The organism is Mesorhizobium sp. M0208, from assembly GCF_040322015.1.
Lineage (GTDB): Bacteria > Pseudomonadota > Alphaproteobacteria > Rhizobiales > Rhizobiaceae > Mesorhizobium.
In genome coordinates this window covers 1-54,377 of record NZ_JAMYSP010000033.1, presented here as the reverse complement: position 1 = coordinate 54,377, position 54,377 = coordinate 1, and the positions used below count along the sequence as shown (strand labels likewise).

General features: G+C 62.8%; 62 protein-coding genes and 1 pseudogene. 28 read left to right on the top strand and 35 right to left on the bottom strand.

From position 1 onward, the window contains the following. Nucleotides 1-50: 50 nt before the first annotated feature. Both NKJ17_RS25930 and NKJ17_RS25925 read right to left on the bottom strand, forming a co-directional pair. On the bottom strand, nt 51-1,034 hold the full coding sequence (locus NKJ17_RS25930; RefSeq protein WP_254817425.1) for a bifunctional riboflavin kinase/FAD synthetase: 984 nt from the start codon (nt 1,032-1,034) through the stop codon (nt 51-53). Between the two features lie 9 nt (nt 1,035-1,043). Further along, a complete protein-coding gene (locus tag NKJ17_RS25925; RefSeq protein WP_352508895.1) occupies nt 1,044-1,904 on the bottom strand; it encodes a TIGR01459 family HAD-type hydrolase in 861 nt (286 codons plus the stop codon). A gap of 230 nt (nt 1,905-2,134) precedes the next feature. Here NKJ17_RS25925 and NKJ17_RS25920 point away from each other — a divergent pair, with 230 nt between their 5' ends. After that, nucleotides 2,135-2,767 (top strand): LysE family translocator, encoded by a 633-nt coding sequence (locus tag NKJ17_RS25920; protein ID WP_352479901.1) that lies wholly within the window; start codon nt 2,135-2,137, stop codon nt 2,765-2,767. A gap of 6 nt (nt 2,768-2,773) precedes the next feature. Here NKJ17_RS25920 and NKJ17_RS25915 read toward each other — a convergent pair whose 3' ends face one another. Together NKJ17_RS25915 and NKJ17_RS25910 are read right to left on the bottom strand one after the other, a co-directional pair. Continuing rightward, nucleotides 2,774-3,598, bottom strand: a complete 825-nt coding sequence (locus NKJ17_RS25915; protein WP_352508894.1) for a DUF2189 domain-containing protein — start codon at nt 3,596-3,598, stop codon at nt 2,774-2,776. A gap of 141 nt (nt 3,599-3,739) precedes the next feature. Further along, nucleotides 3,740-4,444, bottom strand: a complete 705-nt coding sequence (locus NKJ17_RS25910) for a glutathione S-transferase family protein (RefSeq protein WP_352508893.1) — start codon at nt 4,442-4,444, stop codon at nt 3,740-3,742. A 106-nt stretch (nt 4,445-4,550) separates the two neighbouring features. Between NKJ17_RS25910 and NKJ17_RS25905 the strand changes: the two genes are divergently transcribed. Next, on the top strand, nt 4,551-4,916 hold the full coding sequence (locus tag NKJ17_RS25905; RefSeq protein WP_352508892.1) for a winged helix-turn-helix transcriptional regulator: 366 nt from the start codon (nt 4,551-4,553) through the stop codon (nt 4,914-4,916). Between the two features lie 278 nt (nt 4,917-5,194). Here the strand turns inward: NKJ17_RS25905 and NKJ17_RS25900 are convergent, their stop codons facing one another. Then, nucleotides 5,195-5,644: an SgcJ/EcaC family oxidoreductase gene (locus NKJ17_RS25900; protein ID WP_352508891.1), complete on the bottom strand. Its 450-nt coding sequence runs from the start codon at nt 5,642-5,644 to the stop codon at nt 5,195-5,197. A 62-nt stretch (nt 5,645-5,706) separates the two neighbouring features. Here NKJ17_RS25900 and NKJ17_RS25895 point away from each other — a divergent pair, with 62 nt between their 5' ends. Continuing rightward, nucleotides 5,707-6,162: a MarR family winged helix-turn-helix transcriptional regulator gene (locus tag NKJ17_RS25895; protein WP_352508890.1), complete on the top strand. Its 456-nt coding sequence runs from the start codon at nt 5,707-5,709 to the stop codon at nt 6,160-6,162. Between the two features lie 126 nt (nt 6,163-6,288). Then, nucleotides 6,289-6,804 (top strand): CAP domain-containing protein, encoded by a 516-nt coding sequence (locus tag NKJ17_RS25890; protein WP_352508889.1) that lies wholly within the window; start codon nt 6,289-6,291, stop codon nt 6,802-6,804. A gap of 43 nt (nt 6,805-6,847) precedes the next feature. Here the strand turns inward: NKJ17_RS25890 and NKJ17_RS25880 are convergent, their stop codons facing one another. Further along, complete coding sequence (locus NKJ17_RS25880) at nt 6,848-8,014, bottom strand: bifunctional helix-turn-helix transcriptional regulator/GNAT family N-acetyltransferase (protein ID WP_502906570.1); 1,167 nt, start codon at nt 8,012-8,014, stop codon at nt 6,848-6,850. A 218-nt stretch (nt 8,015-8,232) separates the two neighbouring features. Here NKJ17_RS25880 and groES point away from each other — a divergent pair, with 218 nt between their 5' ends. After that, nucleotides 8,233-8,529 (top strand): co-chaperone GroES, encoded by a 297-nt coding sequence (groES, locus tag NKJ17_RS25875; RefSeq protein WP_006203049.1) that lies wholly within the window; start codon nt 8,233-8,235, stop codon nt 8,527-8,529. Nucleotides 8,530-8,591: 62 nt separating this feature from the next. Beyond that, a complete protein-coding gene (groL, locus tag NKJ17_RS25870; RefSeq protein WP_352649698.1) occupies nt 8,592-10,247 on the top strand; it encodes a chaperonin GroEL in 1,656 nt (551 codons plus the stop codon). 311 nt (nt 10,248-10,558) lie between these two features. Here the strand turns inward: groL and NKJ17_RS25865 are convergent, their stop codons facing one another. Then, the gene (locus NKJ17_RS25865; RefSeq protein ID WP_352508846.1) at nt 10,559-11,167 is read right to left on the bottom strand and encodes a TetR/AcrR family transcriptional regulator; all 609 of its coding nucleotides are present in this window, start codon (nt 11,165-11,167) and stop codon (nt 10,559-10,561) included. Nucleotides 11,168-11,270: 103 nt separating this feature from the next. Between NKJ17_RS25865 and NKJ17_RS25860 the strand changes: the two genes are divergently transcribed. The 3 genes from NKJ17_RS25860 to NKJ17_RS25850 are packed head-to-tail and all read left to right on the top strand — an operon-like array spanning nt 11,271 to nt 13,183. Further along, complete coding sequence (locus NKJ17_RS25860; protein WP_352508847.1) at nt 11,271-12,281, top strand: zinc-dependent alcohol dehydrogenase family protein; 1,011 nt, start codon at nt 11,271-11,273, stop codon at nt 12,279-12,281. Nucleotides 12,282-12,332: 51 nt separating this feature from the next. Continuing rightward, nucleotides 12,333-12,800: an OsmC family protein gene (locus NKJ17_RS25855; protein WP_352508848.1), complete on the top strand. Its 468-nt coding sequence runs from the start codon at nt 12,333-12,335 to the stop codon at nt 12,798-12,800. Next, nucleotides 12,797-13,183, top strand: coding sequence for a nuclear transport factor 2 family protein (locus NKJ17_RS25850; RefSeq protein ID WP_352690702.1), 387 nt, complete (start codon nt 12,797-12,799; stop codon nt 13,181-13,183). Before NKJ17_RS25855 ends, NKJ17_RS25850 begins: the two co-directional genes overlap by 4 nt. Before the next feature lie 102 nt (nt 13,184-13,285). Here NKJ17_RS25850 and NKJ17_RS25845 read toward each other — a convergent pair whose 3' ends face one another. Both NKJ17_RS25845 and NKJ17_RS25840 read right to left on the bottom strand, forming a co-directional pair. Continuing rightward, on the bottom strand, nt 13,286-13,801 hold the full coding sequence (locus NKJ17_RS25845; protein WP_352508850.1) for an OsmC family protein: 516 nt from the start codon (nt 13,799-13,801) through the stop codon (nt 13,286-13,288). Between the two features lie 54 nt (nt 13,802-13,855). Then, a complete protein-coding gene (locus NKJ17_RS25840) occupies nt 13,856-14,281 on the bottom strand; it encodes a GFA family protein (protein ID WP_352690700.1) in 426 nt (141 codons plus the stop codon). A 191-nt stretch (nt 14,282-14,472) separates the two neighbouring features. On the opposite strand from NKJ17_RS25840, the gene NKJ17_RS25835 reads away from it, so the two are divergent. Beyond that, entirely contained in the window at nt 14,473-15,507 is a 1,035-nt protein-coding gene (locus tag NKJ17_RS25835; RefSeq protein WP_352508851.1) for an AraC family transcriptional regulator, read from the top strand. Between the two features lie 61 nt (nt 15,508-15,568). Here NKJ17_RS25835 and NKJ17_RS25830 read toward each other — a convergent pair whose 3' ends face one another. Continuing rightward, complete coding sequence (locus tag NKJ17_RS25830) at nt 15,569-16,180, bottom strand: LysE family translocator (protein ID WP_352508852.1); 612 nt, start codon at nt 16,178-16,180, stop codon at nt 15,569-15,571. 86 nt (nt 16,181-16,266) lie between these two features. Next, entirely contained in the window at nt 16,267-16,686 is a 420-nt protein-coding gene (locus NKJ17_RS25825) for a nuclear transport factor 2 family protein (RefSeq protein WP_254820655.1), read from the bottom strand. A gap of 169 nt (nt 16,687-16,855) precedes the next feature. Between NKJ17_RS25825 and NKJ17_RS25820 the strand changes: the two genes are divergently transcribed. Next, nucleotides 16,856-17,776, top strand: coding sequence for an AraC family transcriptional regulator (locus NKJ17_RS25820; protein ID WP_352508853.1), 921 nt, complete (start codon nt 16,856-16,858; stop codon nt 17,774-17,776). A 38-nt stretch (nt 17,777-17,814) separates the two neighbouring features. On the opposite strand, the gene NKJ17_RS25815 is transcribed toward NKJ17_RS25820, so the two are convergent. The 8 genes from NKJ17_RS25815 to NKJ17_RS25780 all read right to left on the bottom strand — a co-directional run bounded on the left by NKJ17_RS25815 (nt 17,815) and on the right by NKJ17_RS25780 (nt 21,501). Beyond that, nucleotides 17,815-18,153, bottom strand: coding sequence for a YkgJ family cysteine cluster protein (locus NKJ17_RS25815; RefSeq protein WP_352508882.1), 339 nt, complete (start codon nt 18,151-18,153; stop codon nt 17,815-17,817). 50 nt (nt 18,154-18,203) lie between these two features. Further along, nucleotides 18,204-18,368, bottom strand: coding sequence for a hypothetical protein (locus NKJ17_RS25810; protein WP_352508854.1), 165 nt, complete (start codon nt 18,366-18,368; stop codon nt 18,204-18,206). A 1-nt stretch (nt 18,369) separates the two neighbouring features. Beyond that, entirely contained in the window at nt 18,370-18,777 is a 408-nt protein-coding gene (locus NKJ17_RS25805; protein ID WP_254820653.1) for a hypothetical protein, read from the bottom strand. After that, the gene (locus NKJ17_RS25800; RefSeq protein ID WP_352508855.1) at nt 18,777-19,004 is read right to left on the bottom strand and encodes a hypothetical protein; all 228 of its coding nucleotides are present in this window, start codon (nt 19,002-19,004) and stop codon (nt 18,777-18,779) included. Before NKJ17_RS25800 ends, NKJ17_RS25805 begins: the two co-directional genes overlap by 1 nt. Before the next feature lie 465 nt (nt 19,005-19,469). Continuing rightward, nucleotides 19,470-19,679 carry a cold-shock protein gene (locus NKJ17_RS25795; protein ID WP_010915421.1) on the bottom strand — a complete coding sequence of 70 codons (210 nt, stop codon included), beginning with the start codon at nt 19,677-19,679 and terminating at the stop codon, nt 19,470-19,472. A gap of 84 nt (nt 19,680-19,763) precedes the next feature. Next, nucleotides 19,764-20,135, bottom strand: a complete 372-nt coding sequence (locus tag NKJ17_RS25790; protein WP_352508856.1) for a hypothetical protein — start codon at nt 20,133-20,135, stop codon at nt 19,764-19,766. Between the two features lie 48 nt (nt 20,136-20,183). Next, nucleotides 20,184-20,972, bottom strand: coding sequence for an SDR family oxidoreductase (locus NKJ17_RS25785; RefSeq protein ID WP_352690699.1), 789 nt, complete (start codon nt 20,970-20,972; stop codon nt 20,184-20,186). Between the two features lie 67 nt (nt 20,973-21,039). Then, nucleotides 21,040-21,501, bottom strand: coding sequence for a RidA family protein (locus NKJ17_RS25780; RefSeq protein WP_352508858.1), 462 nt, complete (start codon nt 21,499-21,501; stop codon nt 21,040-21,042). A gap of 97 nt (nt 21,502-21,598) precedes the next feature. Here NKJ17_RS25780 and NKJ17_RS25775 point away from each other — a divergent pair, with 97 nt between their 5' ends. Continuing rightward, nucleotides 21,599-22,450 carry a LysR family transcriptional regulator gene (locus tag NKJ17_RS25775; protein ID WP_352508859.1) on the top strand — a complete coding sequence of 284 codons (852 nt, stop codon included), beginning with the start codon at nt 21,599-21,601 and terminating at the stop codon, nt 22,448-22,450. Nucleotides 22,451-22,469: 19 nt separating this feature from the next. Here the strand turns inward: NKJ17_RS25775 and NKJ17_RS25770 are convergent, their stop codons facing one another. Both NKJ17_RS25770 and NKJ17_RS25765 read right to left on the bottom strand, forming a co-directional pair. Continuing rightward, complete coding sequence (locus tag NKJ17_RS25770) at nt 22,470-23,225, bottom strand: SDR family NAD(P)-dependent oxidoreductase (RefSeq protein ID WP_352690698.1); 756 nt, start codon at nt 23,223-23,225, stop codon at nt 22,470-22,472. Nucleotides 23,226-23,302: 77 nt separating this feature from the next. Next, on the bottom strand, nt 23,303-23,971 hold the full coding sequence (locus NKJ17_RS25765; protein ID WP_352690696.1) for a glutathione S-transferase family protein: 669 nt from the start codon (nt 23,969-23,971) through the stop codon (nt 23,303-23,305). Between the two features lie 148 nt (nt 23,972-24,119). Between NKJ17_RS25765 and NKJ17_RS25760 the strand changes: the two genes are divergently transcribed. After that, nucleotides 24,120-24,299, top strand: a complete 180-nt coding sequence (locus NKJ17_RS25760; RefSeq protein ID WP_352479307.1) for a CsbD family protein — start codon at nt 24,120-24,122, stop codon at nt 24,297-24,299. Nucleotides 24,300-24,364: 65 nt separating this feature from the next. Here NKJ17_RS25760 and NKJ17_RS25755 read toward each other — a convergent pair whose 3' ends face one another. After that, nucleotides 24,365-25,495 carry a metallophosphoesterase gene (locus NKJ17_RS25755; protein ID WP_352690693.1) on the bottom strand — a complete coding sequence of 377 codons (1,131 nt, stop codon included), beginning with the start codon at nt 25,493-25,495 and terminating at the stop codon, nt 24,365-24,367. A gap of 119 nt (nt 25,496-25,614) precedes the next feature. Here NKJ17_RS25755 and NKJ17_RS25750 point away from each other — a divergent pair, with 119 nt between their 5' ends. Continuing rightward, entirely contained in the window at nt 25,615-26,208 is a 594-nt protein-coding gene (locus NKJ17_RS25750; protein ID WP_352690690.1) for a hypothetical protein, read from the top strand. Between the two features lie 49 nt (nt 26,209-26,257). Here the strand turns inward: NKJ17_RS25750 and NKJ17_RS25745 are convergent, their stop codons facing one another. Further along, a complete protein-coding gene (locus NKJ17_RS25745; protein ID WP_352690688.1) occupies nt 26,258-26,869 on the bottom strand; it encodes an LmrA/YxaF family transcription factor in 612 nt (203 codons plus the stop codon). A 150-nt stretch (nt 26,870-27,019) separates the two neighbouring features. Here NKJ17_RS25745 and NKJ17_RS25740 point away from each other — a divergent pair, with 150 nt between their 5' ends. After that, on the top strand, nt 27,020-27,817 hold the full coding sequence (locus NKJ17_RS25740; protein ID WP_352690686.1) for an NIPSNAP family protein: 798 nt from the start codon (nt 27,020-27,022) through the stop codon (nt 27,815-27,817). Between the two features lie 44 nt (nt 27,818-27,861). Here the strand turns inward: NKJ17_RS25740 and NKJ17_RS25735 are convergent, their stop codons facing one another. Genes NKJ17_RS25735 through choX form a run of 3 tightly spaced genes read right to left on the bottom strand, consistent with a single transcriptional unit; the run spans nt 27,862 to nt 31,090 of the window. Continuing rightward, complete coding sequence (locus NKJ17_RS25735) at nt 27,862-29,310, bottom strand: amidase (RefSeq protein WP_352690683.1); 1,449 nt, start codon at nt 29,308-29,310, stop codon at nt 27,862-27,864. Nucleotides 29,311-29,318: 8 nt separating this feature from the next. Further along, a complete protein-coding gene (locus tag NKJ17_RS25730; protein WP_352690680.1) occupies nt 29,319-30,158 on the bottom strand; it encodes an alpha/beta fold hydrolase in 840 nt (279 codons plus the stop codon). Then, on the bottom strand, nt 30,155-31,090 hold the full coding sequence (gene choX, locus NKJ17_RS25725; protein WP_352479300.1) for a choline ABC transporter substrate-binding protein: 936 nt from the start codon (nt 31,088-31,090) through the stop codon (nt 30,155-30,157). Before choX ends, NKJ17_RS25730 begins: the two co-directional genes overlap by 4 nt. Before the next feature lie 123 nt (nt 31,091-31,213). Between choX and betI the strand changes: the two genes are divergently transcribed. From betI to NKJ17_RS25700, 5 genes are all read left to right on the top strand, one after another. Further along, a complete protein-coding gene (betI, locus tag NKJ17_RS25720) occupies nt 31,214-31,816 on the top strand; it encodes a choline-binding transcriptional repressor BetI (protein ID WP_352690677.1) in 603 nt (200 codons plus the stop codon). Between the two features lie 112 nt (nt 31,817-31,928). Next, nucleotides 31,929-32,687, top strand: a complete 759-nt coding sequence (locus NKJ17_RS25715; RefSeq protein WP_352690674.1) for an SDR family NAD(P)-dependent oxidoreductase — start codon at nt 31,929-31,931, stop codon at nt 32,685-32,687. 143 nt (nt 32,688-32,830) lie between these two features. After that, nucleotides 32,831-34,228 carry a class II fumarate hydratase gene (gene fumC, locus NKJ17_RS25710; RefSeq protein ID WP_352690672.1) on the top strand — a complete coding sequence of 466 codons (1,398 nt, stop codon included), beginning with the start codon at nt 32,831-32,833 and terminating at the stop codon, nt 34,226-34,228. 159 nt (nt 34,229-34,387) lie between these two features. Further along, nucleotides 34,388-34,822 carry a DoxX family protein gene (locus tag NKJ17_RS25705; RefSeq protein WP_352690670.1) on the top strand — a complete coding sequence of 145 codons (435 nt, stop codon included), beginning with the start codon at nt 34,388-34,390 and terminating at the stop codon, nt 34,820-34,822. 119 nt (nt 34,823-34,941) lie between these two features. Then, a complete protein-coding gene (locus tag NKJ17_RS25700; RefSeq protein ID WP_352690668.1) occupies nt 34,942-35,355 on the top strand; it encodes a DoxX family protein in 414 nt (137 codons plus the stop codon). Between the two features lie 171 nt (nt 35,356-35,526). Here the strand turns inward: NKJ17_RS25700 and ppx are convergent, their stop codons facing one another. Next, the gene (gene ppx, locus NKJ17_RS25695) at nt 35,527-37,059 is read right to left on the bottom strand and encodes an exopolyphosphatase (RefSeq protein WP_352690666.1); all 1,533 of its coding nucleotides are present in this window, start codon (nt 37,057-37,059) and stop codon (nt 35,527-35,529) included. Further along, a complete protein-coding gene (locus NKJ17_RS25690; protein WP_352690664.1) occupies nt 37,059-39,260 on the bottom strand; it encodes an RNA degradosome polyphosphate kinase in 2,202 nt (733 codons plus the stop codon). The genes ppx and NKJ17_RS25690 overlap by 1 nt, the downstream gene beginning before the upstream one ends. A gap of 149 nt (nt 39,261-39,409) precedes the next feature. Between NKJ17_RS25690 and NKJ17_RS25685 the strand changes: the two genes are divergently transcribed. Continuing rightward, nucleotides 39,410-39,655, top strand: a complete 246-nt coding sequence (locus tag NKJ17_RS25685; protein WP_254820632.1) for a zinc-finger domain-containing protein — start codon at nt 39,410-39,412, stop codon at nt 39,653-39,655. A gap of 19 nt (nt 39,656-39,674) precedes the next feature. After that, complete coding sequence (locus tag NKJ17_RS25680) at nt 39,675-40,907, top strand: FAD-dependent monooxygenase (protein ID WP_352690662.1); 1,233 nt, start codon at nt 39,675-39,677, stop codon at nt 40,905-40,907. 15 nt (nt 40,908-40,922) lie between these two features. Here NKJ17_RS25680 and NKJ17_RS25675 read toward each other — a convergent pair whose 3' ends face one another. Then, nucleotides 40,923-41,594, bottom strand: a complete 672-nt coding sequence (locus NKJ17_RS25675; RefSeq protein ID WP_352690660.1) for a TIGR02117 family protein — start codon at nt 41,592-41,594, stop codon at nt 40,923-40,925. Between the two features lie 104 nt (nt 41,595-41,698). Here NKJ17_RS25675 and NKJ17_RS25670 point away from each other — a divergent pair, with 104 nt between their 5' ends. Together NKJ17_RS25670 and NKJ17_RS25665 are read left to right on the top strand one after the other, a co-directional pair. Then, entirely contained in the window at nt 41,699-41,962 is a 264-nt protein-coding gene (locus tag NKJ17_RS25670) for a metal-sensing transcriptional repressor (RefSeq protein ID WP_023719742.1), read from the top strand. A 5-nt stretch (nt 41,963-41,967) separates the two neighbouring features. Beyond that, nucleotides 41,968-42,921: pseudogene (locus NKJ17_RS25665) on the top strand (cation diffusion facilitator family transporter); the annotation flags it as partial. Nucleotides 42,922-43,015: 94 nt separating this feature from the next. Here the strand turns inward: NKJ17_RS25665 and NKJ17_RS25660 are convergent. From NKJ17_RS25660 to NKJ17_RS25640, 5 genes are all read right to left on the bottom strand, one after another. Beyond that, on the bottom strand, nt 43,016-44,932 hold the full coding sequence (locus NKJ17_RS25660) for a multicopper oxidase domain-containing protein (protein ID WP_352690657.1): 1,917 nt from the start codon (nt 44,930-44,932) through the stop codon (nt 43,016-43,018). 253 nt (nt 44,933-45,185) lie between these two features. After that, complete coding sequence (locus NKJ17_RS25655) at nt 45,186-45,935, bottom strand: amino acid ABC transporter ATP-binding protein (protein ID WP_031212005.1); 750 nt, start codon at nt 45,933-45,935, stop codon at nt 45,186-45,188. A 69-nt stretch (nt 45,936-46,004) separates the two neighbouring features. Next, on the bottom strand, nt 46,005-47,162 hold the full coding sequence (locus tag NKJ17_RS25650) for an amino acid ABC transporter permease (protein WP_352649728.1): 1,158 nt from the start codon (nt 47,160-47,162) through the stop codon (nt 46,005-46,007). A 4-nt stretch (nt 47,163-47,166) separates the two neighbouring features. Then, nucleotides 47,167-48,354: an amino acid ABC transporter permease gene (locus NKJ17_RS25645; RefSeq protein ID WP_352649729.1), complete on the bottom strand. Its 1,188-nt coding sequence runs from the start codon at nt 48,352-48,354 to the stop codon at nt 47,167-47,169. A 63-nt stretch (nt 48,355-48,417) separates the two neighbouring features. Next, nucleotides 48,418-49,446 carry an amino acid ABC transporter substrate-binding protein gene (locus NKJ17_RS25640; protein WP_352649730.1) on the bottom strand — a complete coding sequence of 343 codons (1,029 nt, stop codon included), beginning with the start codon at nt 49,444-49,446 and terminating at the stop codon, nt 48,418-48,420. A gap of 427 nt (nt 49,447-49,873) precedes the next feature. Here NKJ17_RS25640 and NKJ17_RS25635 point away from each other — a divergent pair, with 427 nt between their 5' ends. The 4 genes from NKJ17_RS25635 to NKJ17_RS25620 all read left to right on the top strand — a co-directional run bounded on the left by NKJ17_RS25635 (nt 49,874) and on the right by NKJ17_RS25620 (nt 52,915). Beyond that, complete coding sequence (locus NKJ17_RS25635; RefSeq protein WP_352690655.1) at nt 49,874-51,043, top strand: cystathionine beta-lyase; 1,170 nt, start codon at nt 49,874-49,876, stop codon at nt 51,041-51,043. 245 nt (nt 51,044-51,288) lie between these two features. Continuing rightward, nucleotides 51,289-51,960, top strand: coding sequence for an RNA polymerase sigma factor (locus NKJ17_RS25630; RefSeq protein WP_352690653.1), 672 nt, complete (start codon nt 51,289-51,291; stop codon nt 51,958-51,960). Nucleotides 51,961-52,064: 104 nt separating this feature from the next. Then, nucleotides 52,065-52,589, top strand: coding sequence for a DUF4142 domain-containing protein (locus NKJ17_RS25625; protein WP_352690651.1), 525 nt, complete (start codon nt 52,065-52,067; stop codon nt 52,587-52,589). Nucleotides 52,590-52,603: 14 nt separating this feature from the next. After that, nucleotides 52,604-52,915: a cupredoxin domain-containing protein gene (locus NKJ17_RS25620; RefSeq protein ID WP_352508883.1), complete on the top strand. Its 312-nt coding sequence runs from the start codon at nt 52,604-52,606 to the stop codon at nt 52,913-52,915. Nucleotides 52,916-53,021: 106 nt separating this feature from the next. Here NKJ17_RS25620 and NKJ17_RS25615 read toward each other — a convergent pair whose 3' ends face one another. Further along, nucleotides 53,022-54,242 carry an anion transporter gene (locus tag NKJ17_RS25615; RefSeq protein WP_352690648.1) on the bottom strand — a complete coding sequence of 407 codons (1,221 nt, stop codon included), beginning with the start codon at nt 54,240-54,242 and terminating at the stop codon, nt 53,022-53,024. Between the last annotated feature and the right edge of the window lie 135 nt (nt 54,243-54,377).

Genomic DNA, 54,377 nt, shown 5'->3' with positions numbered 1-54,377 from the left:
AGCTTCATCATCCCAGGGCGAAGCGACGCGGACGACGACGGCGCGGGTTGTCAAAACGCGATCGCGCGGTCCAGCCCGGAAAGCGGCCTGACGCCGGCGAGCAGTGCCTTCGCCTCGGCCTCGTCACGCTTCATCTGGGCGACCAGCGCGTCAAGCCCGTCGAACTTCACCTCCGAGCGCAGGTAGCCGAAGAAGGACACGGCACAAATCTCGCCATAGAGGTCGCCGGAAAAGTCGAAGACGAAGGTCTCCAGCAATGGCGCGCCATTGTCGTCGACCGTCGGCCGGCGGCCGAAGCTGGCGACGCCATCATGAAGGGAACCGTCGGCGCGGCGGAAGCGGACGGCATAAATCCCTTCCTTGAGGGTGGCTTCCGGCGAAAGCCTCATGTTTGCGGTCGGAAAGCCGAGTGTCCGGCCGAGCTGCTGGCCGCCGATCACCTCCGCCTCGACGGTGAAACGGTAGCCGAGCAAGCCGGCGGCCTCGGCCACATTGCCCTCGCACAGCAGCGTGCGTATGCGGCTCGACGACACCACCTCGGCGCTTTCGTCGCGAAACGCATCGACCAGCGTGACGCCGAAGCCGTGGCGCTCGCCGGCAGCCATCAGATAGGCCGGACCGCCCTGGCGGTCCTTGCCGAAATGGAAATCGAAGCCGGTGACGGCGTGGCTTATGCCGAGGTTGCGCTCGAGCACGCCGGTGACGAAAGCCTCCGCCGACAAGGAGGCGAACTCGCGTGTGAACGGCTGCTCGACCAGCGCCGCAAAGCCCAGATGCGACAACAGCCGCGCCTTCATCGGCGGCGGTGTCAGCACGAACAACGGCATGTCCGGCCTGAAAACCTTTCGCGGATGCGGTACGAAGGTCAGCACCAGGGCGGGTACGCCGCGACGCTCCGCTTCGGCGCGCGCGCGTTCGAGCACCGCCTGGTGGCCGCGGTGGACGCCGTCGAAATTGCCGATAGCCACCACGCCGCCGCGCAGATGGGCCGGCAGCGGTGCGGTTGCGGAAATGCGTTCGAACATTGCCGTCATGGCTTGAACCTATTGCAGTCTGGGAATCACCGCGACCGGCCTGTAGCCGTATTTTTCCAGAAAGGCCGCGAGCCTAGCCGGATCCGGCTGCAGCGTCTCACCGTAATCGCGGGCATGGATGCCGCCCGATACGTAGAGCACGTCGAAGCCATTGTCGGCCGCGCCCTTGATGTCGGTCATCATGCCGTCGCCGATGGCCAGAACTTGCGAACGCTCGACCGGGCGGCCGAGAATGACGGCGACCTCCTTCATGGCGACGTCATAGACCGGCGCGTACGGCTTGCCGGCGATCAGCGTGCGTCCGCCAAGCTGTGCGTATTCGCGGGCCAAAGCGCCTGCGCACCAGATCATGCGTTCGCCGCGCTCGACGACGATGTCGGGATTGGCGCAGATGAAGGGCAGGTTCCTGGCACGCAGCCGCCGCAGAAGATCGGCATAATCTTCCGGCTTCTCCACCTCGTCGTCGAACAGGCCGGTGCAGACCACGCCGGATGCTTCGAACTCCTCGACGAGCTCGACGTCGAGGCCCTCATAGAGCGTGAAATCCCGATCGGCGCCTATATGGAAGATCTTTCGCGGCCCTTCGACGATCAGATCGCGGGTAACGTCGCCGGACGTTACGACACGGTCATAGGCAGCGGGAGGAACGCCGATGGCGTTCATCTGCGCCACCACGTCGGCGCTGCGGCGCGGCGAATTGGTGATCAGCACGACAGGTATTCTCGCCGCGCGAGCAGCGATCAGCGCGGCAGCCGCCGCCGGGAAATGCCATTCGCCATTGTGCACCACGCCCCAGACGTCGCACAGTATGGCTGAATAGGCTCCCGACAAGTCTGCGAGCGAACCGATGATGTCGGGCGAATCCGCCATGCCGTTGTCCCTGTACCATGATGCTTGCAAGCGCCGCGACCGACGGTCCGTAGCGGCCGGCCCGGATTAACCGAAGCGCTTCGCCCTGTCACCAGCTTTCATTGTGTCCGCAAGATTGTCGTCCGGGAACTAAGGCAGGAGGCCCGGCGCACTGGCGCAAAGGCTCCTGCCCTCATGCCCTTGCGGATGATGGAAGCATGTGGTGAGTGTTCCCATCCGGAGATGCGCTCTTGCCTGAACCCGCCAACCACCTTGCCTTCGCGCTGGTCTGCCTCGGCATGGTGCTGACGCCCGGCCCGAACATGATCTATCTGATCTCGCGCTCGCTGTCGCAGGGGCCGAAGGCCGGGCTGATCTCGCTGGGCGGCGTGGCGCTCGGTTTCTTGTTCTATGTGCTGTCGGCGGCGTTCGGCATCACCGCGCTGCTGCTCGCCGTACCCTTTGCCTATGATGTGCTGCGCCTTGCCGGCGCGCTCTATTTGCTGTGGCTCGCCTGGCAAGCGGTGAAGCCCGGCGGGCGCTCGCCCTTCCATATCCGCGAACTGCCGAAAGACAGGCCGCGCAAGCTGTTCGCGATGGGCCTGATGACCAACCTGCTCAACCCGAAGGTGGCAGTGCTCTATCTGTCGCTGCTGCCGCAATTCATCAGCCCCGGCAAGGGCCACGTGCTGTCGCAGCTTCTAGTGCTCGGTGCCACGCAGGTAGCGATCAGCCTGACCGTCAACGCCATCATCGCGGTGACGGCCGGCTCGATCGCGGTTTTCCTCGCCGGGCGGCCCTTATGGATGGTGATCCAGCGCTGGATGATGGGCACGGTGCTGACCGCGCTGGCCGTCAAGATGGCAACCGACGCGCAACGCTGATCGGTCCTACATCGGCCGCCTGACCTGCTCCGCCCGCTCCGGTTCGACCACCCTGCGATAAAGATGCCAGGTCGCGTGGCCAAGGATGGGCATGACGACGGCAAGCCCGGCAAATAGCGGGATCGAGCCGATGACCAGGAGCACGGCGACCATCAGGCCCCACAGCGCCATCTGCAGCGGGTTTGTCAGGACGGCGCGCGCCGACGTCTCGACTGCCGAGACCGCGCCGACATCGCGGTCCAGCAGCAGCGGAAAGGCGACGACGGTCGTCGCCAGAACGATCGCGGCGAAAGCGAACCCGGCCAGGTTGCCGAGCAGGATCAGCTTCCAGCCCTTGCTGGTCGTCAGCACCTCGCGAATAAAGCCGGCAATAGAGGCCGGAGGCTGATTGCCGTACAGGCCGGTGTAGATCGACTGCGCGGTGAACAGCCAGAGCAGGAACAGTACCAGCAGCATAATACCGATGACTGCAATCGCGGGGAGCGCCGGCGAGTGGCGCACATCGAGCGCATGCCACCAGGATGTATCCATGCCGAACTCGCGCCGGCGGCTGATTTCGTAAAGGCCGATAGCCGCGAACGGACCGACCAAAGCGAAGCCGGACATCAGCGGATAGATGAGCTGGATGGCGTTCGAGCCCGAGGTCCACTGCGTCAGGATCAGGCCGACCACCGGATAGATCAGGCACAGGAACACATAATGCGACGGCTTGGCCCAGAAATCCTCGACGCCGAGACGGAGCGCATCAATCAGATCCTCGGTGCTGATGCGGCGCACCGTGGGCTGTACATGCATTCCACGTGCATCAGCCATGACATGAAAGCCGGCCATAACCTTTCTCCCGTGTGTCGGGGCGGTCACCGCCAGGATGGCCGCCTGCAGCTGCCACTTCAAGAACGGTGACATGATAGCCGATCTGGGCGTGCTTGTCGCCAGCGCCCGGCGCCAGGGCGCCGGGCGCTGAGCGAACAGTTACGCCGCGAAGCGATCGATCACCTCGGCCAGCGGCAAGTGACCGAAGCAAGCGCCTGACCCGGCGAGCTTTTCGCCAGCCTCGACAGCGAGCGCGTATTGCACGGCCGGATCGGCTTCGATGCGGCGGCGTAGCGCCGCCAACTTTGGGTAAGCGGCGCCGTCGACCGCCTGGTGGAATTCCGCCCAGCGCGCCACGCCGATCAACGTGGTGTCGGCAAGCGTCAGCCGCTCGCCGATCAGGAAATCCGTGTCGAGGATCATCGCCTCAAGCTGGTTATGGCGGTTGGTAACGACCTTGCGGCCGAAATCACGTAAAGTCGCCAGCAGCACCGGTTCGGCCGACTCCATTTCATATGCCGCCCAGAGCGGGGTGAAGGCGGCGGTGAAGCCGGTGTTTATGAAGGCGACCAGCTGGTGCATCCGGTCGGCCTCCGGCGAGCGAGGATCGAAGCTGATACGGCGTTGCGTATCGCGGGCTTCGAGCCAGGCGGCAATCGCCATGGTCTCGGTGAGTACCCTGCCCTCGTCCGTGATCAACACCGGCGTTTCCTGACGGCCGTTGATGCTGGCATAGGCCTCGTTCTTCATCTCAGTGAGCATGTCGACACGACACAGGCGATAGGGTTGTCCGAGGCGTTCAAAAGCAGCGACAAGCCCCATCGAACTTCCCAGCGGGAAGCCGTAAAGGAGAATAGGTTCCATTTCTTTGTCTCTTCCATGTTAGGGGTCACGCTGCGCAGCGAAACTTGACCCTAAACGCTGGTCGCCCCATGTAAATTAGGCACTATTCTGTAACCAGGTCCCCGCCATGAAAGATGTCGTCTCACGCTGCCCGATCGAGGAGACCATGCGTGTGCTCAGCGGTCGATGGCCCACCTTGCTGCTCTATTATCTCAAGGATGGTACCAAGCGCTTCAGCGATTTGAGGCGTGACAACCCGGCAGTGTCGCACCGCATCCTGGCGCTGGAACTGCGCAAGCTGGAGGAAGCCGGGATCGTGCGGCGAACGGCGCATGTCGGCTATCCGCTACACGTGGATTACGACCTCACGGAGCCCGGCCTCAAGCTTGTGCCGCTTATCGACGCCCTGGGCGACTGGTGGGAACATACCGAAGACGATCGGGCCGGCCGGGTTTCATCGACGCCGGAAACCAAACTCGTGGCGGCGGAATAGCCGACCGGCGATCACCGCGCCGCAAAGAACTGCCGGCGAGAGCCCAGCGCGCGCCAAGCCGTTCATACATTAGATCCCGCAAGACCAAGCGACCGGCTTATATGGCGCGCCATTGTGGCCGGCCAAACCGGGCAAGGCGCGGGCCATCCAGCACCAACTCCTGTAGCATGGCTCGCCAATCCCGATTCACCTGACCCGCCGTTCGATCTCATTGCCCGATCAGATCGGCTGACCATGCTGGATGGCTGTCGCTTTCGACTCTGACGTGAATGAAGAGCCTACTTATCCTCTTGAAGTTTCTCCTGAGACTTTGCCATTTGATCGTCTCCAAGTTCCATATTGTGCATCGTTGCAATCAACCATTCATCGTGATCCCGCGTCGCCACTACGCTGATTAATCCGAGCCGACGCGGCCATTCGTTTCCCATCGGATCGAGTGCGCCAGTCATGGACCACCGCAGGTCGAGCGTGGCAACATCAGGGCGAACAAGCCTGTTCCGCACGCTTTCCGCGGATAGGTGGCTGTGCTTGAACATCTTCTCAAAAATTGGGGCATGGAACTGCTCGATCTTGTCACGTCCAGTCGCCTGCATACCGAAGACGTTTGTAAATTCGGCATCTGCCGCGAATACGGCGGCAAAGGCGCGAGCATCGTGACGATTCCAAGCTTCGATCAGCCTGTGCGCGACACTTTCCACCCCTTCAGTTCGGACGTTGCCGGCAGCCATGCTGACCTCCTGTCATATAGTTCGGTTGCCATACTATATGGACACCATATAAGTTTGGAAAGATGGATAATCCGCCATACACGCAGTCTCTGCTTCTCTATGCTTATCAATCGTCGGCGAGCGCTTTGGTCCAGGTTCTCCGGGAGAGCGGCCATTCGGCAATCAAGCCCAAACACGGCGCTTTATTCGCCAACATCGACGCGGAGGGAACCCGACCCAGCGTCCTCGCAGAGCGTGCGGGCATTGGCAAAGCATCGATGGGTGAGTTGATCGATGAACTGGAGCGCCTCGGTTATGTTCGGCGCTCGCATGATCCGAACGACCGACGGGCCAAATTAATCGTTGCAACTGACGCGGCGCTTGCGGTGATCCGGACCGTCCACGATTTCAATCAGCGTCTCGAAGACCAATACCGGAGGCTGCTTGGTGCTCAGGCGTACGAATCGCTCCGGTCGTCACTGCAAGCGATATCCCCCAGAGAAAATTTGCAACCGAGGATACCTCGCCAGCGCTCGTGAAGCCGCAGAGATGGGGCAAAAGAAACTGTCTGTCCGTGCCTGACTGGTATCGAGCCGGAAACCATCATCACGCATTTTCACCGCCCCGCCCGGCAAAAGCCATGATCGCGCTTATGTCAGGCGGGCATGACCGTTACGAAAATCGAAAATTATGGGGCCCAACCAAGCCTAAGCAGGCGCGTGCTGCTCAGAGCTGCCGGCCTTGGCGCCCTTGCCGGGCTCGTCGCCTGCGCCACCGTGCTGCCCACCGGCGAAGGCGCCGGTGTCTCTGCCTCCGCCGCTGGCACGCTGGCCGGCATCCGCGCTTCGGCGGGTCTCGGGCCGCTTGTCCCCGATGCGCAGCTCGAGCAGGCAGCGCTGCAGCAGGCCGGCTATATGGCGCGCGGCGGCCGAATGAACCACACCACCGGCTGGGGCAAGGACTTTGCCTCGCGCGTCAAAGACAATGGCATTGCCGGCGCTGCCGCCGAAAACATCGCCGAAGGCCGCTTCGACCAGCAGAAGCTGTTTGATATCTGGGTGCATTCGCCAGGCCACCGCCGCAACATGCTCGACCCGCGCTTCACCCGCTTCGGTCTCGCTTACGTGCGCGACGGCCGCGACAGCACGCTTCGCTACTGGTGCCTTGTGCTCGGCAGATAACTTCCGCCATTTGGTCGGCGGAAGCCTGCTGACGACCGATTCGTCAGTCTTTGCGGCCGCCGCCGAGCAATTCCTCGATGTCCTGCGCGCAAACCGGCCTGCTGAAATGATAGCCCTGCATTTCGTCGCAATTGTTCCTGCGCAGGAAAGCAACCTGATCATCTGTCTCAACGCCCTCGGCGATGACCCTCAGGTTGAGATTTTGCCCCAATGAAATCACCGCGCTGGCCACGGCCTGATCGTTCTCGTCGGCGGCGAGATCCTTGATAAAGGACTTGTCGATCTTCAGCCGCGCCACGGGAAAGGTCTTGAGTGCGCTGAGGCTGGAATAGCCGGTGCCGAAATCATCGATCGAGATCTGGACACCCAGGCTTTGCAGGGCGTTCATGGTGGCGACCGCCAGCTCGATATCCTGCATGTAACCCTTGGTTCGAGCAAAGCCGATGCATTCCTCGACCAGCCGCCTGCCGATGCCGAGACCGCGCGCCGAAGGCTCGACATAGAGCAGGCGCAACTTCGCCACCGCGTCCGACTGGCGCACGACGAAGACCGAGCCGACGACCTCCCCTTCCCGCTCGGCGATCCAGCTGCGTTCCCATTTCGGATCGAAGGATTTGACGAAGGCACCAAGGATTTCGGCGACCAGCGCTTCATAGGTTTCGTCCCAGCCATATTCCTGCGCGTAGAGCAGGCCCTGGCGATGGATGATCCAGCCGATGTCGCCGACTTGCAGAGACCGCAGCATATAGGGAACTTTGGGCTCGGCACTTCCGCCCAGCAGACGCTGCACCGTCTGCATGGCCCTGACCAGCCTGTCCTGTTCGGCAGCCGAAAGCCGTTCGAGCAAAGCCGCGACCTGTTCGTGCGAACCCTGGTTCAGCGGCGCGAAGGCCTGCCGCCCGGCCTTGGTCAGCGCGATCGACGAGCGCCGCGCATCCGCCTCGATCGTGGCGCGCTCGACCAGATCACGCTCCTCGAACTTCTTCAGCAGCCGGCTGAGATAACCGGCATCGAGGCCGAGATCGCGCGCAAGCTCGGTGGCGGTCAGGCCATCGCGATGCGCCAGCTCATAGAGCACCCGGGCTTCGGTCAGCGAGAAGTCGCTTTTCAGCAAGCCTTCCTCGAGCAACCCGATCTGGCGGGTGTAGAAGCGGTTGAAGGCCCGCACCGCGTCGATCCGCTCCTTGCCTGGGTGATGATGAATGGTCATGGCATCCTCCTGCCCGGCAAGATCAGCCATTTAGTTGACTTAGTCAAGTATCCGTTTGAAGCAATCGTCCTGAGAATGGTCACCGGGCGTCTTGACTCGCGCGGGCTGCCAGCCTATTTCAGCGCCACGTTAGCACTCCCCCAAGATGAGTGCTAACCACATGTCCGGCGCCGCCGGACGGAGGAACTGTTCTCACCATTCTCATCGAGGAATAAAAAATGGCAAAGTCGAAGTTCCGCCCGCTTCATGACCGCGTGGTCGTTCGTCGGGTCGAATCCGAATCCAAGACCGCGGGCGGGATCATCATCCCCGATACGGCTAAGGAAAAGCCGCAGGAAGGCGAGATCATCGCCGTCGGTTCCGGCGCCCGCGACGAAGCCGGCAAGCTCGTCCCGCTGGACGTCAAGGCCGGCGACCGCATCCTGTTCGGCAAGTGGTCGGGCACCGAAGTCAAGCTCAATGGCGAAGACCTTCTGATCATGAAGGAATCCGACATTATGGGCATCATCGGCTGAATATCGGCCTCACCCTCATTTAAATCTTCGGGCTTAATCCAAGCCCCTGCCAGGAGCTGAAAATGGCTGCCAAAGACGTAAAATTCTCCCGCGACGCTCGTGAGCGCATGCTGCGCGGCGTCAACATCCTCGCCGACGCGGTGAAGGTCACGCTCGGCCCCAAGGGCCGCAACGTCGTCATCGACAAGTCGTTCGGCGCACCGCGCATCACCAAGGACGGCGTTACCGTCGCCAAGGAAATCGAGCTTGAAGACAAGTTCGAGAACATGGGCGCGCAGATGGTCCGCGAAGTTGCTTCGAAGACCAACGACATCGCCGGCGACGGCACCACGACCGCGACCGTTCTGGCGCAGTCGATCGTCCAGGAAGGCCACAAGGCGGTTGCCGCCGGCATGAACCCGATGGACCTCAAGCGCGGCATCGACCTCGCCGTTGCCGACGTCGTCGCGACGCTGATCAAGAACGCCAAGAAGATCAAGACCTCGGAAGAGGTTGCCCAGGTCGGCACCATCGCCGGCAATGGCGATGCTTCGGTCGGCTCGATGATCGCTGAAGCGATGCAGAAGGTCGGCAATGAGGGCGTCATCACCGTCGAGGAAGCCAAGACCGCCGAGACCGAGCTCGAAGTCGTCGAAGGCATGCAGTTCGACCGCGGCTATCTCTCGCCCTACTTCGTCACCAATGCCGAGAAGATGGTTGCGGATCTGGAAGACGCCTACATCCTTCTCCACGAGAAGAAGCTCTCCAACCTGCAGGCCATGCTGCCGATCCTCGAGGCTGTCGTGCAGACCTCGAAGCCGCTGGTCATCATCTCCGAGGACGTCGAAGGTGAGGCCCTGGCGACGCTGGTCGTCAACAAGCTGCGTGGCGGCCTGAAGATCGCTGCCGTCAAGGCGCCGGGCTTCGGCGACCGCCGCAAGGCCATGCTGGAAGACATCGCCATTCTCACCGGTGGCCAGGTCATCTCCGAAGACCTCGGCATCAAGCTCGAGAATGTCGGCCTCAACATGCTCGGCCGCGCCAAGAAGGTGTCGATCTCCAAGGAGAACACCACCATCGTCGACGGCGCCGGCAAGAAGGCCGAGATCCAGGGCCGCGTCGCCCAGATCAAGCAGCAGATCGAGGAGACCACCTCGGACTACGACAAGGAGAAGCTGCAGGAACGTCTCGCCAAGCTCGCCGGTGGCGTTGCCGTGATCCGCGTCGGCGGTGCGACCGAAGTGGAAGTCAAGGAAAAGAAGGACCGCGTCGATGACGCCCTCAACGCGACCCGCGCGGCCGTCGAAGAAGGCATCGTTCCCGGCGGCGGCGTCGCACTGCTGCGCGCCTCGCTGACCATCAAGGCAACCGGTGCCAACTCCGACCAGACCGCGGGCATCGCCATCGTGCGTCGCGCGCTGCAGGCTCCGGCCCGCCAGATCGCGTCCAACGCCGGTGCGGAAGCATCGATCGTTGCCGGCAAGATCCTCGAGAACAAGGGCGCGACCTTCGGCTACAACGCCCAGACCGGCGAATATGGCGACATGATCGCCATGGGTATCGTCGATCCGGTCAAGGTTGTGCGCACGGCTCTGCAGGACGCGGCCTCGGTCGCCGGCCTCCTGGTCACCACCGAAGCCATGATCGCGGAGGCTCCGAAGAAGGAGTCGGCTGGCGGCGGCATGCCTGGCGGCATGGGCGGCGGCGGCATGGGCGGCATGGGCGGCATGGACTTCTAAGAAGTCTATAAAGCACGCCCATGAACTCACGTTGCTCAAGCCCGCAAGCGGGCTTGAGTGGCGGCATGGACTTCTAAGAAGTCCATAAAGCACGCCCATGAACTCACGTTGCTCAAGCCCGCAAGCGGGCTTGAGTGGCGGCATGGACTTCTAAGAAGTCCATAAAGCACGCCATGAACTCACGTTGCTCAAGCCCGCAAGCGGGCTTGAGTGGCGGCATGGATTTCCAGTCCAGCCCATCTACCTTCAGATACGGAAAGGGCGGCCGAGAGGTCGCCCTTTTTGTTTGCTTTGCTTAGCGGTTTGCCCGCTCAGACGGCGGCGTCAATCCGCCGAGGGTGAGATTTGGCAGGCAAAGCACCCTCAATCAGCGCCGCGACTTCATCGGCTACTGCCAGCACAGGGGCACGGTCGTGGGTGGCGCGTGCGATCACCATCAGCCCTTCCAGCGATGATTCGACCAGCAATGCGAGCGCGTGCGCGCGGCGCTCGGGCACCCCTGCCCTGACGAAGGCGGCCCTGAGCAAGCCTATCCACTGCTCGAAAGCCGAGCGGCACAATTCGGCCAGTTCCGGCACGTCTGCCGGCGAGTCCAGCACCACGGGCGCGATCGGGCAACCGAGCGTGAACTGGTTGTCTTCCAGCATGCGCGCGACCGACTGGTAGATGTGGTGGACAGCCACCGCCGGGTCCTTTTCGGCGGCGAGCGCGGCGTCCAGCCTCTGCGTGACATCGGCGACGCTGTCGCGCGTCACCTCGATGACCAATTGGTCCTTGCCGCCCGGAAAGTGAAAGTAGAGCGAGCCTCTCGGTGCGCCTGAGGCGCTCAAGATGTCGTTGAGCGACGTGCCGTGGTAGCCGCGCTGCCTCAGCAGCCGCGCCGTCGTCTCGATCATGCGGGTGCGGGTGTCGTTCGCCATGCCAACCTCTGTCAGGAGTGAACACTATAGGCCTTGCCTCGAATATAGCAATCGGTCTACATAATATGTAGATCAGTCTACATATTCGAAAGAGAAGGCCGATATGCATAGTTATCGCCTTGAAGGAACCGGCGGAATCGAACGCCTGGTGAGGCGCGACGAGGCGCAGCCGGCGCCGAAGCAACACGAGATCGCCGTGCGTGTGCGCGCCGCTTCGCTCAACCGCCGCGACACGATGATCCTCAACGGCAACTATCCACTGGCGCCACGCCAGGGCGTTATCCCGCTGAGCGACGGTGCCGGCGAAGTCGTTGCCGTCGGCGATTCCGTCACCCGCTTCGCCGTCGGCGACCGCATCACCGGCAGCTATTTTGCGCGCTGGACCGACGGCCGCATCAATGCCGGGCTGATCGACCAGCTCGGTTGCACGCTGGACGGGATGCTGACCGAATACGCGGTGCTCGATGAGCAATGGGCGGTGCGGCTTCCCGATCATCTCGACTGGCATCAAGCGGCGACGCTGACCTGCGCCGGCCTGACCGCCTGGAATGCGGTGACGGCGGCCGAGATGCCGAAGCCCGGCCAATGGGTTCTTGTCATCGGTTCAGGTGGCGTCGCGCTGTTTGCGCTGCAATTCGCCAAGCTGCTCGGCTGCCGGGTCGTGGCCGTCAGTTCGCGCAGCGAGAAGCTGGACCGGATGCGGGCGCTGGGCGCCGACCTCGTCGTCTCGACAGCCGGCATGCCGGAATGGGGTGCTGCGGTGCGCGAGCAGACCGGCGGCATCGACCTCGTCGTCGAGACCGGCGGCCCGCCGACCTTCGCGCAATCGATGATCGCCTGCGCGCTTTACGGGCGCATCGTGCTTCTCACCATACAGGATGCGAAAGGCGGGACGGTGCAGATCCCCGGCCCGATCTACCAGCGCAGCCTCGCCACCATCAGCCGGCTGTTCGTCGGCAATCGCACCAACCTCGAAGCCATGCTGCGCGCCATCTCGGTGCATCGGCTTAAGCCTGTCATCGACAAGGTGTTCGCCTTCGACGAGGCCCAAAACGCCTACCGCTATTTCCAGCAAGGCGACGTCTTCGGGAAAGTGGTCGTCGACGGCGCCTGACTGGTTCACCCCCAAAATTCGATCGAGCCTCAAACTAAAAGGAGAGACGCAATGACCATTCGTGAAGCAGAAGCTCAATGGCAGGGATCGTTGAAGGAAGGTTCGGGTCGGCTGAGACTAGGTAGCGGCGTCTTCGAAGGTGCCTACTCCTTCCCGTCGCGTTTCGAGAACGGTCCCGGCACCAACCCGGAGGAATTGATTGCGGCGGCGCATGCCGGCTGCTTCTCGATGGCGCTAAGCGCCATTCTCGGCCGCGAAGGCTACACTCCCGCGCGCATCCACACGATCGCGAAAGCGCATCTCGGCGCCACCGCGGCCGGACCGACGCTGACCCGTATCGAGCTGGAGACGGAGGCAAGCGTCGCCGGGCTGGCGGCGGGGGATTTCGAGCGGCTGGCGCAGACGGCCAAGGAGAGCTGCCTCGTATCGCGGGCGCTGGCCGGCGTCGCCGTGATCACGCTCACGGCCCGCCTCATCGAAACCGCTACTGATCACCGAAGGGAAAGGAATATGCAATGACACAGGAACTCATCATCGACATCGCCGCGGCCAAACGCTCCGCCGAAACGGCCGAGATCATGCGGCGCTACAACGACGTCTTCCAGCGCCACGACCCATCGGCGCTCGACGATCTGGTGGCGGAAGACTGCGTGATCGAGAACACCACGCCGGCCCCGGACGGCGCCCGCCGCATCGGCAAGGGCGCCTGCGTCGAACTGTGGTCGGCGATCGCGACCGGACCCGGCACGCGTTTCGACATCGAAGAAACCTTCGTCGCCGGCGACCGGGCGACGATCCGCTGGCGCTACTGGATGGCCGACGGCAATTCCATCCGCGGCGTCAACCTGATGCGCGTGGCGGACGGGCAGATCGTCGACGCAATGGGCAACGTGAAGGGATAACGCTTGGCGCGACCAGCTGCATTCAGCCAAGCTGCATTCAGTGAGGCCGCGCTCAGGCCCAGCCCGGAATCCCCAAAGTTTAGGATTCCGGGCAGGGCGCGGTTACCGCACGACTTTGTGAAGCTTCACGAAGGTCTTGGGACTGCGCTGGATCGTCTGGAAGATCACGCAGTAGCGATCGGTGAGCTCGAGCAGGTCAGTCAGCCGGTCTTGCGCAACGTCGGTCTCGATGTCGAACCGCAGGCGGATCTCCTTGAAGCCGACCGGCACGCCTTCGGTGACGCCGAGCGTGCCGCGAAGATCGACGTCGCCCTCGGCGGAGATTTCGGCCGACTTGATCGGTATTTCGAGAACGGCGGCCGCGGCCCTCAACGAGACGCCGGCGCATGCGACAAGGGCTTCCAGCAGCATGTCGCCGGAACAAAGCTCCTGTCCGCTGCCCCCGGCCTTCGGATGGATGCCCGCCAGCGCGAGCCCACGTCCTGTCTCGACCTTGCAAGTGACCTTGGAGTCGTCGGCACTGCCCTTGGCCTTCAGCGTAAGAAGTGCCGCGCGCGCATCCTTGCGATAAAGATCCTTGATCGGCTCCTGCGTGGCGCGAAATGTCGTGATGCCCATGCGTATTCTCCTGTCGTGAGATGTGGCTGTTGGAAATCGTGTGTCATTGCCGGGTTACTCCGGCACGCTCACGCCCGAGCCCCTGAGTTCGGCGGGGAAGTCTTTCAGCTTCGGCAATCCGTCCTTCATCGGCAGGACCGTCTCGGCGTAGTTGACGTGAACCCCCGGCGTGAACTTCACCGTCGGTATCGTGGCCGCATAGACGTCGACCAGTCCGAGCGGCGGATGATCGGTCATCAGATGGCCGCCGCACTTCGTGCAGAACTGACGGTCGCTCATGTTTGACTTCTCGAAGCCGGACAGGAACTCCTCGCCCTTGGTGACCTTGACGTTTTCCGGCTTCCACAGCGTGAAGGCGTTCACGGGAGACGCCGACCACGAACGGCAGGAACTGCAATGGCAGTAGCCCATCGCCTCGGCTGCTCCGTGCACTTCGATTTCCACGGCGCCGCAAAAACACCCGCCCTTATGTACCGTCATGACTTAGATCCTCATTTTTCTTGAGTTCGACTGCGCTCAGCAGCTGATTTGAGACAGAGCTCAGCACCGACGGGTGTAAAGCTTCCGGCAATGAACGGAATGACGGGGCGTCCGCCTTACTTGACAGCGCGTCCGGAACTCGAAAGGGATGTCGCGCCGGGTTGCCGCGCAACTTACGGGATATAGATGGAATGGCCGGGGACGCTCTGTCTGACCTCTTGAAAAAGGTGCGTCTCACCGGCGCGACATTTTTCGACATCGCGGCCCAGGACCCCTGGGCGGTCTGCTCGCCCTCCCCCGCCTCGATACTGCCGAGGATACTGCCGGGCGCGGATCACCTGATTTCCTACCACGTGCTCACGGCCGGCCGCTGCTTCGCCCGCATCATCGGCAAGGAGGCGATACCCGTGGAGGCCGGCGAAGTCGTGGTCTTCACCAGGAGCGATCCGCATATCATGTCGAGCAATCCGGCCCTGCGCGCGGATCCGCCGACCGCGGATGTGCTGGATATCGCCGCCGCCAGCCAGACACCGTTTCCCATCAACTACGTCAAGGACGGATCGCTGTCGGCCCGGCTGGTATGCGGCTATCTCGCTTGCGATGCGCTGCCCTTCAATCCGCTGCTCGAAGCGCTGCCGCCGGTCATCAAGGCCGGAGACGTGAAAGGCGACGGCGGCTGGCTCGGCCAGTTCATCAAGCTGGCGGTGTCGGAGGTCGCGGAAAAGCGTGCGGGCAGCGAGACGGTGCTCACCAAGCTCAGCGAATTGATGTTCGTCGACGTGCTGCGCCGTTATGTGGAGTCGCTGCCGCCACAACAAACCGGCTGGCTGGCGGGCCTGCGCGATCCGCATCTGAGCAAGGCGCTGGCGCTGATCCATGACCGGCCGGCGCACAATTGGACGGTGGAGGCGCTGGCGAAGGAGGCCGCGCTGTCGCGCACCGTGCTGGCCGAGCGCTTCACGAAACTCGTCGGCATGCCGCCGATGCACTATCTCGCCAAGTGGCGGATGCAGATTGCCTCGGAATTGCTCAGCGCCGGCAACACTAACGTCGCAAACATAGCGGCGGAAATCGGCTACGAGTCGGAGGCGGCGTTCAGCCGTGCCTTCAAGAAGATGATCGGCGTCCCCCCGTCGGCCTGGCGGCTGGGTGTTCGCGCTGCGCCCGGTTTCGGAGGCGGCGAGGCTTCCGAAACCGCAGGCGGGCCGGCCGATCCGCAGCGGTAAGCAATTCCAGGAAAGGTGTGAAAACGGTTTCCCGTCCGGAATTGCGTCAAAAGAGCGAGAGCTAGCGATCCGCCAGCGCCAGTTTGGCGCCGAGCATTACAAAGGCTCCGGCGAAGGTACGGCGCATCCAGGTCAGCACCTTTGGCCGCGACACGACATGGCTGCGGATTGACGCCGCGAAAACGCCGTAGCCGACAAAGACCAAGAAGGTGAGCAGCATGAAGACGCTGCTGAGTTCCAGCATCTTCGACAGCGCATGCGGTTCGGTGGTGCTGACGAATTGCGGGAGGAAGGCAAAGAAGAAGATCGACAGCTTCGGATTGAGGATGTTCATCAGAATGCCGGAGGCGATCACTTTGCCGGCGGATCGCGGCGCGACATCTTCGTCGACGCCCAGGCCGCCCCTCTCCTTCAGCGTGTTCCAGGCCATGTAGAGAAGATAGGCGACGCCAAGATATTTCAGCGTTTCGAAGGCGACGGCGCTGGTGTGCAGCAGTGCCGCGAGGCCGGTGATGGCGGCCGCCATGTGCGGGATGATGCCGAGCGTGCAGCCGACAGCGGCAATGATGCTGGCGCGCGCACCACGCGAAAGCCCGGCGCTCAGCGTATAGAGAACGCCGGTGCCGGGCGAAGCCACGACAATCAGCGACGTCAACAGGAATTCGATGCTCACGGATGGTCTCCCGGCGTTGGCCCTGCCGCCGGCAGCGTAATCAGCGAAACGTGTGGGCACAAGCCAGCCTGAGAGCCTATGCGCATTCAGATCATGCTGTTGGCGTGCAGCTTGCTGTCCGCGATGGGCTGCCGAACTTCCCAGTGTTCGACGAGTTTGCTGTCCTTCAGCCTGAAAATGTCGACGATGGCCAAGCCCTCCTCTTCGGGTTCGCGTTTTGCGTGCATGTGCACGATGACGAAATCCCCTTCGGCAAAAATCCGCTTCACCTCTCCCCTCACGAGGGGAAATGACTGTTTGAGCTGTTGAAGATAGGCTTTGAAGCCGTCCGCGCCATCCGCAATGTTCGGATTGTGTTGGATGTAGCGTTCGCCAAAATGCATGGAAGCAGCTTCGATATTGCCCTGGTTTACTGCTTTGTCGATGAAGTCCAGGACGACCGTCTTGTTGGTCTCGAGCGAATTAAAGCTCTTGGCTGGAACTGGATTTGATGGTTCGTCACGCATGTTTTTGCTCCGTGGGGTGCCTGCTTTTGCCTGGCATGGACAGGAGTCCGCAGGCCGATATTGCCAACATGATCAGCCACGCTTGTGAGATGGTCGATACGCTATTCGCCTGGATTCTTATCCAATCGTCTAATATCGTCATCTGGTTCATCGTCGGAGGATGGTTCTCATGGACGCCTTGTCCGAAGTTCTTGCTTCGCTGCGATTTGGCAGCGCCATGATCGGCAGCGCGACCCTGCATCGGCCGTGGGGTATTTCGGTCGATCCGACAAGGAATGCCGCCATCCACGTCATACAGAACGGCGAATGCTGGCTGCGGCTAGCCGGTGAAAAGGAGCCGATCCGCTTGGGCGAAGGAGACGTCATCCTTGTCGCGAGCGGTATCGGGCATGCCCTTTGCAATCCGGCGGGTGCACCGACGGCATCGATATCCGCCGTCCTTTCCGCGAATCGGAGCGGACTGGAACCGAAAAGCGAAAGCGGCGCGACAACTCTTCTTTGTGCGAGATATTCACTCGACGGCGTCGGGCCATATCCGATGGTTTCGCTGTTTCCTCCGCTGATTCATTTGACCCGGAATCAGATCCACACCAGCGAGCCGCTGCGGCTTGCCCTGGAACTTCTACAGGTCGAAGCGAAAGGCAATCTCGGCGGCCACGACATTGTCGCCCCACGCCTTCTCGACAGCACATTGATCTTCTTGTTGCGTGCCTGGATCGAACATCAGCCACTCGGAACAGGGGGATGGTTTGGCGCCTTGCGCGACAAAGGCATTGCGCAGGCCTTGCGCCTGATCCACGAGCGGCCGGGCAATCCCTGGACCATCGCTTCCCTTGCCAGCGGCGCGGCACAGTCCCGAGCCACCTTCGCGCGTCGCTTCGCTCAACTGGTGGGACAGCCGCCGCTGTCCTATGTGACCCGGTGGCGGATGAACCTTGCCGCCAGGGCTCTGCGCGAAACGAACCAGCACATCGGCGAGATCGGGCGCGCCGTCGGATATGAATCGGTGCCGTCGTTCTCGCAGGCATTCAAACGGTTGACCGGACGATCGCCCGGCCTCTACCGCAGCGACTTTCGATCATCCGACTGAGGAAATTTAAACTGGGGACGCCAGCGCGTGTGCTGTCATTACAGCGTCGGCAGTCCGTGAGCCCGGCGCGCCATCAGGCAGTCGTCATCGCCCGGCATGCACGCGCGGCAGACGTCGGGACGGATCTCATAGATTCCGCAGGCGGTCGACTTGCCGACCTCGCCGCGCAGTGCCGAACAGCGCGCGCCGTCGCAGCGCATGCCGGCTTCGTCGGCAGCCACGTATTTTTGCGGGATAAGGTCGAGCTGAGCGTCATCCTCGGTTGAAAAGCGCGGCCATCTTGACGAGTAGGCGCAGCAGGCGCCACAGGTCTGGCAATCGAAGGCAACCGGGTCGGCGCCCTCTTGTGGCGACGAAAAATCCTCTGCGACCGCCAAGGCAAGCAGCCTTGGCGCCGATTTCCGGCCGGCATCCTGCTGCAAGGGCGCTATTTCTTCTTCGGCTTGCGCGGCGGCGCTTCGGCCGGCGACCTGAACAGATCGGTGCCCGCTTGGGCGGCTTCGCCGGTTTTTGGCGCGGCGGCCGGCTTGGCCGGCTTCACGGCGGCAGCAGGTGCTGCCGGTTGCCCCTTGGCGGAAAACTTGATTGCCATATCAATCCTCGTCAGAGAAACGCGATGATGGCGCGTTCGGATTGCGAAGGCGGCCGATGAGCGCCGAAACGGCCGTGATGTTCATTTCTTCGGGCGACCAGTTCCTGGCCTCCTCGATGTGCCGGGGGGCCAGTTCGCGATGCGTGCTGCCGCTGTAGGCGGCGTCCTGAAAGGTCACGCGCTCGTGCGTCTTGGCGTTTTCCCGGACGTATTCGATCAGATAATTGGGGCATTCGGCGCGGCCGCGCACGCCGAGCCGCACCTGGGCATCGCCGTGGACACGCCGGCAGCGCTCGAGCTTTTCGAGCACGCGCCGGACATATTCGACCGGCTTGTCGAGTTCGCCCACGACATCGGCGATGGTCGAATCGGCGGCGATCGCCTTTTGAGGCACACGTTTGGTGGCCATCAGCGTTTGCCCGCGCGTTTCGGCGAGGCCGCGAGCGCAACCGCCGCCGCCATGTCGTCGGCTTCCTTTTCCAGGCGCAGTTCGCGCAGCCGTGCGGTCTTGGCTTCGCGGGCCTGGCTGACGGCATCCCGTTCGGAATTGATGCGGTCGAGCGACATCGACTGGGTCCGCGTCTTGCTGAAGATGGATTCGGCCTGGTCGCGAGGTTTTTTTGAAGGTTCGGTCAAGGTCTTTCTCCCGGTTCGGAGCGCGCCGCCCAAACGGTGACGAGACTGGTCTTCGGCCAGGATCCCGCACAAAGCAATACGGCAGCCGGTTTCAAATTGCTGGGAAATTCTCCTCTGACGGCCATTTGATGGCGTTTTCCGCGCTTCCGGTGCTCACGGGCCAAATGTCCGCTGCGCTCCGGTTCTCGAACCCACCATATGACTCGCCAGAGCGAATTTCGAAACAGCCTCTTAGCACGTCCGGGCCGTCGAGCAGCGCTCTTTCGGCGGTCGAAGCGCAAAAATGAAAAAGGCCAGGCACCGCCTGACCTTCCATGAGAGCGCCTGCGCATCCCGAGAGACGCGCAAAGAGACGCTCTTCTCATGCGCATGAACTGGGACTTAGCCTCCCCGCGATCATGCGCTGGAATTAGCCATTCACCGGTGCCAGTACATCCGTGGTCACCGGTGAGGCTGAATTCCGTTTTAGGCCGCCTTCAACTGGTCGGCGGACATCTTGCCCGACTTGTTGTCGCGGACCATCTCGTAGCCAAGCTTCTGGCCCTCGACGATGTCGCGCATTCCGGCGCGCTCGACGGCTGAGATGTGGACAAAAACGTCGGCAGAACCGTCGTCAGGCTGAATAAAACCAAAACCCTTGGTGGCGTTGAACCATTTAACTGTGCCTGTGCTCATAACGAACCCTTTCCATGGCAAATATTCGTTCGTCGTCATGCGGATGCACAACAACGTTTGTCTCGATTTTGATGGGGAAGTTCGTCAAAGGCGCGCCTTGGCACGCGGATAACAAAAGTCGGTCAAACAAACATCGACAAAGTTCTTATAGGACTTCTTTGCGCGCCGTGTCAAATTTTTTGATTTGCGACACTCGTGGAGACGCGCGGCGGCGACCCTCGCGCCGGCGAATCCGACAGCAAGGGCCGGACTATTGCCTGCCAAAAAACCACTTGGAGCTCTTTGTTTTTGCGCAATTCCGGACGGAAAATCGTTCACACTTGTCCTGGAATTGCTCCAGCCGGGAACCATTTTGGCGCCGGGGCATTTTTTCGGTGTCGAAAAGCCTTTCTCGAAAGAGCGATCTTGAGAAAGGCGGACGACAAACAGGACGCCCCCCGCGCAGATAAAAGGCACGAGGGGCGTTCCTGTGTGATGCGACCATCCCGCCGCTGCTCGTGCTCCTCACAGCATGCCGCGGCTGAGGCCGCCATCCACCGGCAACGCCACGCCGGTAATATAGGCGGCGTCGCTGGCCAGGAATGCGGCAACAGCGCCGAACTCGGCGGGGGTGCCATAACGCTTTGCCGGGATTTCGGCCTGACTCTCGGCGGCGATCACGGCGGCGTCGACACCCCTGTCGGCTGCGTCCATGGCGTCGAACTCTTTCGTCCGATCCGTCGCAAAACGGCCCGGCAGCAACAGGTTGACGGTGACGCCGTCCGCCGCCACTTCGCCGGCCAGCGTCTTGGCCCAGCCGGCGAGCGACGCACGCAGCGCATTCGAAGCGGTGAGGCCGCGGATCGGCTCGCGGACGGAAGTCGAAGAAACGGCGATGATGCGCCCCCAGCGCTGCGCCCGCATGCCTGGCAGGAAAGAAATGGCGATGCGCATCTGGCTCAGCACCATGCTGGTGAACTGCTTCTCCCAGACGCTCGCATCGAAGACGCTGGCCGCGAAGGGCGGCGGGCCGCCGCCATTGAGCAGGACGATGTCGATCCGCTGATGCTCGTCCTCGACGGCACGGATCAGTCGGGAGACGCTGTCGTTGTCCGAGAGGTCGGCGCTGAAGGTCGAGCAGATGTGGCCGGCGGCCTCGATCGCGCGCCGTGCCGCATCCAGGGTCGCCTCCCCTCGTCCGACCAGAATGATCTCGGCACCTTTCGTCGCGAGCGCTTCGGCAACGCCGAAACCGAGGCCCTTGCCTCCGCCAAGAACAAGCGCCTTCCGTCCCTCAAGATTTGCACTTATCAAGCCAAGCCTCCTCCTGGTTCGACTGCGTAGCCTCGGGTTAGGCCCGAGGGCATGCTTTGGGGGTGCATCAGCGGACATGCACGATAGCGTCGGCTTCGACCGGAACATTGGCCGGCAAGCCGGCCATGCCGAGCGAGCAGCGGGCGTGCTCGCCACGCCCGCCGAAAACATGGAGCAGAAATTCGGATGCTCCGTTGCCGACCTCCGAATAGGCCGAAAAGCCGGCCGCCGCATTCACATAGACGGTCAGCTTGGCGAATTTCACGACGCGGTCGAGATTGCCGTCCAGTTCCTTGTCCAGCCAATAGACGACGTTGGCCGCGCAAAGCCGGGCGGCGTTGCGCGCAGCAGCCAGATCGATCTCTGCGCCAACCCGGCCGATTGCGGCGATATCCGACCCGATCTCGGGTATCTGGCCGGAGACATAGACGATGTCGGCGACGCGAACCGTCGGCGAGAACGGCAAAGCGGGCCGCTCGAGCGACGGCCAGGCGACACCGAACTCCTCAAATCTTCTTCTGTAGGACAAGGTGGCTGCTCCTGTTTTCGTTCGCGCGAGCAGACCTTGAATTCAGATCTGGCTTTCGGATAGCCTGATAATGCTGACACAGCTATCAGGAATTCTTATGACCGGAGATATCGACGTCAGACTGCTGCGCGCCTTCGTCACCGTGGCCGATACCGGGACGGTGAGCCGGGCAGCCGATCGGCTTGCCCGCACCCAGGCGGCGGTGAGCATGCAGCTTCAGCGCCTCGAGGGCGAAGTCGGCGCGGAGCTGCTGCACCGCTCGCCGCGGGGCGTGACGCTGACCGAGGCCGGCGAGATCCTGCTCGCCTTCGCCCGCAAGGCCATCGCGATCGGCGACGATGCCAGGCGTGAGATTGAAGGCCGCAGGCTGGTCGGCCGTGTCCGGCTGGGCATCGTCGAGGATTTGGCGGTAACGCGGCTGCCGTTGATCATCGCCGACTTCCGGCGCCGGCATCCTTCCGTGGAGATCGAACTGACATCGGCCAGCAGCAGCGATCTCAGCAAGGCGTTGGGCGAAGGAAGATGCGACATCGTCATGGCCGATCCAGCGCGCTTCACAATGGCGCCGCGAGGCCATCTGTCGCGACAGCTGGTCTGGGCGGCAAGCCGCATGATCGAGATCGACGACGAGGTCGACCTGCCGCTGATCATCTTCGACGGCGCCTGCTCCTGGCAGGACAGGATGCTGGCTTCGCTCGCCGAGGCCGGGATCGGCTGGAAGATCGGCTGCCGCGTGTCGACCTTCGCGACACTAATCTCGGCGCTGAGGGCCGGGCTTGGCATCGGGCTTCTGCTGCAGGAGGGGCTGCCGCCCGATTGCCAAAGCCTCAACGGACGCTTCAACCTGCCGCCGGCGCCGACGGCGGATTTCGGCGTCTACCTCGCGACGGACCCGTCGCGGCTGGTCGAGGAATGTGGGGACTTCCTGCGGGCGGGATTCGAGGCGTAGCGAAAAGATCCGACGCCGTTCATCGTTCCTGGTCGGTCGGGCGGATGACGATCTCGTTGACGTTGACGTGCGGCGGCTGGCTCACGGCGTAGAGAATGGCCGCGGCGATGTCCTCGGCGGTCAGCGCCTCCATGGCGGCGAGCCGCTTGTCCAGATCAGCCTTGAACGCCGGATTGGTGATGTGGTCGCCGAGCTCGGTGCGCACCAGGCCGGGCTCGATGACGGTGACGCGAACCTTGTCGGCGTAGACTTCGCGGCGCAGCGATTCGGAAAAGCCGACGACACCGAACTTGGTTGCTGCGTAGCCGCTGGCCCCCGGATTGGCGACACGGCCGGCGACCGACGAGACGTTGACGATGTGACCCTTGGCGGCCCTCAGATGCGGCAGCGCCGCCTTGGTGACCCCCATCAGCGCCAGCAGGTTGAGCTCGACCATGCGGCGCCAGTCGTCGAGCACCGCTTCGGCGGCGGGCGACAGAAGCATCACCCCGGCATTGTTGACGAGGATGTCGAGGCGGCCCCATTCGGCGACAACCTTGTCGACCATGGCGGTGACATCGTCATTGCTGGTGACGTCGGCCTCGATGCGGAGCGCCGTGCCGCCGGCCTTTTCTATACGCGCGGCCAGCGCTTTGAGGCGATCGGCGCGGCGCGCCGCAATCGCCACCTTGGCCCCGGCGGCGGCCAAAGCCGCAGCGGTCGCCTCGCCAATGCCCGACGATGCGCCGGTAACGAGTGCGACCTTGCCGGCCAATGCGGAAGGAACAGATGTCATTGCGAAGTCTCCAAGGCCCCAGCCCGATCTTCACATAGGCCGCGGGCCGCGAAGTGGAAGACCGGCTTTGCTTGGTTCTACTCGTCTGGGCCGGGCTCCGGCCAAGGCTCTTTCGCCGCCTCGGCATACCAGTGGCGCATCGCCGGCATCGAAAGCACGGCGTCGACATAGGCGCGGGTATCGGTTGCCAGCGTGCCACCATAGGTGTCGAAGCGGGTGACGACCGGCGCGTACATGGCGTCGGCCGCAGTGAAATGGCCAAACAGGAACGGGCCGCCTTTGCCGTGCTTTTCGCGGCATTGCCGCCACAAATCCTCGATGCGCGCCCGTTGCGCCTCACCTTCGGCGTCGAGCGGCCTGTGGCCTTTCGGCCGGCGCAAATTCATCGGCCAGCCGTAGCGGACCTCGCGAAAGCCGGAATGCATCTCTGTCGCCGCCGAGCGGGCCAGCGCGCGGGCGGCGATGTCGGCCGGCCAGAGCTTTTTCCCGGGAAACAGCTCGGCGAGATATTCAAGGATGGCAAGGGTTTCCCAGACGATCCGGACCTCGCCATTCGGCAGCCGATGGTTCAGCACCGGCACCTGGCCGGTCGGCGATATCCTGGCCAGATTGGCCGCGGTCTCGGGCGTGCGCAGGCGCACAAGACCTTCCTCGAACGGGATCTCCAGATACTTCATCGCCAGCCACGGCCTCAGTGACCACGACGAAAAACACTTGTTGCCGATGAAGAGCGTGAATTCAGCCATTGTCCCTCCGGCCCCTGTCTGTTCGGGCGTCCTGGCGCACCCTATCCTGTCGGCTTCGCGGCCGGAAGCTATCGCAATCGACGGGCCGAACCCGGAACCTAAGCGATCCGCGACCGTTTCTCCAGGCGAACGGTTCAGGAGATGCGAGATGGTGAACAAGGATCAGGTTGCCGGCGTTGCCAAGCAAGCCAAGGGCTCGGTCAAGCAGACCGCCGGCAAGGCCACCGGCAACAGGCGCACCGAGGCCGAAGGCGACGTCGACAAGGCGACCGGCAAGATGCAGAAGGCTTACGGCGACGTGAAGCACAAGGTGAAGAAGGCGCTTTGACGCCGAGCCCTTCGCAAACCAGAAAAAGGCGGCTCGGCCGCCTTTTTTGCGCCCTCTCCTGCCCGTCAGAAAGTCAGACTTTTGCTGTACGCATTGGTGAAGGCGACCTCGCCATGACCCCCGGCGGCTTCGCCCAGCACCACATCCATGCTGCTGCCGGTCACCCGCGCCAACGCGAAGCCGCCCATGAGGGCAGCCTTCGGCTTGAACAAATCGAGCCCGTCACGGTGGTAGATCATCGGCGTCGCGTGCTGGTGGCCATGGAAGATGCCGACGACGTTGTAGCCCTTCAGCACAGCCAGCAGCGCCTGCCTGTCGGCTTCGCTCCACCAATGCGGCGGACCCTTGCCGTTGTCGTCGAAGGTCTTCTCGGCGGCATCCCATCTTTCGATCGAAAAAGTATCCCAGCCATAATGCTGGAACAGGATGACCGGGCGGCCGTCGCCGGCATAGGTCGCCAGGTCCTGCTTCAGCCATGGCAGGCTGCTGGTGGCGCCATGGCCGGTATCGCCGGCAAAACGGTGCGTCTGGACAAGATGCAGACCGCCCCAATCCCATGAATAGCAATCGGTCTCGAGATCGTAGTTGGTCGCCGGCGCGGGCGGCTTGAAGAAAACGCCGGGGCGGTGATTGACCTCGACGTAGTCGCGCATTTCGCGGCGGTACCAGTCGACATGCGAGCGCGGGCCGTTCTGGTCGAGGTCGTGATTGCCGAGGCCGACATAGACCGGCATGTGCACGCGGTCGGGGCCAACGCCCTGCTGGTAGCGCTGGCTGAACTGGAGCAGCTGCGTGCCTTCGCTGGGCTGGGTGATCTGGCCGCCACCATCATCGGTGATGTCGCCGCCAACGACGAGGCCGAGCGGCGTGCCGATATTGCCCGTCGAATGCAGACCGGTGGCGACGCCGTTGATTTCAGCCGGCCATTGTCTGTCGGCGATGCCGTTGAGCGCGGCGACATTGCGCAGCAGGGCGGCGTCGGTCTTGCCTTCCTGCTCGCAGTGCGGGCTCAATCCGTTCGCCATGCGGCAGGCATGGACATCAGCGATAAACAGGAAGGTGGCGTCGATCGCCGGAATGCGCTGCCCGGTCTGGCCGAAGGCCGGGCGCGAAACGGCGCCGGCCGCGGCAACGGCCGCTGCCTTCATCAGGAAACTGCGCCGGGAGACCGGTCGGGCGGAAATACGATGCATCATGCGCTAAAATTCAGCACGACGCGAACCGGCAGTCCAGTTGCTCGCAAAGTGTGTCGACACGTTCTCCCAGGTCTGGCATTGCTTTCGGCATTCAACTTGCGCGGGCAGAGGAGGACGCCATGAAAACTGCATCCAGCGGCATGACAATGGCGATCCTGGCGATGACGAGCGCAGCGCACGCCTCGGCGTGCATCGACGCCAAATCGGCCAAGGCCGGCTTCGTTCTCGAAAGGCCTGGCATCCACAGCGAATTTCGTCCGGCGGCGGGCGGAATGGTGGCGGTTGCCAACAAATACCAGTCGCAATCGCCGCAGTCGCAGTACCTGTTCGGCGGGCTGATCGAAGTGTTTCGCGACAGCAGCACAGGGGAGATGGCGATGATCCCGTTTTCCGATCTCAGGAAGGTGTTCCCACTGAAGGCGGGGGCCAAGAGCAAGATCGTGTTTGCCCGTCTTGCACCGAACAAGCCGCCGAAGGGCACCGAGACGCTGGAGATCAACGTCAAGGGCAAGGAGACGTTCAGCCTGGGTGATTGCAAATACGCCGTGCTCGCGGTCAAGCAGACGATCAGGAGCGAGGCCGGCGAGACGCGGGACGAGTTCACCGCGCTTTACGCACCCGATCTGCAGGCAGTTGTGGCCAGGCGCTATGACGAGGGCACCAGCGCCGAAAGCGTGGTCGGCTACGAGCTGATCAAGCCGCTAGCGAATTAAGAGCTCGGCCTCCCCGCCTCGGTCATAGTGAGCGACGGTCCTGCGGGCGTCAAAGGGCTCTGTGCAATATCCTGCTACGTCGCCTCGTTCCTGTTTTGGACGACATAACTCCCTGCTCCAACGCCATCAGGCAGTCGCGCAGCACGCTTGCGTCCTGTGCGGTCTTGGCCATCGACATGGCGCCCGAATAGCTGGCGACAGCAAGCGCTGCGAAGCGCTGCGGATCAGTGCCCAGCTCCCGTCCCGCCCGCTGGTCGGCGCTGATCTTGTCGGCGATCGCCTGGCGCCAGGCCGAAAAAATGCCGGCAAGGGCAATGCGGAAATCCGGATCGGCAAGCGACAGTTCATGCGCCAGGTTGTTGAGCGGGCAACCGCGCACGAAACCTTGCCGCTCCAGCTCCGCCGCGACGGCCGCGAACACGGAGCGCACGCCCTCGCGCGCTGAGGGAGCCATCCGCACCGGTGCGATCCATGTCTCTTCGACCGCGGCGGCGACCCGCTCCTCGATCACTGCAAGCGCCAGCGCCTTCTTGGTCGCGAAATGGTGGTGCAGCGCGCCGCCGGTGACGCCCGCCGTCGCCATCAGGTCGCCCATGCTGGACGCATGATAGCCGCGTGCCTGAAACGCCTCCTCGGCGACGTCGAGCACTTTCTTGCGCATGCCTTCGGGGTCGTTGGTGCGTTTTTGAGCCCGCGACCTTGGGCGAGCGGATATCTCTGCTGACATCTTCACACGATAGCAGATTGACAAAACAGGACAACCGGTCTGTTTTGCAAAACAGGATGACTGTCCTGTTTTGGAGCTCGCGCGATGAACCTGCCTTTGAACGCCATACCTAATCCCGATCTGCTCGCCTCGCCCGTCGTCGAACTCAGGCAATACACGCTGAAACCCGGGCGGCGCGAGACGCTGATCGGCATCTTCGACAATCACCTGATCGAGGGCCAGGAAACCGCGGGAATGACCATCATCGGCCAGTTCCGCGATCTCGACCGGCCGGACATGTTCGTCTGGCTGCGCGGCTTCGACGGCATGGAAGCGCGGAAAAACGCTCTGACCGCCTTCTATGACGGGCCGGTCTGGGCAGCCTGGCGCGACGCCGCCAACGCCACGATGATCGATTCCGACGACGTGTTGCTGCTGAGGCCGGCCTGGGCGGGCGCCGGCTTCGATCTCTCGGGATCGCAACGAGCAATCCAGACGGATCTCGAAGAACCAAGCACAAGCAGTGCTTTGCAGACAATTGTTGTCATCAAGATTCATCATTTGCGACCGGGCCTGGAAGCCGGCTTCGCCCGGGACTTCCAGACCGCGGCTCTTCCGGTGCTTGCCGCATTTGGCGCACAGCCGCTGGCCGCCTTCGTCACCGAACATGCCGAAAACAGCTTTCCGCGGCTGCCGGTGCGGGCCAGCGAAAACGTCTTCATCAGCGTCACGGGTTTCGCCAGCGCCGAAGCGTATGCCCGCCATGAGGCAGCCTTGGCTGCCTCCCCGGACTGGCAGGCGCTTCAGCAGACCGTACAAGGGGAATTCGCCAGGCCCGCGGAGGTTTTGCGTCTGTTACCGACGGCGCGATCGCTGCTCGGGCAGCACCCAATTTCGGTATGAACCAACATCTTCGACGCCCCCCTACGTCGCCGGAGCCTCCTGGTTCATGCCTGAAAGTGCCTGGCATGGATCGCCTGGTAACGCGTGGTCCATGCGGTTGCCTGCTCCAGGTCAAGGGAAACGCGAAGCAGCCGGTGGTCCTCGTTCTTGCGGCCAATAAGCTGGATGCCAATCGGCAGGCCGCCTTTCGACTGGAACAGCGGCAGGCTGGCGGCCGGTTGCCCGGTGACGTTGAAGATTTCCGTGAAGGGCGCAAAGCCGTAGGCCCGGCTCGCCCAAGCCTCGTAGTCGAAGACAGCACCATCGCCATGGATGGCGCCAATCCGGGGCGTAAGCTCGGCCGTCGTCGGCGTCATGATCAGGTCGAACGCATCGAATGCCATCGCCATCGCCAGCGAAGCGCTGTGCACATGGTCCTGCGCCTTGAGATAATCGGCGGCCGAGGATCGCCGAAAACTGTCGAGCGCGTGACGAGTCAGGCTTTCGATTTCGCCGGCCCCCGGCATCCGCCCGATCTCGTCGGCGCGCTCGTCAACCAGCCGCGCGACCTCCGACATCCAGAAGATGCTCCAGTCCGCTTCGGCACTGGCTTCCCGCGGGAAACGCGCCTCTGTGACCTCGTGTCCCATTTCCTCGAGGAGGATCATGGCTTCCTGGAATTTTCCCCCGATCTCGGACGCGACGGGCGTGCCATCCGGCCGGTGCATCAGGCACGCGACGCGCAGACGCTCGCCGGGGGAAGACAGCCAGTCCAGGTAGGATGGCACCGATTTCGGCACGGAGTAAGGCGCTCCTTGTTCTGGACCGGCAGTCATGTCCAGCATAGCGGCGCTGTCCCGAACGGTGCGGGATAGGACACTGTCGGCGTAGAGCCCGGCGCCGACCTGACCTCGATAGGGGCCGACAGGCGTGAGCCCGCGCGACGGCTTCATGCCGAACACGCCGCAACAGGCAGCCGGCACCCGGATCGAGCCGCCGATGTCGGAACCGTGGGCGACCGGCACCATGCCGCTTGCCACCGCGGCGGCAGCTCCGCCGCTTGAGCCGCCCGCCGTCAGCGAAGGATCCCAGGGGTTCAAGGTGGGGCCGCGAAAGCTGGGTTCGGTGACGAAGTCGTTGGCAAATTCAGGCGTGTTTGTCTTTCCCAGCAAGATCAGACCGGCGGCCCGCCAGCGCCGGACGATCTCGCTGTCGGGCTTCGGCGCGGCATCCTTGAAGTAGAGCGACGAGTGCGTCGTCGGCCACTCCCGTACATTGACGCCGGTGTCCTTGACCAAGAAGGGAATGCCGGCGAGTGCGGCCTGCCGGTTGCAGCTTGCCGCCACGGAAAGCGCCCGGTCCGCATCGATCAGTGTCACGGCATTGATGGCGGGATTGATGCGTTCGATCGCTTCGATAGCCGCCTCAACGACCTCGACAGCCGACAGTTCACCCGAGCGAACATGCCCGGCCAGGGCGACGGCATCCAACGCCACGTATTCGGAAAGGTTCATGACTGCTCTCAGCCCAGATTGCCGGTCGCTTCGAGGTCGGCTTCATTCCAGACCTTGAAATACCGGGCGATGGCTGCCGCAACCAATGCCGGATCCTCCCAGTGCGGGTTGTGTCCGCATCGCACCGCGCTTACAAGCGCGGCGGCGGGGATTTCTTCGAGGAGCCGCCGTTGGTGCGTTTCGTCGAAGAGCAGGTCGCGCCCGCCCGCAATGACAAGCGCCGGCAGGTGCAGCGTGCGCGCCTTGTCGGTCAGATCGACGCGCCGAACCTGCTCCAGGATTGCGCACCAAAGTGCCGCCGGCATGGCTGACGCTTCCTTTGCAGCCATGGTCAGGAAGTCCGCTGGAACCTCGGCCTCGCAGGCATGCCAATATTCGTAGAACGGATCGGCCGGCGATATCGGGTCTCGAAGTGCCCGCACACCAATGGTCATCGGGTGATCCTCACCGATCTGCGGGCGCAGCGTTCCGGCCATCAGCACCAGGCCACCGATCATCTCGGGGTAGCGCGCGGCTGCCTCGATCGCCACCATGCTGCCCAGGGAATGCCCGACCAGAACCGGCCGCTCGAGCCGCAATCGCTCGATCAAACTCGCCACATCTTCCGCGAAATCCGCCGGGGCGAAGCCGCGTGTCCCGGCCGGCGAGGCGCCATGCCCGCGCAGGTCTGGAATGACACGCCGGCGCCCGGCGAGATGCGGCGCCAGCAAGGAGAAGCTGCGGCTCGTGTCGGAGAAGCCGTGCACCAGCACCAGCGCGGGCTCCTGCCCGGCGATTTCGACGCAGGCCGTTTCAGCACCGACCTTGCGCTTGCGGCCGTTCCAGCCCGCCTGATCGGCCGATATCACAGGCCGAGCTGCTGCTTGACTGCGTCGAGCGCGGGCTTGCCATCGAATGTGGTGACACCGGCAAGCCAGGCGCCGAGCCTATCCGGATTCTCCTTGACCGCCTTCAGGCCGGCTTCCTCCGGCTTCATGCCGTCATTGATGAGATAGCCCATGCCGAGATTTTCGAAATCGATGTCGAAGGCGAGATTCTTCAGCAACTGCCCGACATTCGGGCATTGCTGCAGATAGCCCTTGCGCACCTGCGTCGTCACCGTCGCGGCGCCGAAGTTCGGTCCGTAGAACTTGTCGCCGCCGCTCAGATATTTGAAGTCGTACATCGTGTTCATTGGATGCGGCGCCCAGCCCTGGAAGACGATGAAGCGCTTTTCCTTGATCTCGTAGCCGACCTCGGAAAGCATGCCGGCTTCACTCGATTCGACGACCTGCCAGCCATCGAGGCCGAGCGACTTATCAGCGATGGCGTCCATCATCAGCTGGTTCGAGCCCGGCTCGATGCCGTACATCTTCCTGCCGAACTTGTCGGCGAACTTTTGCAGGTCGGCAAAGTCCTTGACGCCGGCCTCCCAGACGTAAGTCGGCACGGCAAAAGTGTATTTGGCGCCGACGAGATTGACGCGCACATCGTCCACCGAGCCGTCCTTCTTATAGGGCTCGTAGTAGGTGATCATCGCCGGATCCCAATAGCCAAGGAACACGTCTAAATCATTGTTCTTCAAGGATTCATAGATGACGTTGATGCCCAGAAGCGAACTTGCCGGCTTATAGCCGAGCGCATCGAGCAAGACGCTGGTGACGCCGGTGGTGAAGGCAAGGTCGTTCCATCCAGGCTCGGCCATGCGGACGACCTTGCATTGCTCGGGTTCAGCCGCAAAGGCCGGCTGGATCGCCAGCAGGACGCAGAGCGAGGCTCCTATTCCAAGGCAACGAAGCATTTCGGTTCTCCTCATTTCACCAACGACGTTGACCATTCGGTTTTTAAATTGTCCCAACGGTCAATCATTGATCTCGGCGGACAAAAATGTCAACGTCGGTTTTCGATGCATGGATCCCCGCCCGTGAAACTCAAGCGTCTCAGCGACATACGCCGCAAGGAGCTGCGGCAAGCCGCCTTTGCCGTGCTTCAGCGCGAAGGCATAGCTGGCGCCACCATAGAAAAAGTGGCGGCACAGGCCGGCGCATCGAAGGGCATCGTGCTGCACTATTTCAACAGCAAGCGGGAGCTTTTCGAGCATGCCATGCGCGAATCGAACCTGGTGCTGCGTCATGCGGTGGTGGAGCGGTTGAGGCAGGCGCGTACGCCAATGCAACGGATAGATGCCATCATCGAAGGCAATTTCGAGCCGCATCTCTTCCAGCCGTCCCTCTGCCACGCCTGGCTTTCACTTTGCGCGGAGGTGCCGCGCGACGAAAAGCTTGCCCGCATCCAGAAGGTGATCCATGCGCGCATGCGCTCCAACCTGCTGTCCGGCCTGCGCGGTCTGGCGCCGGGGCGCGATGCTGACGAGATCGCTTTCGGCGTCACCGCCCTGATCGACGGGCTGTGGTTGAGGCTTGGCCTGCAGCCAGGCAGCGTTACGCGTGAACAGGCCATTCATCAGGTCAAGGATTTTGTCGCTACCCGGCTGGCTGTTCGGCGCGGTGCAGCCGCTGCCGAATAGCCAGGCGCATCAGCCGAAAGTTCATATCGTAGGATAAGCCGGAGGCTTGACCACAATCGGCAACGGCGCTGCTCTCCTTACCAGACAAGACGGCAATGCGCGGGCGTGTTGGATGAGACTAGGCGGCAAACGGGCACTGGTCACCGGCGGTTCGGAGGGGATCGGGCTGGCAATCGCCGAGGCTTTCTCGCGCGAAGGCGCGGACGTGCTGATCGTCGGCCGCGACGGCAAAAAACTCGACGCCGCCCGCGAGCAGCTCGGGAATAATGTCGAAACGCTGTCGGCCGACCTGTCGGCCAGCGCCGGCATCGACGCCGTGGTCGAGCATGCCAGGCGCGGCCCATCTCTCGATATCCTCGTCAACAACGCCGGCGTGGCATTCCTGGTGCCCTTCGAGACCGTCAGCGAGGACCAGTTCCAGCAATCGTTCGCGCTCAACGTCACGGCCGTATTCTTCCTCACCCAACGGCTGTTGCCGCATCTCGCGCCGGGCGCGGCTTCGGTGATCAACATCTCGTCCTATTTTGCGCACAAGATGATCCCGAAGCGGCCGTCCAGCCTCTATTCGCTGTCGAAGGGCGCGCTCAATTCGCTGACCAAGTCGCTCGCCTTCGAGCTCGGGCCGCGCGGCATAAGGGTCATCGCCATCGCGCCCGGCACGGTCGACACAGCGATGCGGCGCAGGTCGATCGAAAACCTGCCGGAAGCCGCGCAAGCCGAGCTCAAGGCCTATGTCGAGCGCAGCTATCCGCTCGGCCGTATCGGCCGGACCAGCGACCTTGCCGGCATCGCGGTCTATCTCGCCAGCGACGAGGCGGCGTGGACCAGCGGCGGTATCTTTGCCATCGACGGCGGGTATACGGCGGGGTGAGGAGCGCGCCCTTCCTCCTCGCTTGTGGGAGAAGGAAAAGGCGCGGCTTCAACCGATTTGCATCTCCATCGCCCGCAATCTCCGCTTGAAGGCGTTTGTGCAACGCGATACGCCGTTTGCAAATTGCAAACCGGAGAGACTTCGTGAGCGCGCCAGAGACCAGAACCGAAACCGACACGTTCGGTCCCATCGAGGTCCCCGCGGACCGCTATTGGGGCGCGCAGGCGCAGCGTTCGCTGGCCAATTTCAAGATCGGCTGGGAGAAACAGCCGGCCTCGATCGTGCGGGCGCTGGGCATCGTCAAGCGGGCCGCCGCCGAAGCCAATATGGAGCTGAAGCGGCTCGATCCGGCGATCGGCAAGGCCATTATCGAGGCTTCCCAGGAGGTCATCGACGGCAAGCTGAACGACCATTTCCCGCTGGTCGTCTGGCAAACCGGCTCAGGCACGCAGTCCAACATGAACGCCAATGAGGTGATTTCCAACCGCGCGATCGAGCTTTTGGGCGGCGTCATGGGGTCGAAGAAGCCGGTGCATCCCAATGACCACGTCAACATGAGCCAGTCATCGAACGACACCTATCCGACGGCCATGCACATCGCTTGCGCCGAGCGCATCATCCACGACCTGCTACCGGCGCTGAGGCATTTGCATGCGGCACTCGACGCCAAGACCAGGGCTTTCGCCCACATCGTCAAGATCGGCCGCACCCACACGCAGGACGCGACGCCGCTGACGCTCGGCCAGGAGTTCTCCGGCTATGCGGCGCAGGTCGCCTCGTCGATCAAGCGCATCGAAATGACCCTGCCCGGCCTGCAGGAATTGGCGCAAGGCGGCACCGCGGTCGGGACCGGTCTCAACGCTCCGGTCGGTTTTGCCGAAAAGGTGGCGGCGCGCATCGCCGCGATCACCGGCATCGATTTCGTCACTGCGCCGAACAAGTTCGAGGCGCTGGCCGCCCATGATTCCATGGTGTTCTCGCACGGCGCCATCAATGCCTGCGCGGCGGCGCTGTTCAAGATCGCCAACGATATCCGCCTGCTCGGCTCCGGCCCGCGTTCGGGCCTCGGCGAATTGTCGTTGCCGGAAAACGAACCGGGCTCGTCGATCATGCCTGGCAAGGTCAATCCGACCCAATGCGAGGCGATGACACAGGTTTGCGTGCAGGTGTTCGGCAACAATGCGGCGATCAGCTTCGCCGGAAGTCAGGGTCATTTCGAGCTCAACGTCTACAATCCGCTGATGGCTTATTGTTTCCTGCAATCGGTACAGCTGCTGGCCGACGCTTCCGTGTCGTTCACCGACAATTGCGTCGTCGGCATCGAGGCCCGCGAAGACAACATCAAGGCGGCGCTCGACCGTTCGCTGATGCTGGTGACGGCGCTTGCACCGACGATCGGCTACGACAACGCCGCCAAGATCGCCAAAGCGGCGCACAAGAACGGCACCACGCTGCGCCAGGAAGCGCTGGCCACCGGGCTGGTCAGCGAAGCCGACTATGAGCGGCTGGTGCGGCCGGAGGACATGACGCATCCGGGCTAGGGTGTTGATATGCCTGGATCACAACACCCATGTTCATCGCGAAAACGTTACCTAGGTGAACAATCCGTAACCAATCTGACGTCTTTGGTGAACAGTCGACCTGCGCTAACTAGGCGGGTATCCCAAGCCGTTTGGCCAAACCCTTCTGGAGAGTTACGCATGTCCACCAATACGTCCACCAACAATTCGTTTGCCGGTTCCGGAACCGCCGCCGGCGCCTCGGGCACGATCCTGCTTGGCCGCCTCCTGCTTTCTGTCATCTTCTTGCTTTCCGGTTTCGGCAAGCTGACGGCGATTGCCGGCACCGCCGGCTATTTCGGCAGCCTTGGCCTGCCGCTGCCGATGGTGACCGCCATTGTCGTCGGCCTTATCGAACTGCTTGGCGGCCTGGCCATCCTCGTCGGCTTCCAGACCCGGATCGTCGGCTGGGTAATGGCGATCTTCACCGTCGCCACCGCGCTGGTCGCCCACACCGGCTGGGCCGATCAGATGCAGATGATCAATTTTATGAAGAACCTCGGCATTGCCGGCGGCTTCCTCGTGCTCGCGTCCTCGGGCCCAGGCGCGTATTCGATCGACGCCAAGCGCGGCTGAAGCAGTCCAGCATTTCCTGAACAAAGGGGCGCGGAATTTTCCGCGCCCCTTTTTCGTTGTCGGTTTATATCCGCTGGCTGGAACTCTGCTAGGATCGGTCGCCGATATCGGAGGACACCATGCCTCGCAATACGCTGCTCTTGCTTTCCCGGCTGCTGCTCGCCGCGCTGTTCGTGCCGTCCGGCTTCCATGCGCTTGCCGACATCGCCGGCACATCAGGCTATTTCGCCGGCCTCGGCCTGCCGCTGCCGACGCTGGTGGCTTGGGCGACAGGCCTGTTCGAGCTGATCGCCGGGCTGCTCATCCTCGTCGGCTTCAAGACGCCGGTCGTGGCGCTGCTGCTCGCTGCGTTCTGCATCGCGGCGGGCTTCCTCGGTCATTATGGCCAGGGCGGCGACGATCCGACGCTGACCTTCATGCATTCACAGATGCTGATGAAGGACATTGCCATAGCAGGCGGTTTCCTGGCGCTGGCAATGGCTGGTGCGGGCGCCTGGTCGGCCGACGGGCGGCTGGTTGCAGCGAGCGCCTAAGCTGCCGCCCGGTTTATTCGGTGTCCAGAAAAACGAACTTTGCGAGACGGCTCACATTGACGGGCCCGCGAAGAGGACGAAGATCCCGGCAACCAACAGCTGAAGAACCTGCCTGGATTTCACGGCGTTTCCCTTCTTTCCTCAACGGTCGCGACGCGACAGCGCGGGCGTCTATTTGACAGACATGCTGGGCCCGCCCTCGACCGCCAGCACCAGCCGGCGGTTGGTGACCCTTGCCAGCTGTGCCAGCCGGCCGGCCGGCCGCTCGCCGTAAAGATCGGCCAGCGCTGCCGGCAGCACCAGCGCCAGCACGCCATTGCCGCGGTTTTCCCATTTCAGTCGCGGCATGACGCCGGGCATTGCCGCGCTCAGCAAATAGACGACGCGCAGCAGCGCGGCCAGCACGCGGGCGCGCTCGAGATAGCGCGGTGTCGCCAGCCCGCGGATTTCCGGAGCGGCTTCATTGAACACGCCCTCGTGGCGAAACAGGCTGACAAGTGCCAGGAAGGCGCGGCCGGGATGGTCGACGCCAATAAACGAGGCGTGAGCGATGATGTTGAGCGATTGCTTGCCGCGATATTCGGGATGGGCACGCCAGCCGATATCCGCGAGCAGGCAGGCGGCGTGGCGGTAGCGCGCCTCATCCCTGGTCTCGTCGATGCCGAAGGCGGCGAATGCCTTGCCGGTCCATTCGACAAGCTCATGCGCGTGGTCGACCGAGCGCGAGCGCAGGCGGGCAAGCTCTTCCGCAGCCGAGATCAGCGGATCGGCCTTCTGCTCGGCCTTATCGAGCAGCGAATAGAGAAAGCCCTCGCGCACGCCCAGCGCCGACACGATGATCTTCGACGGCTGCATCGCCGCCATGATCTCCTGCAGCACGATGGCGCCATAGGGCAGCAGCGAGCGGCGGTTCTTGGAGATGCCCTCGATGCCTTTGATCTTGTCGATCTCGGCTTTGGCGACCTGCCGGAGGAAGTTCGCGGCGCTTTCGATGCCGATCTCGTAGTGGTGCATGACGCCGAGCGGGTAGTTGGTCATTTCCATGTGCAGCCGGGCGAGGTTTCGCCAGGTGCCGCCGACCGTGTAGAAGGCCCTGCCCTGCCCGCCCTTCAGCAATTTCGCCCGCGCCAGTTGCTCGCGCGTGATCCTTGCCGCCTGGGCCAGCGAGTTCTTCGCCATGTCCTGCAGGCGCAAGCCGCCCAACGGCAGCGTGATGCCGTCACCGATCGTCTCACCGTCGATGTCGATCAGTTCGAGGCTGCCGCCGCCAAGGTCGCCGGCGATGCCGTTGGCCGGGTGGAAACCGGAGATCACGCCGAGTGCCGAATAATGAGCTTCCTCGCGGCCGCTCAGCACCTGGATCTCGGTCCTGAGCACATCCTCGGCGCGGTGGATGAAGTCGGGGCCGTTGACCGCCTCACGAGCGGCGGCGGTCGCCAGCACATACATGCGCTCGGCGCCGGCCTGGTCGGAGAGCGCGCGGAAGCGGCGGAACTCTTCCATCGAACGCGTCACCGCCTCGGGATCGAGCTTTCCGGTCGAAACGATGCCGCGGCCGAGGCCGGCCAGCATCTTTTCGTTGAACAGCAAGGTCGGCGAGCGCGCCAGCCCCTCATAGATCACAAGACGGATCGAGTTCGACCCGATATCGATGATGGACAGCGGTCGGCGGTCCTGGAGCCGGCCCTGGGACGCTGAAATCATCAGCCCGTCGCTGCGTTCTGTTTCTTGCGGCGTTTGAACTGCGCAATGCGCTTGGGCGCATGCGACTTCAACGCATCGCCCCTTCCGGACAGGCTCGGATTGGTCATGAAATATTCCTGCGCGTTGAACGGTTCCTCGCCCTCCTCCAGCACGACGCGCCGGGAGGTTCCGTCAGCCAATACGTCGAAACTTTGCTGGTTGTCCATGATGTTGCCGAGCATGATCTGGCCGAGCACCTGCTCATGCACAGTTGGATTGGTGATCGGCACCATGGTCTCGACGCGGCGGTCGAGATTGCGCGGCATCAGATCGGCCGAGGAGATGTAGACGATCGCCCCGTCCGAGGGCAGGCCGTGGCCGTTGCCGAAGCAATAGATTCGGCTGTGCTCGAGGAAGCGGCCGACGATCGACTTCACCCTGATGTTCTCCGATAGGCCGGGCACCTGCGGTCTCAGGCAGCAGATGCCGCGCACGACGAGATCGATCTCGACGCCGGCGCGGCTGGCATCGTAGAGCGCGTCGATGACGATCGGGTCGACCAAGGCGTTCATCTTCATCCAGATGCGGGCCGGTCTGCCCTCCAGCGCGTGGCTGATCTCATCCGAAATGTGCTGGAGGATGCGGTCGCGCAGCGTGAACGGCGAGATGGCCAGCCGCATCTGCTCGGCCGGCTCGGCATAGCCGGTGATGAAGTTGAACAACTGGGCGACATCGCGCGCGATTGTCGGGTCGGTGGTGAAGAAGGACAGATCGGTGTAGATGCGGGCGGTGACCGGGTGGTAGTTGCCGGTGCCGAGATGCACGTAATTGCGCAGCCTGCCGTCCTCGCGCCGCACGACCAGCGACATCTTTGCGTGGGTCTTCAGTTCGAGAAAGCCAAAGACGACCTGGACGCCGGCACGCTCGAGGTCGCGCGCCCAGCGGATGTTGGCCTCCTCGTCGAAGCGCGCCTTGAGCTCGACCAGCGCCGTCACCGACTTGCCGGCTTCCGCCGCATCGACCAAAGCCCGTACGATCGGGCTGTCGTTGGAGGTGCGGTAGAGCGTCTGCTTGATCGCCACCACTTCCGGGTCGGCCATTGCCTGGCGCAGAAACTGCACCACCACGTCGAAGGATTCGTAAGGGTGGTGGACGATGATGTCCTTCTCGCGGATCGCGGCAAAACAGTCGCCGCCATGCTCGCGGATGCGCTCGGGAAAGCGCGGATTGTAAGGCGTGAACTTCAGATCGTCGCGGGCGACGGCGACGATCTCCGAGATCTGGCTGAGCGCCAGCGGACCGGTGAGCACGCTGATCCGGCTGGCCGAGACGCCGAGCTCGCCGGCGACGAAATCGCGCAATTCGGCCGGCATCGACCTGTCGAACTCGATGCGGATGACCGAGCCGCGGCGTCGCCGCTTCAGCGCCGTCTCGAACAGCCGCACCAGATCCTCTGATTCTTCCTCGACCTCGATATCGCTGTCGCGGATGATGCGGAACGTGCCGGAGCCCTTGACCTCATAGCCGGGGAACAGCTTGCCGATATAGAGACTGACCGCCTCTTCGAGTGGAATGAAGCGGACATGATGCTTGCGATCCGGCAAACGGATGAAGCGCCTCAGCGCCACCGGCAGGCGCAGAAGCGCGCTCATTTCCTCGCCGTTCTTGCGATGGCGCAATTGCAGCGCCATCGAGAAACCGAGATTGGGAATGAACGGAAACGGATGCGCCGGGTCGATCGACAGCGGGGTCAGGACCGGAAATACCTGCTCCTGGAAATGGTCCTCGAGCCAGGTCTTCTCGTCCTTGGTCAGCGCATCGCGGGTGATGCTTTCGATGCCTTGTTTGTCGAGCAGCAGCATCAGCGCCGAAAGGCTGTTCTGCTGGTCCTCCTGCAGGCGCTCGACCTCGCGCAGCAATTGTTCGAGCTGCTGCTCGGGAGTGCGCCCATCCGGGCTCTTCAGCACGATGCCCTCGCGCACCTGACCGGCAAGACCGGCGACGCGGACCATGAAGAATTCGTCGAGGTTGGCAGCCGATATCGACAGGAACCGGACGCGCTCGAGCAGCGGATGATTGGTATTCAGCGATTCCTCGAGCACGCGCCGGTTGAATTGCAGCCAGGAAAACTCGCGATTGACGAAGCGGTCGGGATTGCCGCCTTCTCGGCTCGCGGCCTCGACGGTGATGAATTCGTTCTGGACCGGCTTCAGTTCGTTCATGGTTTCCGCTCTTCCCACACCGTTCGACGACCACAGCCTTAACCGGCTTAACTTATCCTCTGACAGGCTTTTGCGACAGTTTCATTTCATCGATCTTGCAAAGAGACGGGTTATGATCCAGATGCAATCGACAAGATCAGGAGACGACGATGGCAGGCGGTTCCATTCCCCATTTCCAGAACGATGCGGGCTATCCGGCAATCGACATCGGCGTCAAGGAATTCATGTGCACCGGCGCCAATCCGCCTTTCGACCACCCGCATGTATTTCTCGATATGGGCGACGACAATGAAAAAGTCTGCCCCTATTGCTCGACGCTCTATCGCTATTCGCCCAAGCTGAAGGCATTGGAAACGCAGCCGCCGGGCTGCCTCTATATCGACCAGGCCGCCTGATTCTTCCGCGACAAGCCTGATGCGAGAAACGCAGTCCCGGCAGGTGGTCATCGCCGGGGCGGGCGTCGCCGGACTGACCGTGGCACTGGCCTTCGCCGAGCGCGGCTATCGGACAAAACTGTTCGAACAGGCGCAGCACCTCGAGGCTGCCGGTGCCGGCATCCAGCTTTCACCCAACGCGACATGCATCCTTCGACAATTCGGCCTACTCGATCGGCTGCTGCCGACGGCGGTGCGGCCGGAGGCGGTCGTGCTGAAGGATGCCGTCACGCTGCGCGAGCTGGCGCGCGTACCGCTTGGCCAGGCGGCTGAAACGCGCTGGGGAGCACCCTATCTCGTCGCCCACCGCGCCGACCTGCAGTCAGCGCTGATGGCGCGGATAGCCGAGCGTTCCGAGGTCGAGCTTGTCACTGGTGCCCGCGTCGGCGGCGTCGCAACCGGACCGAATGGCATCACCGCAACAGTCGAGATTGCCGGCACGACCATCGAAGCCGAAGGATCGTTGCTGGTCGGAGCCGATGGCGTCTGGTCGTCGGTGCGAGAAACGCTCGCCCGCAAGGCGGCCGATTTCCGGAGAAGCCGCTTCTCGGGCGAGCTTGCCTGGCGCGCAACGGTGGCCGCGGACAGCCTCGCCGGACAAGCCTTCAGGGTGATCGGTGCGCCCGATTGCGTTACCGCATTCCTCTATCCAGGCTTCCATATGGTCGCCTATCCGGTCAGCCGTGGCGCGGTCTTCAACCTCGCGGCCTTCACCAAGGGCGAGCGCATCGCCGAGAACTGGTCGGGGCATGCCGACCCCGCCATCCTCGCCAACGCCATGCGCGGTACCGCGCCGGCGCTGGTCCGTCTGGCGAGCGAGGCCGCGCCATGGACGGCATGGCCGATCCATACCGTCGAGCAGCGGCGGTGGACGACGCCGGAGGGCATAGCGCTGATTGGCGATGCGGCGCATGCGATGACGCCGTTTGCCGCACAGGGAGCGGCGATGGCGATCGAAGACGCGGTAACCCTTGCCGGTTTCGTTGCCAGCTCGCCTGCCGACCTCAGCAGCGCGCTTGTCGCCTGGGAACAGGCGCGGCGGCCGCGCGTATCCCAGGTCGCCCGCCGCGGCGCCCTCAACCGCCTCGCCTGGCATGCGGCCGGGCCGGTGGCGATGGCCCGCAACCTGTTCCTGGCGATGCGCTCACCCGAAAAACTCGCCGCTGATCTGGACTGGCTCTATGGCTGGCGGGCGGACGCTCGGCGGTCCTAAGTCATCGGAGCCTTGTCAATTGTAAAGCCGCATCGACAGGCTAAGCGAGGCCGGCAGCGGGTTCCACCAGCCGGTGCGCAGGCCGGCGGTGCGCAGTGCAGCCGCCGCCCAGGTGTTGCAGCCGACCAGCGCGTTGAAATGGCCATTGGCTTCGAAGAAACGATCGAAACGGGAGTAGGCCGCATCCTCGATCGGCATGGCCCCGTTCGGTCCCTGCTGAAAACTCGCTGCAATGAAATCGAGCAGCGCCGCAAAGCGTTCCTCACTTACGTCGAAGCCGGCGACGTCGGGATGCGGCTCGGCGATTTCGCCTGAAATGTCGACATGCATCACCGAGGCATCGACGGTCAGCGCCTTCATCACCGGCACTGCCTTCAGTTCCGACCAGGTCGGCGTCTCGAGATAGAAGGCGCGGCCGCCCCAGCCGAAGACGATGTAGCGGACCTCCGCCATGTCGGCCGGAATGCCGGCATCGACCAGGAAGTGGAAGCGCCGGCGCACATCGTCGTCGACCGGGATGGCGATCTCGGTGTGGATCGGATTTTTCAGCACCACGATGCGGTGGCTTGCGCCGATCGGATCGGCAGCGGCCGCCGGCCAGAGCGGGCGCGGCAGCAGCGTGCCCAGCGCCACCGCAAGGACTGCTGCAACGACCAGCAGGCCGAGAAAACGAGCAAGCTTCTTCATGGGGAAGGCATAGGCCAAGCAATGTTCAAGGTGAAGCCTCTCCGGAAATTGCACAGCTGACTTAGAGCTTGACGCGTATCCTCCCGGGGAGGATATGCAGAGGCATGTCAGATCACCTCCACGCTTCGCATCCTTCCATCATAAAGCGCCTGAAGCGCGCGCAAGGCCACCTCGCGGCGGTGCTGGCGATGATCGAGGCGCATCGCCCTTGCGTTGATCTGGCGCAGCAGCTTCATGCCGTCGAACGGGCCATCAGCAGCGCCAAGCGCGAGCTGATCAACGATCACATCGAGCATTGCCTGACGGACAGCGTCGAAACCGGCGGCAATTCGCTGGCGGAACTCAAGCAGCTGGCGAAATATCTATGAATGCCATCGTAGCCCGCATTCTGGAATGGCTCGGGTTCGGCTCGCACGCCGCACATCATCACGGCGATCACGGTCCGCACGGCCACAGCCATGGCGTCATCGATGCGACAATTGCCACCACCGATCGGGGCATCTGGGCAATCAAATGGTCGTTCGTGATCCTGGCGATCACCGCAGCATTGCAGATGGTCGTGGTTGTGCTGTCGGGGAGCGTGGCATTGCTGGCCGATACGATCCATAACATCGGCGATGCGACCACGGCGATCCCGCTATGGATTGCGTTCGTGCTGGCGCGGCGCAAGCCGTCGCGGACCTTCACCTATGGCTTGGGCCGGGTCGAGGATCTGGCCGGCATCATCATCGTGCTCATCATCCTGTTCAGCGCTGTAGTCGCCGTCTACCAAGCCATCGACAGGCTGATCAATCCACAAGCGGTGACGCACCTGGGCTGGCTGGCGGCGGCGGGCATTGTCGGCTTCCTCGGCAACGAGGCGGTTGCCGTGTTCCGTATCCGTGTCGGCCGCGAAATCAACAGCGCGGCACTGATTGCCGACGGCTATCACGCCCGCACCGACGGACTTACCAGCCTTGCCGTGGTCATCGGAGCCATCGGCGTCTGGCTCGGCTTTTCCTTGGCCGACCCGATTGTCGGCCTGCTGATCACGATTGCGATCTTCGGTATCGTCTGGCAATCGGCCCGCTCGGTGCTGACCCGCATGCTGGATGGAATCGAACCCGGTGTGATGGATGAAATCCGGCATGCCGCCGAGCACGTTCCGGGCGCACGCATTGTCGATGCCAAGGCGCGCTGGATCGGTCATAGATTGCACGCCGACATCGCAATTGCCGCAGACGAAACCCTGCCGCTCTCGGAAGCGAACAACATCGCGGCAGCGCTGAAGGACGAACTGTCCCAGCATATGCCGGCCTTGGCTACGGCGAATGTGCGGTTTTCAACCGAACGTGGAGAGAACGACCATCCGCACCCTCACGAGACGTGCATGACGAAAACCACGGCCACGAGCACTGACGCTCCTTTTTAGACGGCTACGGTCAGGTGACATCGATGACGACCATCAGCCCGCCTCCGCCCTTCTCCTCGACATTGTTGTTCGTGGTGTGATGCGGGATGTGGCAATGGATCAGCCATTTGCCCGGACGCTGCGCCTTCCAGATCACGTCGTAGCGCTGACCCGGCCCGACATTGACCGTATCGGCAAGGAAACGACTCGAGGCAGCGATCGTTTCGCCGTCGCGGGCAACGACCTCGAACGGTCCGCCATGGATATGCATCGGATGGATGAAGCCGTTGTTGGTGCCGATGAACCGCACCTTGAGCGTCTCGCCAACCTTCATCGGGATCGTCTCGGTCGAGGGATAGGCCTTGCCGTTGATGGTGAAGAAATTCGGCATGCCGCCGTCCATCGGCATCGACGGGTAGGTCAGCCCTTCTCGCACCAGCCATTCCTGAAGCTCGATGACGTAATCATGGTCGGCCGCGACCTCGTCGGCGGGATTGGCGGGATCGATGATCAGCGCACCGTAGAGGCCGAGCGCCTGGGTTCGGTCCGGCTTGGCATGTGGGTGATAGAAATAGGTTCCGTGCTGGGTTGCGGTGAATTCGTATGAATAGGATTGCCCGGGCTCGATCGGCGCCTGCGTGATCTCGGCCGGTCCATCCATCTGGTTCGGCAAGATCATCCCGTGCCAATGGATGGTCGTTTCCTCAGGCAGGCCGTTGGTGACGTTGATCCTGACCCGATCGCCCTGGCGAATGTGAATTCGCGGACCAGGAATCTGGCCGTTATAGGCATAGGCGTCGACCGCAACGTCCGGCAGGATCTGCCAGCGGACCACTGAAGGCCTGAGCTCGAATACCTTGACGCCTTTCTCAACTCGAAACGGCAGGTCCTGGTCACCCCTTGTCGACAGACCATAAGAGGCGGCCACGAGGCGCGGATCGGTGGCGGCCATGTCGCGCATTGCGTCGGCCGGCGTGTCGCGATCCATGATCATGCCTCGCGGCATGATCACCCCGCCGACGTCGCGTGCCGACAGCGTCAGGTTCAGCCAGTTCGCCGGCGCGATCATGCCGATGCCGAGCGCCAGCAGGGAGACGGCACCCAGGGCAGCGACCTGCGGCGTCGTGGCATCTGTCTCCATGTGATGGCCGCCGCCTTTGCCTTTGTGGGAAGCCATATCGTGGCGCTGCCCGCGATGGCCGCTGGCGTCGGCCTGCTGCATTTGCATCTGCGCATGTTGTCTCGTTGCAGGCTGCTTTCGACCATCGATGCCGGCTGCCTGCGCGCGCTGCGTCATCAGCCCATGCTTCAGCCCCCGGGCGACCAGCCAGACATTGGCCGGGTAGGCAAGCGCAAAGCCGGCGATGACGCCGATCGACATCACGCCCCAGAACAACAGCTCCGTCGGTTCCATCGCGCGCATGTCGCGGCCCATCATCAGGAAGCTCATGACCGGTGCCATGCCGGCCATCATGAAGTTCATGGAGATGAACTCGGGCAGGAAGCTCTTGCGCACGTTCTCCCAATAGGTGCCGCCCATCATCGATTTCATGAACAGCGATTGGAAGATGAACAGGCCGAAGGCAAAGCCGGCCAGATATTCGACGATCAGGTCGATCCACATCGGCAGGCCGAGCGCCGCCGTGACAGCGGCGGCAAGAATGATGCCGGTGGCATCGCCGGCGACGCAATGGATGGTGGAGCCGACGCCCTGCTTCCAGAGCGGGCGGGTGAAGAGTTCATGCTCGCCCGGCCGAGGCTCCTTGTCGGCGAGCACGTAGAGCAGCAAGCCGAGCGGACCCATATAGAGGGTGACCAGAATGAAGCCCCATTTCATCACCACCGGCTCGGGATTGTTGCGATATTGGTCGAAGCCGACATAAAGCGTCGAAGCCAGCGCCAGCGCGAACCAGACGACGAGGAAATAATCGATCGGTTGGATGAGCATCAGGATGAACCCGTGACCTGCCGCCGCACGCGCCCACGCGGCTCGCTATACAACTCCCAATGGCAATGAACGCAGCCGGCGCGCTTATGATCCGCGCCGGCCTTAGTTACCAGGTTGCAACGTGACCACTCGAACGACCTGAAGCACGCTTGCTATCTTCTCGCGCAGCGCACGGTCAGCGCTCGTCGAATACGCGCGAAGCCAGCAAGACAGAGGCTTGATCCGCCGCTCTTGTCCGAACCGGGGTACAGGATCAGTGCAGGATCTGGGACAGGAACAGCTTCGTGCGCTCATGGCGCGGGTGGTCGAAGAACTCGGCCGGCGTGTTCTGCTCGACGATCTGGCCTTGGTCCATGAAGATCACACGGTTGGCGACTTTACGCGCAAAGCCCATCTCGTGGGTGACGCAGAGCATGGTCATGCCTTCCTCCGCCAGCCCGACCATCGTTTCCAGCACTTCCTTGATCATTTCCGGGTCGAGAGCCGAGGTCGGCTCATCGAACAGCATGATCCGCGGGTTCATGCACAGCGAGCGGGCGATCGCCACGCGCTGTTGCTGGCCGCCGGAAAGCTGGCCGGGATATTTGTTGGCCTGTTCCGGGATCTTGACGCGCTTGAGGAAATGCATGGCGATTTCCTCGGCCTGTTTGCGCGGCATCTTGCGCACCCAGATCGGCGCCAGCGTGCAATTCTCCAGAATGGTCAGATGCGGGAACAGGTTGAAGTGCTGGAACACCATGCCGACCTCGCGGCGCACCTCGTCGATCTTCTTCAGATCGTTGGTCAGTTCCTTGCCGTCGACGATGATCTTGCCCTTCTGGTGTTCCTCCAGCCGGTTGATGCAGCGGATCATCGTCGATTTGCCGGAGCCCGACGGGCCGCAGATGACGATGCGCTCGCCGCGCATCACCTTTAGATTGATGTCCTTCAGCACATGGAATTCGCCGTACCATTTGTGCATGGCGATGATGTCGATGGCGACATCGGTGGTGGAAATGTGCATCTTGGCGGCATTGACCTTGATCTCTTCCGCGCTGACGGCGTTTTCTATGGCCATGACAAGGTCCCCTTTTTAGCGTTTGTGGCCGGTGTCGAGACGGCGTTCCGTGTACATTGAATAGCGCGACATGCCGAAGCAGAACAGCCAGAAGATGAAAGCCGCGAACACCAGGCCGGATCTGGCCGTCTGCGGCGTCGCCCAACTGGCGTCGGAGAAGTTCTGCTTGACGATGCCGAGGAGGTCGAACATCGAGATGACGATGACCAGGCTGGTGTCCTTGAACATGCCGATGAAGGTGTTGACGATGCCGGGAATGACCAGCTTCAGCGCCTGCGGCATGACGACCAGACCTATCTTCTGCCAGTAGCTGAGGCCGAGCGAATCGGCGCCCTCATACTGGCCTTTGGGGATCGCCTGCAGGCCGCCGCGCACCACTTCGGCCATGTAGGCGGCGGCAAACAGCGACACGCCGATCAGCGCGCGCAGGAACTTGTCGAAGCTGACGCCGGCCGGCAGGAACAGCGGCAGCATCACGCTGGCAAAGAACAGCACCGTAATCAGCGGGATGCCGCGTACCGTCTCGATGAAGATCACGCACAGCAGCTTGACGATCGGCATGTTCGAGCGCCGGCCGAGCGCCAGCACGATGCCGACCGGCAGCGACACGGCTATGCCGACGAAGGACAGGCTGAGTGTCACCAGCAGTCCACCCCAGAGCGGGGTTTCGACATAGGGCAGGCCGAACATGCCGCCGACCAGCAGAACGAAGGCGACGACCGGCAGTACGAAAAAGAGAAGAATGGCGTTCAGCCCCTTGCGCGGTACGCGCGGAATGAGCAGCGGCACCAGCAGCGCCACGAACAGGATGGCCACCAGGATCGGGCGCCAACGCTCTTCCAGAGGATAGCGGCCGAACATGAACTGGCCGAACTTGGCGTTGACGAAGGCCCAGCAGGCGCCGGTCCAGCCGTCCGGCTGGATGCCGCCCTGCGCCACGGTGGCGCAGACCGTGCGGTCCGGTCCCGTCCACTGGGCGTTGATGAAAGCCCAATTGACGATCTGCGGCAGGATCATGGCAACCAGCACGATGCCGATGATGGTCAGGATGGCGTCGCCGGTCGATGCGATCAGATTCTTGCGGACCCAGGCGGTGAGGCCACGCTCGCTCGATGGCGCCGGTTGGGCCAGCGCCATCTCCGTCCGCACCCAGGACATGTCGTGTTCCTGCATGTCCCTACCTCTCCACCAGCGCCATCCTGGCGTTCACGACGTTCATAATCGCCGACGTGATCAGGCTGAGCGCGAGATAGACAGCCATCATGATCACCACGCCTTCAACCGCCTGCCCGGTCTGGTTCAAGACCGTGCCGGCAGTCGCTGTCAGGTCCGGATAGCCGATGGCGATGGCGAGCGAGGAATTCTTGGTCAGGTTGAGATACTGGCTAGTCAGCGGCGGAATAACGATGCGCATCGCCTGCGGCACGACGACAAGCCTGAGGATCGATCCCGAGCGCAGCCCGAGTGCCGCGGCCGCCTCGGTCTGGCCTGCGCTGACGCCCCTGATGCCGGCGCGCACGATTTCGGCGATAAAGGCGGCCGTATAGCAGGACAACGCCAGATAGAGGGACAGGAACTCGGGCCTGACCTGAAAACCACCGACGAGATTGAAGGTCGACTGCTTTGGAAATTCGAAGCTCAGCGGAAAGCCGCTCAGCGCGTAGGCCAGCAGCGGCAGGCCGACAATCAACGCTATGGATGTCCAGAACACCGGGAATGGCTGTCCCGTCGCCATCTGCCGCTGCCGCGCCTTGCGGGCCACGAACCAGGCCATGGCGATGCCGAGGAGCAGTGCGACCAGGATCAGCCAGGAGCCCTCGCCCCATATAGCGCGGGGAAAATAGAAGCCGCGCTGGTTGAGGAAGGAGCCGAACGGCAGATTGATGCTCTCGCGCGGCGGCGGCAGCACGGCGAGCACGCCGGAATACCAGAAGAAGATGACCAGCAGCGGGGGGATGTTGCGGAACACCTCGACATAAACGGTGCAGATCTTCCTGATCAGCCAGTTATGCGACAGCCGGCCGATGCCGACGATGAAACCGATGATGGTGGCGGTGATGATGCCGACGACGGCCACGATCACGGTGTTGATAAAGCCGACCAGGATGGCACGGAAATAGGTCGAATCCGATGAATAAGCGATGGCGCTTTCGCTGATGTCGAAACCGGCGCGGCCCTTGAGAAAGCCGAAGCCGGAAGCGATGTGCAGCCGCGTCAAATTGGCGATGACGTTGTGGGTAACCCACCAGACACCCGCTACCAGCAGGACGAGGACCAGCGCTTGAAAGAATATGCCGCGGACGCGCGGATCATTGATGAAGGAACCGCGGCTTGGCTCCTCGCGAAGAACTTCCTGCGATGCCATTCGACAGTCCCCTGGAAAGAGAGACCGGAAGGCAGACGATCTGCCTTCCGGATCCATTTTCGATCAGCGGATCGGCGGAGCGTACTGCAGGCCACCCTTGGTCCACAGCGCGTTGATGCCGCGGGCGATCTTCAGCGGGCTGCCGGAGCCGACATTGCGTTCGAACATCTCGCCGTAATTGCCGACGGCTTTGACGATGTTGACGACCCAGTCATTGGAGACGCCGAGATCGGTGCCGATCTTGGTGTCGGCTTCCTGGCCGAGCACGCGCTTGATCTCGGGATTGTCCGAGTTCTTCATCTCGTCGACATTGGCCTGGGTGATGCCCAGTTCCTCGGCGTTGAGCAGCGCGAAATAGGTCCACTTGACGATGTGGTACCACTGGTCGTCACCCTGGCGCACGGCCGGCCCAAGCGGTTCCTTGGAGATGATCTCGGGCAGCACGACGTGGTCGGCCGGCGAGCTGAGCGTCAGGCGAATGCCGTAGAGACCCGACTGGTCGGTGGTGTAGACGTCGCAGCGGCCGGCGTCATAGGCGGCGTTAACCTCATCCAGCTTTTCGAAGACGACGGGGTTGTACTCCATCTTGTTCGACTTGAAATAGTCGGCAAGGTTGAGCTCGGTCGTGGTGCCGCTCTGCACACACACCGCCGCGCCCGAAAGCTGCAGTGCCGAATTCACGCCCGGAAGCTTCTTGGCGTTGATCATGAAGCCCTGACCGTCATAATAGGTGACGCCGACGAAGTTCAGGCCAAGCGCCGTGTCGCGGTTGATGGTCCAGGTGGTGTTGCGCGACAGGATGTCGACCTCGCCCGACTGCAGCGCGGTGAACCGCTCCTTGGCACTGAGCGGCGTGAACTTGACTTTGCTGCCATCGCCGAAGACGGCGGCCGCCACGGCGCGGCAGAAATCCACATCGATGCCTTTCCATTCACCCTTGTCGTCAGGCGCCGCGAAGCCAGCAAGACCCGTATTGGTGCCGCACTGGATGAAGCCTTTCGCCTTGACGTCGTCGAGCGTGCTCGCCGACGCAGCCGAAGCCGCGAATCCAAACGCGGCGGCGCCCAAAACGCCGATTGCAATGTGTTTCATGACCCACAGACCCTTTTCTGTTTTTTCCAGGCGAACCTGACTTTTTCCCGTGTGAACGCAGCTATGTAATCCCGGCCCATCACCGGAATCGCGCATCGTAACCGACGCGCTGCCTCCCATTCACGAACAACATCGAAGGCGATTATTCCTGTGAGGTCAAGGGAAATGACCAAATCCGAAAGACTTTGAAAACCAACCGCCTGAAATGCCTCAATTGCAGACAAACGCGCTCGCAAATTGGTCAGCGCGCCAATTAAGCCGGCAAAGTCCGACCGTGACTTGCCAAGCGCACCTGGCAGCCGTTCAGAGGATCTACGGCGCATTGCTGAATTGGCATATTCAAGACCTTGGCCTGGCGAGTGCGGTGCGGTTGCGCGGCCAATGCCGCCGCACTATGGCTAACGACCAACCCATGGGACGAAAAGCAATGGCAAAAGACGGCAGCGAGATGGGCGTCAACACGCGGCTCGCCCATTCCGGCAACAACCCGCATGACTATTTCGGCTTCGTCAATCCGCCGGTGGTGCATGCCTCGACCGTGCTCTATCCCAATGCGGCGGCGATGGCTTCACGCAGCCAGAGATACACCTACGGCACGCGCGGCACGCCGACCACCGATGCGCTGAACAGCGCGATCGATGCGCTGGAAGGTTCGGCAGGCACGGTCGCGGTACCGTCCGGCCTTGCGGCGGTGACGCTGCCGCTGCTCGCCTTCCTGTCGGCCGGCGATCATCTGCTGATCGTCGATTCCGTTTATCATCCGACCCGCAACTTCGCCGACACGATGCTGAAGCGGCTGGGCATCGAGGTCGAGTATTACGAACCGCGCATCGGCGCCGGCATCGCGGCGCTGATCAAGCCCAACACCAAGGTGGTGTTCACGGAATCGCCGGCCTCCAACACTTTCGAGGTGCAGGACATACCGGCCATCGCCAAGGCAGCACATGCCGCCGGCGCCATCGTCATGATGGACAACACCTGGGCGACGCCGCTCTACTTCCGCCCGCTCGACCACGGCGTCGACATCTCCATCCACGCGGCGACGAAATACCCGGCCGGCCATTCCGACGTGCTGCTCGGCACGGTGTCGGCCAATGCAGCTTACTGGAATCAGCTTTGCGAGACGTTCAACACGATGGGCTGCTGCGCTGGACCGGACGACGTCTACCAGGTGCTGCGCGGCCTGCGCACGATGGGCGTGCGGCTGGAGCATCATCAAAAGAGCGCGCTTTCCCTCGCCGGCTGGCTGGAGGGTCAGCCCGGCGTAGCGCAGGTGCTGCATCCGGGGCTGCCCAGTCATCCCGACCACGCTATGTGGAAGCGCGATTTTTGCGGATCGAGCGGCATCTTCTCGATCGTTCTCGCGGGCGGCGGACAGAAGCAGCAGCACGCCTTCCTCGACGCGTTGAAGTTTTTCGGCCTCGGCTATTCCTGGGGCGGCTATGAGAGCCTTGCCGTGCCGGTATTCCTGGGCGACCGTACTGTCGCCAAGGGCCCGTATGACGGGCCGCTGGTGCGCCTGCAGATCGGGCTCGAGGATGTCGAGGATTTGAAGGCCGACCTGGCGCGCGGGCTGGCGGCGGCCGCTGATGCCTGAGCCAGCACCATTCCAGACTGAGTCAGAAAATCGGCGTAACAGCCTGGAAAAATTGCGATCCTGAGCGATATCACGGCGACCGATCGGTCGACTCTACAAAACAGGGGCGGCAGTGTGGTGAAGGCGGTAGAATAGTCTCTGCCAGTCCTTGAAACGGATCGAGGTTGGCCGGCGGGATCGGTCGGGAACCTTTTGTCGGCCGATGCATCCAATGTCGCGATGAGAAGCCTATCAGGAGATCGGCCATGCCTGCTGCGTTGACGGCAACGCCCGCCGCTTCCCGCGATATGCAGCTTGTCGGCCGCGCGCTGGCACGTGATGGCGATGCATTCCGCACCATCATCAAGACGCACAACCAAAGGCTCTACCGCATCGCCCGCGGCGTTGTGCGGAACGACAGCGAGGCCGAGGACATCGTGCAGGAGGCGTATGTCAGCGCCTTTGCCCATCTCGAGTCCTTTCGCGGCGATGCCTCGCTCGCCACATGGCTGTCGCGTATCGTCATCAACGAAGCCCTCGGCCGCTTGCGCAAAAGGCGGCGAATGGTAGCGATGCCAGAAAACCCGCAAGCCGAAATCATCCGGTTTCCCTTCAACCCGAGCGACGATCCGGAGCGGACGATGGCGCAACGGCAGATCCTTGAGCTTGTCGAACGGGCAACCGACAGTCTTCCCGATGTCTACCGGATGGTGTTCGTGGCGCGCGTCATCGAGGGATTGAGCATCGAGGAAACCGCCGAACTGCTTGGCGTGCGACCAGAAACCATCAAGACCCGGCTGCACCGCGCCCGCGCGCTGGTGCGCAAGGCGCTGGACGACCAGATCGGCCCGGTGCTGCTCGACGCCTTTCCGTTCGCGGGCCGGCGCTGCGAACGGCTGACCAATGCCGTGATGCAGCGGCTTGGTCTTTCCGGATAGGCCGCGGCGATTTTCGCGGGAACGTTTTCCCGTGACCTGCATCCAATGAGCATCACTGAAAACGAAGCCCGATGCCGTTCCGCGTCGGGGCGAAGGAGAGCATCATGTTTATTCGATCGACCATGGCACTGGCCGCAATTTTCCTGCTTGGCGCGGCGCCCTCGTCGCAAGCTGCCGACAAACCGACCGACCCGCAGATCGCACATATCGCCTACACAGCGGGCGTGCTTGACGTCGAGGCGGCCAAGCAGGCGCTGAAGAAATCGAAAAACAAGGAGGTCGTGGATTTCGCCAAGGACATGGTGCGAGATCACGAGGCGGTCAACAAACAGGCTCTCGACCTGGTCAAGAAGCTCAAGGTCACGCCTGAGGACAATCCGACCAGCAAGGCGCTGACCAAGGCGGCGGCCGAGGAACGTGCGAAGCTTGCCAAGCTCAAGGGTGCGGCTTTCGACAAGGCCTATGTCGCCAGCGAGGTGGCCTACCACAAGCAGGTCAATGGCGCGCTCGAAACTCTGCTGATCCCGTCCGCCAGCAATGCCGAGCTGAAGAGCCTGCTGGAAACCGGCCTGAAAATATTCCAGGGCCACGAACAGCACGCCGAACACGTCGCCGGCATGCTGAAGTGAGGATTAGGCCAACGATGTCGAGGCGGCATCTGTGGGTTGCTCTGGCATTGGCCATGGGTGCCGCGCCGGCCAAGGCCGAAACCATCGAGGTGACGATCGAGAAGCTTGTGTTTTCGCCGGCGAAGATCGAGGCGAAGGTCGGCGACACGATCAGGTGGGTGAACAAGGACGTGTTCGCCCACACGGCAACCGTCAACGGCGCCTGGGAAGTGATGATCCCGCCGAAGAAGGCGGCGAGCCTGACGGTGAAGAAGGCGGAATCGGTCGATTATTTCTGCCGCTTCCATCCCAACATGAAAGGCCATCTGACGGTGACATCGCCCTGACCGGCTAATGCATGCCGCGCAAAAGTGTGCAGCGGTTTTGCGATAACGACATGATGAAAAAGAGCCTAAGGCGCGCCGCATGAGGTCGGTCGAATGCGACGCGCTTCTAGGCCGCCAGCCATGCCGTCCCGGCAAGGAGGGTGACCAGCGTCAACGGCAGGCCGACCTTGAAGAAGGCGATGAAGCCCAGCGGTTTGCCGGAGACCCGCGCGTGCTCGGCAACGATCAGATTGGCGACCGAGCCGAGCAACGTGAAATTGCCGGCCAGCGTCGAGCTCATGGCGACGACCAGCCAGGCCCGCTCGGGGTTTTCCAGTCCGGGCACGAACGGCTTCAGCGCCAGCACGGCCGGGACATTGCTCATGATGTTGGACAGCACCGCGGTGAAGCCGGACAGCCGCCACACATCATTCAGCCCAAGGTCTTTTGCCGAAGCGACGATGTCGGGCGTAAGCAGCGTCTTCTCGGCTCCGGCGACGACGATGAACAGCCCGGCGAACATGAACAGCAGCGGCCCATCGATCTCGCGATAGATGCGCTCAGGTTTGATGGCGCGGGTCAGCAAGAGAATCGCGCCGCCGATCAGCGCCGCCTTGGCAACCGGAACGCCGGCAAAGAAGGCGATGGCCAAACCGATACAGACGACCACCGCCTTTAGCACCTGCCCCGGCAGCATGCGGCCTCGGTAGACTTCGGGGCTGAGCTCGGCCTTGCGCGAAAATTCGGCGCGGTAGACGATGCGGACGATGACGATGACGGCGACGAGGCCGAACAGTGCCACCGGCGCAAGCGCCGCCGAGAAGGCCGGATAGGAAATCCCCGACAGGGCGCCGATGACCATGTTCTGCGGATTGCCGGTGATGGTCGCGACACTGCCGCAATTGGATGCGGTCGCCGTGGCGATCAGGTAGGGAACCGGGTTGCGGTTGATGACGCGGGTGACATGGACGACGATCGGCGCCATGACCAGGCAGATAGCGTCGTTGACGAGGAATGCCGACAGGACGCCGGTCAACAGCGTCACCATCACCAGCAGCATGAACGGCGCATGCGCATGCTCGATGGCGAACCCGCCGAGCGCGCGGAAGGCGCCGGACACTTTCAGATGCGCCACGACGATCATCATACCGAGCAGAAGCGTGATGGTGTCGAAGCTGATGGCGCGGTAGGCGTCTTCCATGTCGAGCGCGCCGATGGCGATCATCGCCGCACCGCCGAGCAGTGCTATCCCTGCCCGGTCGAGGCGCAGCCCGGGTATTCTGCCGACGGCAACGCCGGCATAAGTCAGGACAAGGATCAGCAGCGCCGCCGCGCCCATCGCTGTCATGTGTCGGAAATCCTATGCGACTGGCGAGTGAACCTGTCCCGGATGGACCGTGAGCGGCCCGAGACATAGGTGACGATTTGTACCGGACACATAGGTAACACTTTTCGGTTTTTGCCGGGAGGTGTTGATGCCGTG

Coding starts and splice junctions, on each gene's coding strand:
- NKJ17_RS25700 (WP_352690668.1), top strand. CDS start 34,942: ATGCCTCGCAATACGCTGCTCTTGCTTTCCCGGCTGCTGCTCGCCGCG.
- NKJ17_RS25845 (WP_352508850.1), bottom strand. CDS start 13,801: ATGGGCATCACGACATTTCGCGCCACGCAGGAGCCGATCAAGGATCTT.
- NKJ17_RS25640 (WP_352649730.1), bottom strand. CDS start 49,446: ATGAAACACATTGCAATCGGCGTTTTGGGCGCCGCCGCGTTTGGATTC.
- NKJ17_RS25745 (WP_352690688.1), bottom strand. CDS start 26,869: ATGCGCAAGAAAGTGCTCGACGTCGCCGAGGAGGCGTTTCAGGCACGC.
- NKJ17_RS25840 (WP_352690700.1), bottom strand. CDS start 14,281: ATGACGGTACATAAGGGCGGGTGTTTTTGCGGCGCCGTGGAAATCGAA.
- NKJ17_RS25760 (WP_352479307.1), top strand. CDS start 24,120: ATGGTGAACAAGGATCAGGTTGCCGGCGTTGCCAAGCAAGCCAAGGGC.
- NKJ17_RS25615 (WP_352690648.1), bottom strand. CDS start 54,242: ATGACAGCGATGGGCGCGGCGGCGCTGCTGATCCTTGTCCTGACTTAT.
- NKJ17_RS25820 (WP_352508853.1), top strand. CDS start 16,856: ATGGACGCCTTGTCCGAAGTTCTTGCTTCGCTGCGATTTGGCAGCGCC.
- NKJ17_RS25905 (WP_352508892.1), top strand. CDS start 4,551: ATGAAAGATGTCGTCTCACGCTGCCCGATCGAGGAGACCATGCGTGTG.
- NKJ17_RS25880 (WP_502906570.1), bottom strand. CDS start 8,014: ATGACCATTCATCATCACCCAGGCAAGGAGCGGATCGACGCGGTGCGG.
- NKJ17_RS25795 (WP_010915421.1), bottom strand. CDS start 19,679: ATGAGCACAGGCACAGTTAAATGGTTCAACGCCACCAAGGGTTTTGGT.
- groES (WP_006203049.1), top strand. CDS start 8,233: ATGGCAAAGTCGAAGTTCCGCCCGCTTCATGACCGCGTGGTCGTTCGT.
- NKJ17_RS25645 (WP_352649729.1), bottom strand. CDS start 48,354: ATGGCATCGCAGGAAGTTCTTCGCGAGGAGCCAAGCCGCGGTTCCTTC.
- NKJ17_RS25650 (WP_352649728.1), bottom strand. CDS start 47,162: ATGCAGGAACACGACATGTCCTGGGTGCGGACGGAGATGGCGCTGGCC.
- NKJ17_RS25855 (WP_352508848.1), top strand. CDS start 12,333: ATGACCATTCGTGAAGCAGAAGCTCAATGGCAGGGATCGTTGAAGGAA.
- NKJ17_RS25715 (WP_352690674.1), top strand. CDS start 31,929: ATGAGACTAGGCGGCAAACGGGCACTGGTCACCGGCGGTTCGGAGGGG.
- NKJ17_RS25850 (WP_352690702.1), top strand. CDS start 12,797: ATGACACAGGAACTCATCATCGACATCGCCGCGGCCAAACGCTCCGCC.
- NKJ17_RS25705 (WP_352690670.1), top strand. CDS start 34,388: ATGTCCACCAATACGTCCACCAACAATTCGTTTGCCGGTTCCGGAACC.
- NKJ17_RS25670 (WP_023719742.1), top strand. CDS start 41,699: ATGTCAGATCACCTCCACGCTTCGCATCCTTCCATCATAAAGCGCCTG.
- NKJ17_RS25635 (WP_352690655.1), top strand. CDS start 49,874: ATGGCAAAAGACGGCAGCGAGATGGGCGTCAACACGCGGCTCGCCCAT.
- NKJ17_RS25765 (WP_352690696.1), bottom strand. CDS start 23,971: ATGGCTGAATTCACGCTCTTCATCGGCAACAAGTGTTTTTCGTCGTGG.
- NKJ17_RS25630 (WP_352690653.1), top strand. CDS start 51,289: ATGCCTGCTGCGTTGACGGCAACGCCCGCCGCTTCCCGCGATATGCAG.
- NKJ17_RS25675 (WP_352690660.1), bottom strand. CDS start 41,594: ATGAAGAAGCTTGCTCGTTTTCTCGGCCTGCTGGTCGTTGCAGCAGTC.
- groL (WP_352649698.1), top strand. CDS start 8,592: ATGGCTGCCAAAGACGTAAAATTCTCCCGCGACGCTCGTGAGCGCATG.
- NKJ17_RS25685 (WP_254820632.1), top strand. CDS start 39,410: ATGGCAGGCGGTTCCATTCCCCATTTCCAGAACGATGCGGGCTATCCG.
- NKJ17_RS25690 (WP_352690664.1), bottom strand. CDS start 39,260: ATGAACGAACTGAAGCCGGTCCAGAACGAATTCATCACCGTCGAGGCC.
- NKJ17_RS25805 (WP_254820653.1), bottom strand. CDS start 18,777: ATGGCCACCAAACGTGTGCCTCAAAAGGCGATCGCCGCCGATTCGACC.
- NKJ17_RS25915 (WP_352508894.1), bottom strand. CDS start 3,598: ATGGCCGGCTTTCATGTCATGGCTGATGCACGTGGAATGCATGTACAG.
- NKJ17_RS25930 (WP_254817425.1), bottom strand. CDS start 1,034: ATGACGGCAATGTTCGAACGCATTTCCGCAACCGCACCGCTGCCGGCC.
- NKJ17_RS25910 (WP_352508893.1), bottom strand. CDS start 4,444: ATGGAACCTATTCTCCTTTACGGCTTCCCGCTGGGAAGTTCGATGGGG.
- NKJ17_RS25680 (WP_352690662.1), top strand. CDS start 39,675: ATGCGAGAAACGCAGTCCCGGCAGGTGGTCATCGCCGGGGCGGGCGTC.
- NKJ17_RS25890 (WP_352508889.1), top strand. CDS start 6,289: ATGACCGTTACGAAAATCGAAAATTATGGGGCCCAACCAAGCCTAAGC.
- NKJ17_RS25660 (WP_352690657.1), bottom strand. CDS start 44,932: ATGCTCATCCAACCGATCGATTATTTCCTCGTCGTCTGGTTCGCGCTG.
- NKJ17_RS25620 (WP_352508883.1), top strand. CDS start 52,604: ATGTCGAGGCGGCATCTGTGGGTTGCTCTGGCATTGGCCATGGGTGCC.
- NKJ17_RS25895 (WP_352508890.1), top strand. CDS start 5,707: ATGGATAATCCGCCATACACGCAGTCTCTGCTTCTCTATGCTTATCAA.
- NKJ17_RS25735 (WP_352690683.1), bottom strand. CDS start 29,310: ATGAACCTTTCCGAATACGTGGCGTTGGATGCCGTCGCCCTGGCCGGG.
- NKJ17_RS25860 (WP_352508847.1), top strand. CDS start 11,271: ATGCATAGTTATCGCCTTGAAGGAACCGGCGGAATCGAACGCCTGGTG.
- NKJ17_RS25900 (WP_352508891.1), bottom strand. CDS start 5,644: ATGGCTGCCGGCAACGTCCGAACTGAAGGGGTGGAAAGTGTCGCGCAC.
- NKJ17_RS25925 (WP_352508895.1), bottom strand. CDS start 1,904: ATGGCGGATTCGCCCGACATCATCGGTTCGCTCGCAGACTTGTCGGGA.
- NKJ17_RS25825 (WP_254820655.1), bottom strand. CDS start 16,686: ATGCGTGACGAACCATCAAATCCAGTTCCAGCCAAGAGCTTTAATTCG.
- ppx (WP_352690666.1), bottom strand. CDS start 37,059: ATGATTTCAGCGTCCCAGGGCCGGCTCCAGGACCGCCGACCGCTGTCC.
- NKJ17_RS25865 (WP_352508846.1), bottom strand. CDS start 11,167: ATGGCGAACGACACCCGCACCCGCATGATCGAGACGACGGCGCGGCTG.
- NKJ17_RS25770 (WP_352690698.1), bottom strand. CDS start 23,225: ATGACATCTGTTCCTTCCGCATTGGCCGGCAAGGTCGCACTCGTTACC.
- NKJ17_RS25810 (WP_352508854.1), bottom strand. CDS start 18,368: ATGGCAATCAAGTTTTCCGCCAAGGGGCAACCGGCAGCACCTGCTGCC.
- NKJ17_RS25655 (WP_031212005.1), bottom strand. CDS start 45,935: ATGCACATTTCCACCACCGATGTCGCCATCGACATCATCGCCATGCAC.
- NKJ17_RS25755 (WP_352690693.1), bottom strand. CDS start 25,495: ATGATGCATCGTATTTCCGCCCGACCGGTCTCCCGGCGCAGTTTCCTG.
- choX (WP_352479300.1), bottom strand. CDS start 31,090: ATGCTTCGTTGCCTTGGAATAGGAGCCTCGCTCTGCGTCCTGCTGGCG.
- NKJ17_RS25775 (WP_352508859.1), top strand. CDS start 21,599: ATGACCGGAGATATCGACGTCAGACTGCTGCGCGCCTTCGTCACCGTG.
- NKJ17_RS25750 (WP_352690690.1), top strand. CDS start 25,615: ATGAAAACTGCATCCAGCGGCATGACAATGGCGATCCTGGCGATGACG.
- NKJ17_RS25625 (WP_352690651.1), top strand. CDS start 52,065: ATGTTTATTCGATCGACCATGGCACTGGCCGCAATTTTCCTGCTTGGC.
- NKJ17_RS25835 (WP_352508851.1), top strand. CDS start 14,473: ATGGCCGGGGACGCTCTGTCTGACCTCTTGAAAAAGGTGCGTCTCACC.
- NKJ17_RS25740 (WP_352690686.1), top strand. CDS start 27,020: ATGAACCTGCCTTTGAACGCCATACCTAATCCCGATCTGCTCGCCTCG.